At 68.1% G+C, this 56974-nt stretch carries 48 protein-coding genes (1 of these 48 cut by a window edge); 21 read left to right on the forward strand and 27 right to left on the reverse strand.

Annotated features, from left to right (window positions below):
* Positions 1-105: 105 nt before the first annotated feature.
* From rpoN to argS, 6 genes are all read right to left on the reverse strand, one after another.
* Positions 106-1698, reverse strand: coding sequence for an RNA polymerase factor sigma-54 (gene rpoN, locus GFK26_RS04605; protein ID WP_153280971.1), 1593 nt, complete (start codon positions 1696-1698; stop codon positions 106-108).
* Between the two features lie 17 nt (positions 1699-1715).
* Entirely contained in the window at positions 1716-2513 is a 798-nt protein-coding gene (lptB, locus tag GFK26_RS04610) for an LPS export ABC transporter ATP-binding protein (protein ID WP_101488358.1), read from the reverse strand.
* A complete protein-coding gene (gene lptA, locus GFK26_RS04615) occupies positions 2510-3232 on the reverse strand; it encodes a lipopolysaccharide transport periplasmic protein LptA (RefSeq protein WP_153280972.1) in 723 nt (240 codons plus the stop codon). Before lptA ends, lptB begins: the two co-directional genes overlap by 4 nt.
* Before the next feature lie 130 nt (positions 3233-3362).
* Positions 3363-4007 (reverse strand): thiol:disulfide interchange protein DsbA/DsbL, encoded by a 645-nt coding sequence (locus GFK26_RS04620; RefSeq protein ID WP_153280973.1) that lies wholly within the window; start codon positions 4005-4007, stop codon positions 3363-3365.
* Between the two features lie 162 nt (positions 4008-4169).
* Positions 4170-4916, reverse strand: coding sequence for an SPOR domain-containing protein (locus GFK26_RS04625; RefSeq protein ID WP_153280974.1), 747 nt, complete (start codon positions 4914-4916; stop codon positions 4170-4172).
* Between the two features lie 14 nt (positions 4917-4930).
* Positions 4931-6616, reverse strand: a complete 1686-nt coding sequence (gene argS, locus GFK26_RS04630) for an arginine--tRNA ligase (RefSeq protein WP_153280975.1) — start codon at positions 6614-6616, stop codon at positions 4931-4933.
* Positions 6617-6749: 133 nt separating this feature from the next.
* Here argS and GFK26_RS04635 point away from each other — a divergent pair, with 133 nt between their 5' ends.
* Positions 6750-7118: a hypothetical protein gene (locus GFK26_RS04635; protein ID WP_153280976.1), complete on the forward strand. Its 369-nt coding sequence runs from the start codon at positions 6750-6752 to the stop codon at positions 7116-7118.
* Between the two features lie 85 nt (positions 7119-7203).
* On the opposite strand, the gene GFK26_RS04640 is transcribed toward GFK26_RS04635, so the two are convergent.
* The 4 genes from GFK26_RS04640 to GFK26_RS04655 form a co-directional block, all read right to left on the reverse strand.
* Positions 7204-7656, reverse strand: a complete 453-nt coding sequence (locus GFK26_RS04640; protein WP_056584391.1) for a DUF2214 family protein — start codon at positions 7654-7656, stop codon at positions 7204-7206.
* Positions 7657-7720: 64 nt separating this feature from the next.
* Positions 7721-8647 carry a LysR family transcriptional regulator gene (locus GFK26_RS04645; RefSeq protein WP_153280977.1) on the reverse strand — a complete coding sequence of 309 codons (927 nt, stop codon included), beginning with the start codon at positions 8645-8647 and terminating at the stop codon, positions 7721-7723.
* A gap of 32 nt (positions 8648-8679) precedes the next feature.
* Complete coding sequence (locus GFK26_RS04650) at positions 8680-9870, reverse strand: CaiB/BaiF CoA transferase family protein (RefSeq protein WP_153280978.1); 1191 nt, start codon at positions 9868-9870, stop codon at positions 8680-8682.
* Positions 9863-10798 (reverse strand): hydroxymethylglutaryl-CoA lyase, encoded by a 936-nt coding sequence (locus GFK26_RS04655; RefSeq protein WP_153280979.1) that lies wholly within the window; start codon positions 10796-10798, stop codon positions 9863-9865. The genes GFK26_RS04650 and GFK26_RS04655 overlap by 8 nt, the downstream gene beginning before the upstream one ends.
* Positions 10799-10887: 89 nt before the next feature.
* On the opposite strand from GFK26_RS04655, the gene GFK26_RS04660 reads away from it, so the two are divergent.
* Positions 10888-11628, forward strand: a complete 741-nt coding sequence (locus GFK26_RS04660) for an IclR family transcriptional regulator (protein WP_153280980.1) — start codon at positions 10888-10890, stop codon at positions 11626-11628.
* A gap of 77 nt (positions 11629-11705) precedes the next feature.
* On the opposite strand, the gene hisC is transcribed toward GFK26_RS04660, so the two are convergent.
* The gene (hisC, locus tag GFK26_RS04665) at positions 11706-12683 is read right to left on the reverse strand and encodes a histidinol-phosphate transaminase (RefSeq protein ID WP_153280981.1); all 978 of its coding nucleotides are present in this window, start codon (positions 12681-12683) and stop codon (positions 11706-11708) included.
* A 183-nt stretch (positions 12684-12866) separates the two neighbouring features.
* Here hisC and GFK26_RS04670 point away from each other — a divergent pair, with 183 nt between their 5' ends.
* The 3 genes from GFK26_RS04670 to GFK26_RS04680 all read left to right on the forward strand — a co-directional run bounded on the left by GFK26_RS04670 (position 12867) and on the right by GFK26_RS04680 (position 17198).
* On the forward strand, positions 12867-13544 hold the full coding sequence (locus GFK26_RS04670) for a haloacid dehalogenase type II (RefSeq protein WP_153280982.1): 678 nt from the start codon (positions 12867-12869) through the stop codon (positions 13542-13544).
* Between the two features lie 52 nt (positions 13545-13596).
* Positions 13597-15771 carry a malate synthase G gene (locus tag GFK26_RS04675; RefSeq protein WP_153280983.1) on the forward strand — a complete coding sequence of 725 codons (2175 nt, stop codon included), beginning with the start codon at positions 13597-13599 and terminating at the stop codon, positions 15769-15771.
* 152 nt (positions 15772-15923) lie between these two features.
* A complete protein-coding gene (locus tag GFK26_RS04680) occupies positions 15924-17198 on the forward strand; it encodes an MFS transporter (protein ID WP_153280984.1) in 1275 nt (424 codons plus the stop codon).
* Between the two features lie 16 nt (positions 17199-17214).
* On the opposite strand, the gene GFK26_RS04685 is transcribed toward GFK26_RS04680, so the two are convergent.
* A complete protein-coding gene (locus GFK26_RS04685; RefSeq protein ID WP_153280985.1) occupies positions 17215-17997 on the reverse strand; it encodes a hypothetical protein in 783 nt (260 codons plus the stop codon).
* Positions 17990-18217 carry a hypothetical protein gene (locus GFK26_RS04690; RefSeq protein WP_153280986.1) on the reverse strand — a complete coding sequence of 76 codons (228 nt, stop codon included), beginning with the start codon at positions 18215-18217 and terminating at the stop codon, positions 17990-17992. The genes GFK26_RS04685 and GFK26_RS04690 overlap by 8 nt, the downstream gene beginning before the upstream one ends.
* A gap of 398 nt (positions 18218-18615) precedes the next feature.
* Here GFK26_RS04690 and GFK26_RS04695 point away from each other — a divergent pair, with 398 nt between their 5' ends.
* Complete coding sequence (locus GFK26_RS04695) at positions 18616-19194, forward strand: fasciclin domain-containing protein (RefSeq protein ID WP_153280987.1); 579 nt, start codon at positions 18616-18618, stop codon at positions 19192-19194.
* Positions 19195-19219: 25 nt separating this feature from the next.
* On the opposite strand, the gene GFK26_RS04700 is transcribed toward GFK26_RS04695, so the two are convergent.
* Entirely contained in the window at positions 19220-20146 is a 927-nt protein-coding gene (locus GFK26_RS04700) for a LysR substrate-binding domain-containing protein (RefSeq protein WP_153280988.1), read from the reverse strand.
* 82 nt (positions 20147-20228) lie between these two features.
* On the opposite strand from GFK26_RS04700, the gene GFK26_RS04705 reads away from it, so the two are divergent.
* Positions 20229-20591 carry a DUF2917 domain-containing protein gene (locus GFK26_RS04705; protein ID WP_153280989.1) on the forward strand — a complete coding sequence of 121 codons (363 nt, stop codon included), beginning with the start codon at positions 20229-20231 and terminating at the stop codon, positions 20589-20591.
* 143 nt (positions 20592-20734) lie between these two features.
* Here the strand turns inward: GFK26_RS04705 and GFK26_RS04710 are convergent, their stop codons facing one another.
* Positions 20735-21637 carry a DUF4261 domain-containing protein gene (locus GFK26_RS04710; RefSeq protein ID WP_153280990.1) on the reverse strand — a complete coding sequence of 301 codons (903 nt, stop codon included), beginning with the start codon at positions 21635-21637 and terminating at the stop codon, positions 20735-20737.
* 227 nt (positions 21638-21864) lie between these two features.
* Between GFK26_RS04710 and GFK26_RS04715 the strand changes: the two genes are divergently transcribed.
* Positions 21865-23127: a 6-phosphofructokinase gene (locus tag GFK26_RS04715; RefSeq protein ID WP_153280991.1), complete on the forward strand. Its 1263-nt coding sequence runs from the start codon at positions 21865-21867 to the stop codon at positions 23125-23127.
* Positions 23124-23342 (forward strand): cysteine-rich CWC family protein, encoded by a 219-nt coding sequence (locus GFK26_RS04720; RefSeq protein WP_153280992.1) that lies wholly within the window; start codon positions 23124-23126, stop codon positions 23340-23342. The genes GFK26_RS04715 and GFK26_RS04720 overlap by 4 nt, the downstream gene beginning before the upstream one ends.
* On the opposite strand, the gene GFK26_RS04725 is transcribed toward GFK26_RS04720, so the two are convergent.
* Complete coding sequence (locus GFK26_RS04725; RefSeq protein WP_153280993.1) at positions 23333-24688, reverse strand: zinc-binding metallopeptidase family protein; 1356 nt, start codon at positions 24686-24688, stop codon at positions 23333-23335. The genes GFK26_RS04720 and GFK26_RS04725 overlap by 10 nt on opposite strands.
* Before the next feature lie 139 nt (positions 24689-24827).
* Between GFK26_RS04725 and GFK26_RS04730 the strand changes: the two genes are divergently transcribed.
* On the forward strand, positions 24828-26318 hold the full coding sequence (locus GFK26_RS04730) for a DHA2 family efflux MFS transporter permease subunit (protein ID WP_153280994.1): 1491 nt from the start codon (positions 24828-24830) through the stop codon (positions 26316-26318).
* 71 nt (positions 26319-26389) lie between these two features.
* A complete protein-coding gene (locus tag GFK26_RS04735) occupies positions 26390-27541 on the forward strand; it encodes an ABC transporter substrate-binding protein (RefSeq protein ID WP_153280995.1) in 1152 nt (383 codons plus the stop codon).
* 115 nt (positions 27542-27656) lie between these two features.
* Here GFK26_RS04735 and GFK26_RS04740 read toward each other — a convergent pair whose 3' ends face one another.
* Entirely contained in the window at positions 27657-27818 is a 162-nt protein-coding gene (locus GFK26_RS04740; protein ID WP_153280996.1) for a hypothetical protein, read from the reverse strand.
* A gap of 92 nt (positions 27819-27910) precedes the next feature.
* On the reverse strand, positions 27911-29905 hold the full coding sequence (locus GFK26_RS04745; RefSeq protein WP_153280997.1) for a tetratricopeptide repeat protein: 1995 nt from the start codon (positions 29903-29905) through the stop codon (positions 27911-27913).
* A 272-nt stretch (positions 29906-30177) separates the two neighbouring features.
* Between GFK26_RS04745 and GFK26_RS04750 the strand changes: the two genes are divergently transcribed.
* From GFK26_RS04750 to GFK26_RS04780, 7 genes are all read left to right on the forward strand, one after another.
* Positions 30178-31629: an amidase gene (locus tag GFK26_RS04750; RefSeq protein WP_153280998.1), complete on the forward strand. Its 1452-nt coding sequence runs from the start codon at positions 30178-30180 to the stop codon at positions 31627-31629.
* 60 nt (positions 31630-31689) lie between these two features.
* Entirely contained in the window at positions 31690-32673 is a 984-nt protein-coding gene (locus GFK26_RS04755; protein ID WP_153280999.1) for a Bug family tripartite tricarboxylate transporter substrate binding protein, read from the forward strand.
* Positions 32674-32679: 6 nt separating this feature from the next.
* Positions 32680-33801: a class II histone deacetylase gene (locus tag GFK26_RS04760; protein ID WP_153281000.1), complete on the forward strand. Its 1122-nt coding sequence runs from the start codon at positions 32680-32682 to the stop codon at positions 33799-33801.
* Between the two features lie 70 nt (positions 33802-33871).
* Positions 33872-34504 carry a CHAP domain-containing protein gene (locus tag GFK26_RS04765; protein ID WP_153281001.1) on the forward strand — a complete coding sequence of 211 codons (633 nt, stop codon included), beginning with the start codon at positions 33872-33874 and terminating at the stop codon, positions 34502-34504.
* Positions 34505-34524: 20 nt separating this feature from the next.
* Positions 34525-35292, forward strand: a complete 768-nt coding sequence (locus GFK26_RS04770) for a class II glutamine amidotransferase (protein WP_153281002.1) — start codon at positions 34525-34527, stop codon at positions 35290-35292.
* A 115-nt stretch (positions 35293-35407) separates the two neighbouring features.
* On the forward strand, positions 35408-37621 hold the full coding sequence (locus tag GFK26_RS04775; RefSeq protein ID WP_153281003.1) for a TonB-dependent receptor: 2214 nt from the start codon (positions 35408-35410) through the stop codon (positions 37619-37621).
* A 4-nt stretch (positions 37622-37625) separates the two neighbouring features.
* A complete protein-coding gene (locus GFK26_RS04780; RefSeq protein ID WP_153281004.1) occupies positions 37626-38927 on the forward strand; it encodes a PepSY-associated TM helix domain-containing protein in 1302 nt (433 codons plus the stop codon).
* Here GFK26_RS04780 and gshB read toward each other — a convergent pair.
* The 9 genes from gshB to GFK26_RS04825 all read right to left on the reverse strand — a co-directional run bounded on the left by gshB (position 38890) and on the right by GFK26_RS04825 (position 51907).
* A complete protein-coding gene (gene gshB / locus GFK26_RS04785; RefSeq protein ID WP_153281005.1) occupies positions 38890-39843 on the reverse strand; it encodes a glutathione synthase in 954 nt (317 codons plus the stop codon). The two genes, GFK26_RS04780 and gshB, sit on opposite strands and share 38 nt — an antisense overlap.
* Entirely contained in the window at positions 39843-41129 is a 1287-nt protein-coding gene (locus tag GFK26_RS04790) for a benzoate/H(+) symporter BenE family transporter (RefSeq protein WP_153281006.1), read from the reverse strand. The genes gshB and GFK26_RS04790 overlap by 1 nt, the downstream gene beginning before the upstream one ends.
* Positions 41130-41170: 41 nt before the next feature.
* Positions 41171-43039, reverse strand: a complete 1869-nt coding sequence (locus GFK26_RS04795; protein WP_153281007.1) for a potassium transporter Kup — start codon at positions 43037-43039, stop codon at positions 41171-41173.
* A 155-nt stretch (positions 43040-43194) separates the two neighbouring features.
* Positions 43195-44511: a glutamate--cysteine ligase gene (gene gshA, locus GFK26_RS04800; RefSeq protein WP_153281008.1), complete on the reverse strand. Its 1317-nt coding sequence runs from the start codon at positions 44509-44511 to the stop codon at positions 43195-43197.
* A 179-nt stretch (positions 44512-44690) separates the two neighbouring features.
* Positions 44691-45983, reverse strand: coding sequence for a glutamate-5-semialdehyde dehydrogenase (locus tag GFK26_RS04805; RefSeq protein WP_153281009.1), 1293 nt, complete (start codon positions 45981-45983; stop codon positions 44691-44693).
* Positions 45984-46058: 75 nt separating this feature from the next.
* Complete coding sequence (holA, locus tag GFK26_RS04810) at positions 46059-47129, reverse strand: DNA polymerase III subunit delta (protein ID WP_101488324.1); 1071 nt, start codon at positions 47127-47129, stop codon at positions 46059-46061.
* Positions 47130-47149: 20 nt separating this feature from the next.
* The gene (lptE, locus tag GFK26_RS04815; RefSeq protein ID WP_153281010.1) at positions 47150-47671 is read right to left on the reverse strand and encodes an LPS assembly lipoprotein LptE; all 522 of its coding nucleotides are present in this window, start codon (positions 47669-47671) and stop codon (positions 47150-47152) included.
* 35 nt (positions 47672-47706) lie between these two features.
* Positions 47707-50337, reverse strand: coding sequence for a leucine--tRNA ligase (leuS, locus tag GFK26_RS04820; protein ID WP_153281011.1), 2631 nt, complete (start codon positions 50335-50337; stop codon positions 47707-47709).
* Between the two features lie 85 nt (positions 50338-50422).
* Complete coding sequence (locus GFK26_RS04825; protein ID WP_153281012.1) at positions 50423-51907, reverse strand: flavin-containing monooxygenase; 1485 nt, start codon at positions 51905-51907, stop codon at positions 50423-50425.
* Positions 51908-52037: 130 nt separating this feature from the next.
* On the opposite strand from GFK26_RS04825, the gene GFK26_RS04830 reads away from it, so the two are divergent.
* The 3 genes from GFK26_RS04830 to glgX all read left to right on the forward strand — a co-directional run.
* Positions 52038-53705 (forward strand): alpha-amylase family glycosyl hydrolase, encoded by a 1668-nt coding sequence (locus tag GFK26_RS04830; RefSeq protein ID WP_153281013.1) that lies wholly within the window; start codon positions 52038-52040, stop codon positions 53703-53705.
* A 5-nt stretch (positions 53706-53710) separates the two neighbouring features.
* Positions 53711-55897 carry a 1,4-alpha-glucan branching protein GlgB gene (gene glgB / locus GFK26_RS04835; protein ID WP_153281014.1) on the forward strand — a complete coding sequence of 729 codons (2187 nt, stop codon included), beginning with the start codon at positions 53711-53713 and terminating at the stop codon, positions 55895-55897.
* Between the two features lie 829 nt (positions 55898-56726).
* A protein-coding gene (gene glgX, locus GFK26_RS04840; protein WP_153281015.1) for a glycogen debranching protein GlgX crosses the window boundary here: on the forward strand, positions 56727-56974 show its 5' portion. The gene runs 1825 nt beyond the window's last position; only the first 248 of its 2073 coding nucleotides appear in the window; the start codon lies at positions 56727-56729; its stop codon lies beyond the right edge, outside the window.

The following is a 56974-nucleotide window of genomic DNA, read 5'->3' on the forward strand; positions in this document are numbered from 1 at the left end:
TTTGGCGAACACCGCGGAACCGGCTTCGCCGGGCCGCCGGTGTTGCCCCCTGCAAGGGGGTTGGCGAAGCGACACGAAGTGCGCATAGCCTGGGGGTGTGCCTAGTTAAAGGGCCTTGCGCAGGTTGGCGGGCGCGATGCGCAGCGCCTCGCGGTACTTGGCCACGGTGCGGCGCGCGCACTCGATGCCCTGCTCTTTCAGCATCTCGGAAATCTGGCTGTCGGACAGCGGCTTCTTGATGCTCTCGGAACTCACGAACTGCTTGATCAGCGCGCGCACCGCGGTGCTCGACGCGTTGCCGCCGGTCTCGGTGCCCAGCGCCGAACCGAAGAAGTACTTGAGCTCGACCGTGCCGAAAGGCGTCGACATGTACTTGGCCGTGGTCACACGCGAGATGGTCGATTCGTGCAGGCCCAGTTCGTCGGCGATCTCGCGCAGCACCAGCGGGCGCATGGCCAGTTCGCCGTGCACGAAGTAGCTCTTCTGCCGCTCGACGATGGCGTTGCTCACGCGCAGGATGGTGTCGAAGCGCTGCTGGATGTTCTTGATGAACCAGCGCGCCTCCTGCAGCCGCTGCGACAGCGCCTGGCTGCCCTCGCCCTTGTGCGACTTGAGCGCACCGGCGTAGATGTCGTGCACGCGCAGGCGCGGCATGACCTCGGGGTTCAGCATGACGCGGAACTTGATGTTGGTGCCGCGGCCCGTCTTGGTGACGATCACGTCGGGAACGACGATGTTGCGTTCGACGTCGACAAAACGGCGCCCCGGCTTGGGCTCGAGCCGCGCAATGATCTGCAGCGCCGAGCGCACCAGCTCTTCATTCGTCCGCGTGAGCGTGGCCAGGCGCTTGAAGTCGCGCCGCGCGAGCAGCTCCATCGGCTGCTTGCAGATCGCGATGGCGGTCTTGCGCACAAGCGCTTCGGCCTCGGTCTCGTCTTCGTTCGCGAGCGCCTTCAGCTGAATGCTCAGGCATTCGCCGAGGTCGCGCGCGCCGACACCGGCGGGCTCCAGGCTCTGCAGCAGGCCCAGCGCCACCTGGAAGTGGTGCACGAGGTCGTCGAACTGGTCGTTGTCATCGCCCGCCAGGCCCGAGGCCAGCGCGGGCAGCGAGTCTTCGAGGTAACCGTCGTCGTTGAGCGATTCGATCAAAAAGCGCAGCGCGGCGCAGTCGTTTTCGTTGAGCCGCAGGGTCAGCGCCTGGCGGTGCAGGAACGATTGCAGCGACTCCTGGCTGCGCGCGAGTTCGGTGGCGTCGGCACGCTCGTCGTCGCCGAGGTTGTTCTGGCGCGCGGGCGCATCGCTGCCCCACTCGCTGTCGTCGGGCGCCATCTCGACGGTGCCGTCGCCTTCCCAGTCGGGCTCGCGCTCGGTGATCTCGGCCGCGGGGCCGTCGGATTCCGGTGTGGACGTGGTCGCTTCGCTGGAAGCGGTGGAGGCACTGGGGGCGGACGGCGCGAAATCGCCCTCGCCGGTGTCACCGCCGTCGTCGCGCGGCACGGGCGTGTCGACAGCATCGAGCCCGAACTCCTCGCGCGCGGCTTCTTCCGCGGTGCGTTCGAGGAACGGGTTCTCGTCCAGCATCTGCTCCACCTCCTGGCTCAGTTCGAGCGTGGAGAGTTGGAGCAGGCGAATGGACTGCTGCAGCTGAGGCGTCAGCGCCAGATGCTGCGAGACGCGAAGGGACAGCCCTTGCTTCATGGAGACGCGCCCCTCCCTTACATGCGGAAGTGCTCGCCCAGGTACACCCTGCGTACCTCGGCGTTGTCGACGATCTCCGAGGGTGTGCCTTGTGCCAGCACGTGCCCGTCGCTGATGATGAACGCGTGATCGCAGATGCCCAGCGTTTCACGCACGTTGTGGTCGGTGATGAGCACGCCGATGCCGCGCTCTTTCAGGAAACTGATGATCCGCTGGATCTCGATCACGGCGATCGGGTCGATGCCGGCGAAGGGCTCGTCCAGCAGGATGAAGCGCGGCTGCGTGGCCAGCGCACGCGCGATTTCGACGCGGCGGCGCTCGCCGCCCGACAGTGCGAGCGCGGGCGAATCGCGCAAGTGGTCCACGCGCAGGTCGGACAACAGGTCAGCCAGTCGCTCTTCGGTGGCCTGTTTCGACAGCGGCACCATGCGGCCATTGGCATCGGGCTCGCGCTGCAGCTCGAGCACGGCGCGCACGTTTTCTTCGACCGTGAGCTTGCGGAAGATCGACGCTTCCTGCGGCAGGTAGCTCAGGCCCATGCGCGCGCGGCGGTGAATGGGCATGTGGGCGATGGGCTCGCCGTCGATGGTGATCTCGCCGGCGTCGGCGCGCACCAGCCCGACGATCATGTAGAACGAGGTGGTCTTGCCCGCGCCGTTGGGGCCGAGCAGTCCGACGACCTCGCCCTTCTGCACATCTAGCGAGACGTCTTTCACGACCGTGCGGCTGCCGTAGCTCTTCTTGAGGCCGCGCGCCACGAGGCGGCTGCCGGGGACGCCGTCGGCGGTCGTCTGGGTTCCTGCGGTTTCGATCACTTGCGCCCTTCCCCTTCGGTGCTGCCGCCCAGCGTGGTGCTCGGGCGCAGTCCGGCGCCGGGCGCGGGGGTGGGTGCCGGGGCCGCGGGCTTCTTGCCGCCGGCGGCCGGTGCGGCGCCGCCCGCCGCCGGGGCTGCGGCGGCCTTCGGCGTGAGGATGGCCTTCACGCGGCCACCGCTGCCCCCCGAGACGCCGGCGTTCGGCGGCACGAGGGAACCGTTGACGGTGTAGGTGTCGTTGCTCTGGTCGTAGACGATCAGCGCGCCGCTGCTCTCGTCGTTGGCCGTGGCGCCGATCAGCCGGCGCATGACGGCGCGGCGGATGAACTTGACGTTGTCGGCGCGGCTGTCGTACTCGATGACTTCCGACTCGCCCTCGATCCATTCGTCGCCGGCGTTGCGCTTCTGCTTGTAATAGGCCAGCTTGCCCGGCGCCGCCGTGACCACGCCGTACTGGTAGCCCTCGGCGTCCTGGCGCACGTCCAGCCGCGCACCGCGGATGATGATCGTGCCCTTCGTGACCAGCACATTGCCGGTGAACACGCTGGTCTGTTTCAGGTCGTCGTAGCGCATCGAGTCGGACTCGATGTTCATCGGCTTGGTGCGGTCGGCGGTTTCAGCCAGGGCGCCTGAGGCGGCGCCGGCCAGCAACAGCGCGCCGAAGGCCAGGCGGCCGAGGCGACGAAGGGTGGGGAATGTGGGGATGGAGGGCAATGTCATAAAGGCACGAAACTTGCTCTGAAACATTGTATGCGTGGGACGGTGATTGCCCACCGCCGCCAATGAAAAAGCCCGCCGAAGCGGGCCTTGCATTCGACCAGAAACCGGGGTTGCCAGGTCGCCGGGTCGGTCAGCCCTTCTTGGCTTCGCCGGTCAGGAAGGTCGCTACTTGCAGCACCTTGGCCATGCTGCCGGCGGTTTCGCCGTCGACATACCAGCGGCCTGCCACGGCCAGGGCCGGCACGCCAGCCACCTTGTAGGCCTCGGTCTGTTGCGCCGCGCGGCGGGCCTTGCTGGCCACGCCGAAGGACGCAAAGGTTTCCTTGAACTTGGCGCCGTCGAGGCCGGCACGCTCGGCCCATGCCTGGATGTTGGCTTCGCCGTTCAGGTTCTGGCGCTGCGCGTGGATCGCGGCGAACACCTTCGAGTGGTATTCCTCCAGCTTGCCCATCGCTTCGAGCGCGAAGTACAGGCGCTGCTTGGCTTCGACGTCGTTGCCCACGAAGGGCACCGGGATGCGGCGGAACGCCACTTCCTTCGGGGCCGCCTTGACCCAGGCCTCGAGCGAGGGCTCGAAGTCGTTGCAATGCGGGCAGTTGTACGAGAAGAACTCGACCACCTCGATCTTGCCGGCCGGTGCATCGACCGGCACGCGCTTGTCGAGCACGAGGAAATCGGTGCCGGCCTTGGGGGCGCGCTGGGCGTGTGCCGGAACGGCAGCCAGCGAAAGCAGCCCGATCGAAGTGGCGGCCAGCGAAAAGTCACGACGTTTCATGGAAAAGGTTCTCCTGTGGGTACCGCAGACAGAGCCGGCGCGCCGCAGGGAGTTCCCCGTCGGCGGCGCGCCCGAGGCGCTGGAATTGACAAAACAGCGTGCGGCAGATGCCGCGCGGGCGAGAGCTTAAAGGCTGTTCAAGAAAGAGACCGCCGACCAGGGTCAGCGCTGCACGCGCACCAGCGCCGATTCGAGACCGCCGCCGTCGAGCCGTTCCTTGAGCCGGTCGGCGTCGTCCTTCTTGTTGAACGGGCCGGCGCGCACACGGTAGACCGTGCGACCGGCCTGCTCGCGCTCGGTGACCTTGGCCTCGACACCCATGAGCGACAGCTTGGCGCGCTGCGCCTCGGCGTCGTCGGTGGTGCGGAAGGCGCCGGCCTGCACGAAGTACATGAAGGGATCGGCACCCGAGGCCGACGGTGCGGCGGACGCGGTGGTCGTGCTGCTGCCACCCGAACGGGCCCGGGCGAGGTCGCCCAGCGGATCGTTCGACGGCGGCAGGGCGTTGGCTTCGGCCGGTGTCGGTGCAGGGCGCGCCGGCTTGGGCGCCACCACCACGGGGGCCGGCGCGGTAACCGGCGCGGCGGCGGTGGGCGGCGTGCCCGGCGCCACGGTGACGGGGGCGCCGGTGATCGGGTTCACCGGGCCGGTGGCCGTGGCCGCCGGCGGCGTGGCGGCCGGCTTGGGCGCGCCGGCCTTGCCGGCCAGCGGTGCGTTCGGGTCCCAGTCGCGGTTCTTGCGGGCTTCGGCTTCGTCCTGCTCGGCACCGCCGCGTTGCGTCTTGTTGACGAACGGGATCGGCACCTTGGTGACGTAGACCGCGATGCCCAGGGCGACGCCCAGACCGAGCACCAGGCCGATGATGAGCCCGATGACGATGTTGCCGCGTTGTCTGCTTGTCTTCTTCATGTTCAGAGGGTGATTCACATCTTGCTCGGCGCACTGACGCCGAGGATCGCGAGGCCATTGTGCAGCACCTGCGCACAAGCAGCGACGAGTGCCAAGCGCGCCTTCTTCAACGTTTCGTCGTCGACGAGAACACGCTCGGCGTCATAGTAGCTGTGCAGATTGGCGGCCAACTCACGCAGGTAGAAAGTTACGTCGTGGGGCGCGAAATCCTTGGCGGCGGCCGTCAACATGCTCGGGTACTTGGCCAGCTGAAGCATCAGCGTCTGCGCTTGCGGAGCCTGCAGCGAGGACAGGTCCACCGTGCTCAGCGAAGCCACGTCGCCGGCCCAGTCGCGCAGCATCTTGCAGATGCGCGCGTGCGCCATCTGCACGTAGTAGACCGGGTTGTCGTTGTTTTGCGCCAGCGCCAGGTCGATATCGAAAAGGAACTCGGTGTCGGGCTTGCGGCTGAGCAAAAAGAAGCGCACGGCATCGGTGCTGGTCCACTCGATCAGGTCGCGCAGCGTGACGTAGCTGCCGGCGCGCTTGCTGATCTTGACTTCTTCGCCGCCCTTCATGACGCGCACCATGGTGTGCAGCACGTAGTCGGGGTAGCCCTCGGGAATGCCTTCGCCCGCGGCCTGCAGGCCGGCGCGCACGCGCGCGATGGTGCCGTGGTGGTCGGTGCCCTGGATGTTCACGACCTTGTGGAAGCCGCGCTCCCACTTGGCGATGTGGTACGCGACGTCGGGCACGAAGTAGGTGTACGTGCCGTCCTGCTTCTTCATCACGCGGTCTTTGTCGTCGCCGTAGTCGGTCGACTTCAGCCACAGCGCGCCGTCCTGTTCGTAGGTCTTGCCGGCGGCCACGAGCTTGGCCACGGCCGCCTCGACGCGGCCGCTGGTGTAGAGGCTGGACTCGAGGTAGTAGTTGTCGAAGCGCACGCGGAAGGCCTGCAGATCGAGGTCCTGCTCGCGGCGCAGGTAGGCCACGGCGAATTCGCGGAGGCTGTCCAGGTCGTCGATGTCGCCGCTGGCGGTGTACTCGCGGTCATCCGACTTGACGGTCTTCTTCGCCTTGAAGTCTTCGGCGATGTCGGCGATGTAGTCGCCGTTGTAGGCCGGGGCTTTTTCGCCGCTGGGCCACTCGGGGTCGCCGGGCTTGAAGCCCTTGGCGCGCAATTGCGTGCTGTTGGCCAGCGTCTGGATCTGCACGCCGGCGTCGTTGTAATAGAACTCGCGCCACACGCTCTCGCCCTGCGAGGCCTGCAGGTTGCAGATGGCGTCGCCCAGCGCCGCCTGGCGGCCATGGCCGACATGCAGCGGGCCGGTCGGGTTGGCCGACACGAACTCGACCAGCACCTTCTGGCCCGTGGCCGGCTGGCGACCGAAGGCTTCACCCGCGTCCAGCACTTCGCGCACGATCTGCTGCTTGGCAGCGGCCTTCAGGCGGATGTTGAGGAAGCCGGGGCCGGCGATCTCGATCGCCTCGACCCATTGGCCGAAAGCGGGGGTGGCGAGCAGCGCAGCGCTCAGTTCGTCGGCCAGTTCGCGGGGCTTGCGCCCCAGCGGCTTGGCGAGTTGCATGGCGGCGGTGCTGGCGAAATCGCCGTGCGCCGCCACCTTGGGCGACTCGAACGCGGCTTTGGCGCCAGCGCCGGGAGAAAGGGTTTCGAGCGTGTTCGCGAGCGCCGCGAGCAGCTCCTGTTTGACCAATAGCATCTGTGAATTTTACCGGGGGCAAACCCGGACCCAGTTAACGATCGTCATCCGATGGGCAACGTCGCCCGTTAGGATGGTCGGCCCCGAGGCGGGGCGCCTGTCACAACCCAACCTTGCAAGGACATATCCCATCATGAAGAAGCTCCTTTCCCTGGTCGCCTCCACCGTCGCGCTCGGCGCCTGCCTGTCGTTCAGCGCCTACGCGCAGGACAAGGCTCCCGCACCGGTCGTGGCCCCCGCTGCCGCCGCCGCACCTGCGGCAGCCGCTCCTGCCGCAGCCGCCGCGCCCGCCGGTGGTGCCAGCTGCGATGCCAAGGCGATCGACAAGAACGGCAAGCCCCTGGCCGGCGCCGCCAAGAACAGCTTCATGAAGAAGTGCACCAAGGAAGCCGCAGCGCCCGCCTGCGCCGCCAAGGCCATCGACAAGAACGGCAAGGCCCTGGCCGGTGCCGCCAAGAACAGCTTCATGAAGAAGTGCGAAGCCGGCGCCGCCAAGGCCTGATCCGGCGCAGCGCCGTGTGGCGCTGACATTTGTTACTCCCGAAGGGCCCGCTCATGCGGGCCTTTTCTTTTGTCTTTGGTGTTGATTACTTGCCGAAGCCGCGCGCCAGGAACACCGCGACCAGCGGAATCAGCGCGATCAGGTGCGCCTGGATCATCACCAGCTTGCGCGTCTTCAGGATGTCGGCCTCCGCGGGCAGCTTGCCCGTGGCGCGCAGCGTCTTGCGCCAGCGGAAATAAGTCAGCGTCGGAAAGATCGACAGCACGCCCACGATGATGAACAGCGTGAGCTTCACGTGCAGCAGCGGGTTGGTCCAGTACCAGGCCGTGCCCTTCACGCCCCACCAGGTGCGCGCGATGCCGGTGGCCAGCACCGCGATGGCCGCGATGCCGTAGACCATGTCGACCTTGGCCAGCCGCTCGACCACGGCGGCATTGAGCCATTGCACGCGGCACAGCGCGGCTTCGCTGGAGATGAACACGACCATCGTGAGGATGGCCAACAGATGCAGGTAGGCGAGGATGGCTTCGAGGGTCATCGGAAACTTTCTTCATCGGGGTTGCAAGCAAATGCAAAAAGCATTGTGCCGCCCGGTCACGATTTCAGGACCGCCCGCCCCAGAATTCCGGCTGCCCGTACTGCGCTTTGAGGAAATCAAGCCACAGTCGCACGCGCAGCGGCAGGTGCTTGGCGCCCGCGAACACCGCATAGATGCCGTTGGGCGGCGCGGCGAAGTCGTCGAGCAACGGCACGAGCAGGCCGGCGTCGATCTCGGCCTCGACCTCCCAGGTGCTGCGCCAGGCAATGCCGTGGCCCGCGAGGCACCAGTCGTGCAGCACCTGGCCGTCGGAACAATCGAGCGGGCCGCTGGGACGCAGGTGGATCAGTTCCTGCGCGCCCTCTTCATTGGTGATGCGAAAGGCCCAGCCGCGCGTCTGCGAGGCGTCGCTCGACAGCGTGAGGCAGGCAAAGCGCGACAGCTCGCCCGGGTGCTTCGGCGTGCCGTGGCGGCGCAGGAACTCGGGCGTGGCGACGCAGCGGCGGCGGTTGTCGGCCAGGCGCACGCTCACCAGCGACGAGTCGGGCAGGTCGCCCACGCGCACGGCGCAGTCGAAGCTCTCGCCCGTGACGTCGACCACGCGGTCGCTGAGGTTCAGCGAGATCGTCACTTCGGGATGCAGCGCATGAAAGCGCGGCACCAGCGGCGCGACGTGGCGACGGCCGAAGCCGGCCGGCGCCGTCACGCGCAGGTGGCCGCTGGCCTTCACGCCGCCGGCGCTCACGCTGGCCTCGGCGTTCGCGAACTCGGTCAACAGGCGCTGGCAGTCTTCGAGAAAGGCGCTGCCTTCGTGCGTGAGCGTGATGCGGCGCGTGGTGCGCACCAGCAGCTTGACGCCCAGGCGCTCCTCGAGCGCGTCGATGCGCCGGCCCATGATCGCGGGCGCCACGCCTTCCGCCTTGGCCGCCGCGGTGAGGCTGCCGCGGGTCGCGACCGAGACAAAGGATTCGAGCTGCTTGAGGCGGTCCATGGCGCGGGAACTATATCGCCCGCCACCGAAGATCAATCACCGGCTGTGACGCCCTGCGCCCGCAGCGCGGCGATGTCATCGTCGCTGTAGCCCACTTCTTTCAGCAGCGCCTCGCTGTGCTCGCCGATGTGCGGCGGCTGCAGCCGGATGCCGGGGCGCTCGCCGCCGAGCGTGAACGGCGCGAGCGGCACCTTGGCCATGTGGCCGTCGTTCATGCGCACGGGTGCGAGGCCGCCGGTGGCGTTGAGGTGCGGGTCGTCGAACAATTCTTGCGGCTTGGTGATGGGCGCGAAGGGCAGCTCGTTCTGCTCGAACACCGCGCTGAGTTCGGCCGCGCTGTGGTTCGCGAGGTGCGAGCGCAGGATCGGCATCATCCAGTCGCGCGCGCGCACACGGTCGTTGTTGGTCTTCAGGCGCGGGTCGGCCAGCATGTCTTCGAGGCCGAAGGCCTTGCAGAAGATGGCCCATTGCTTGTCGCTCACCGCTGCGAGGAAGATCTGTTCGCCGTCCTTCACCGTGAACACGTCGTACACCGCCCAGGCCGAGATGCGGCTGGGCATCGGGTCGGCGGCCTTGCCCGTGGCGGCGAACTGCATCATGTGCTGCGCGACCAGGAACACGTTGTTCTCGAACAGCGCCGACTGCACCTCGCAGCCCTTGCCCGTGAGCTCGCGCTGGCGCAGCGCGGCCATCGCGCCGATGGCGCCGAACATGCCGCCCATGATGTCGTTCACGCTGGTGCCCGCGCGCAGCGGGTCGCCCGCGCGGCCGGTCATGTAGGCGAGGCCGCCCATCATCTGCACCACCTCGTCGAGGGCAGTGCGGTGGTCGTACGGGCCGGGCAGAAAGCCCTTGTGGCTCACGTAGATGAGACGCGGGTTGAGCTTGGCGAGCGTGTCGTAGTCGAGCCCCAGCTTCTTCATCGTGCCGGGCTTGAAGTTCTCGCTCACGATGTCGGCCGTGGCGATGAGGCGCAGCGCGGCCTCCACGCCTTCGGGCTTTTTCAAATCGAGCGCGATGCTCTTCTTGTTGCGGTTGAAGGTCGGGAAAAAGCCCGCGCCCGAGCCCAGCAGGCGGCGCGTGTTGTCGCCCTCGATGGGCTCGACCTTGATGACCTCGGCACCCAGGTCGGCCAGCAGCAGGCCGCAGGTCGGGCCCATGACCATGTGAGTGAACTCGACGACGCGCACGCCCGCGTAGGGCAAGGGATTGGCTTCAGACATGAGAGAGGGTTTCCTGGACAAAGCCCTTGGGCAATCCGGCTTCGGGCGTCATGCCGTAGACCGGTTCGCCAGGCAGGCCGGCCTTGAGCGGCGCGCGCGCCGCGATGAGCTTTTCGAGATCGATGCCGGTGCGCACGCCCATGGCCTCGAACATGAAGACGAGGTCTTCGGTGACCGCATTGCCCGACGCGCCCGGCGCATACGGGCAGCCGCCGAGGCCGCCGAGCGAGGCGTCGAAGGTGCGCACGCCCTCGTCCCACGCGGCCAGGCAGTTCGCGATGCCCAGGCCGCGCGTGTTGTGCATGTGGGCGGCGCCCGCGTGCACGCCGATCTCGGCGCGCAGCCGCTGGAAGAGGCGGCGCACCTGCGCGGGGTTGGCGTAGCCCACGGTGTCGGACAGGCCCGACTCGTCGGCGCCGGCCTCGATGCACTGCGCCGCCAAACGAATCACGTCGTCTTCCGGCACCAGTCCCTGCAGCGTGCAGCCGAAGGCGGTGGAGATGCCGGCCTCGAGCTTCACCTGCGGCGCGATGGTGCGGCGCAGTTCGGCAATGGCGCGCACCTCCTCGACCATCTCGGTCGGCGTCTTGCGCACGTTGGCCAGCGAATGCGCCACGCTGGCCGACACCGGCATCGTGAGCTTGTGCACGCCCGCCTCGAGCGCGGCCTGCGCGCCCTTGCGGTTGGGCACCAGCGCCATCACCACGAGGCCGGGCAGCGTGACGGCATGGCGCACCACCTCGGCGGCGTCGGCCATCTGCGGCAGCAGCTTCGCGGGCACGAACGAGGCGACCTCGATCTCGCGCACGCCGGCGGCGTAGAGCGCGTCGATCCAGCGCAGCTTGTCGGCCGTGGGCATGGTGGCCTTCACGGATTGCAGGCCGTCGCGCGGGCCGACCTCGCTGATGAGGACGTCGGGGGAGGTCATCGGGTGCTTCCTTGACTGTTCTATCTTACAGAACTATATTCTGTTAAACAGAATTAAATCGGCAAGCCTGCCGACTGTCAAGCCACGCCATGCCCCGCAAAGCCCAGAACGAATCGGTGTCCGACCTCAACGCCGCCCCAGGCGGCGCCGCTGCCGTCGACCGTGCGCTGAGCCTGCTCTCGGCCTTCCAGCCCGGCGACGAGGCGCTGTCGCTCGCGCAGTTTGCCGAGCGCACGCAGCTCTACAAGAGCACGGTGCTGCGGTTGTTGGCCTCGCTGGAGCACGCGCGGCTCATCCGCCGGCAGGACGACGGGCGCTATGCGCTGGGGCTGGAGATCGCGCGACTGCACGGGCTGTATGCGGCGTCGCAGTCGCTCGACCGCCTCGTGCTGCCGGTGCTGCGCACGCTCGCCGCCGCCACCGGCGAGAGCGCGGCGTACCACGTGCGACAGGACCAGGGCGACAGCTGGGTGCGGCTGTGCCAGTTCCGCGTCGATTCGTCGCACGTCGTGCGCGACCACGTGCGCGCAGGCGACCTGCTGCCCAACGACCGCGGCGCGGGCGCGCGCGTGCTGATCGCCTTCGGGCCCGAGGCCGAACGGCCGCGCGGCGCGAAGGAACGCAAGCTGTACGACGCGATCCGTGCGCAAGGCTATTGCGCGTTGGTGGGCGACCGCACGGCCGAGCTGGCGGGCATCTCGGCGCCGGTGTTCCATGCGGATGGGCGACTGGCTGCGGCAGTCACGCTGACGATGCCGACGCATCGGTATGACGAACGCTATGTCGAGCCGGTGCGCGCAGCTGCGAAGGAACTCAGCGGGCAGGTCTGACGGTCTTGCTCCTTCCCCTCCCGGGGGGAAGGCTGGGATGGGGGCACGCGGCCTTTGAAAAAGCCGCAGCGCATCGCTCAGCCCAACGCCGCCAGCAACGCCTCGTTCTGCGCCGGCAGCCCGACGCTCACGCGCAGCCATTGCGCCAAGCCATACGGTCCCAGCAGCGAAACCTCGATGCCGGCAGCCAGCAGGCGCGCGTGCACGGCGGACGCATCGCCGACCTGCACCATCAGGAAGTTGCCCGACGACGGAACGTACGGCAGGCCCAGCGCGGTGAAGCCCGCAGCGAGCTGGTCGCGCCCGGCAGTGTTGAGTTCGTAGGTGCGCGCCAGAAACTCGGCGTCGCCCAGCGCCGCCACGGCCGCGGCCTGGGCTGGCGTCGTCACGTTGAAGCGCGGGCGCTGCGCGTTCATGCGCGCCGTGAGCGCCGGCTGCGACACGCCGTAGCCGATGCGCAGCCCCGCCAGGCCGAAGGCCTTGGAAAAAGTGCGGGCCACGATCAGGTTCGGCAGACGGCGCACCCACTCCATGCTGTCGTAGCGCTGCGCGGGCGACAGGTACTCGGTGTAGGCCTCGTCGAGCAGCACCGTCACGTGCGCGGGCACCGATTGCAGAAAGTCGCGCAGCGGCGCAGCATCGATGAAGGTGCCGGTCGGGTTGTTCGGGTTGGCGACAAAGACGAGCTTGGTGTCGTCGCCGATGGCGGCGCGCATCGCGTCGAGGTCGTGGCCGAAATCGCGCGAGGGCACGACGGTGGCGCGCGCGTGGGCGTGCGCCGTGGCCGCCGCGTAGACGATGAAACCGTACTGCGAATAGACGACGTTCTCGCCCGGCTTCAGGCTGACCTGCGCCGCCAGCTCGAGAATCTCGCTCGATCCGCTGCCCAGCGTGAGCCATTCGGGCGGCACGTCGAGCCGCGCGGCCAGTGCCTGCTTGAGCGCGGTGCCGTTGCTGTCGGGGTAGGTGCCCGCGCCTTCGAGGGCGGCGGCGGCGGCGCGGCGGGCCGACTCGGGCATGCCGAGCGGGTTTTCATTGGAAGCCAGGAGGATCATTGCGGTGGGAACTGGTTATTTAAGAAGTTAAATATATAGAGTTGCCATCGCCCCAGCCTCGGGGCCTACCCGTTGACGCCGGTGGCGGCCTTCCCGGGCCTTGTTCATTACATGCATTTTTGTCACAGATAAATCTCACTTTCGGCTCTTACTGGCCCGCAAAGTATCGAATACAGTTCTCGCATGGCTTCACCTGGGGCAGTTCTCTTTGACGCTTACGGCACCCTGTTCGACGTGTACAGCGTCGCGCAGGCGGCCGAGCGGCTGTTCCCCGGCCAGGGGGCCGCGCTGGCCGTAGCCTGGCGCGACAAGCAGATCGAATACACCCGCCTCGTGACCACCAGCAACGACGGCGCGCACTACCGCCCGTTCAGCGAACTCACGCGTGCCGCCCTGCGCTACAGCACCAAGCGGCTGGGCCTGGCGCTCGATGACGCCGCCGAGCAGCAGCTGATGGACGCCTACCGCACGCTCGCCGCGTTTGAAGAAAGCCGCGAAGTGCTGCAGGCACTGAAGGCGCGCGGCGTGGTCACCGGCATCCTGTCGAACGGCGACCCCGGCATGCTCGACGCCGCCGTGCGCAGCGCCGGCCTGCACGGCCTGCTCGACCACGTGCTGAGCGTGGACGGCATCCGCAAGTACAAGACCCATCCCGAGGCCTACCGGCTCGGCGTCACGGCCACCGGCCTGCCGCCCGCGCAGATCGCATTCGTGAGCTGCAACGGCTGGGACGCGCTGGCCGCCACCTGGTACGGATTTCGCACGCTCTGGGTCAACCGCTACCAGCTGCCTTTCGAAGAACTGGGCACGTCCCCCGAGCGCACCGGCCAGAGCCTGCGCGACGTGCTCGCCTTCTTCTGAACCAGGCCCCCCGATTTCCATTTTTTGCATTGCGTTCCCAAGGAGAAAACACATGACCGACCGCACCACCGCCCACCGACTCCAGGTCGCGACCGAACTGCACCGCTTCGTCGAAGACAAGGTCCTGCCCGCCAGCGGCGTGGCCAGCGACGTGTTCTGGACGGGCTTCGACGCCATCGTCCATGACCTCGCGCCCAAGAACGTCGCCCTGCTCGCCGAGCGCGACCGCCTGCAAAGCGAACTCGACGCCTGGCACCAGAAGAACCCCGGCCCGATCGCCGACATGCCGGCCTACCGCGCCTTCCTGGAAAAGATCGGCTACCTGCTGCCGCAACCCAAGGGCGTGAAGGCCACCACGGCCAACGTCGACTCCGAACTCGCGCTGCAGGCCGGCCCGCAGCTGGTGGTGCCGATCCTGAACGCGCGCTACGCCCTCAACGCCGCCAACGCACGCTGGGGTTCGCTGTACGACGCGCTGTACGGCACCGACGCCATCCCCGAAACCGGTGGCGCCGAAAAGGGCAAGGGCTACAACCCCGTGCGCGGCGCCAAGGTCATCGAGTTCGCACGCAACGTGCTCGACCAGGCCGCACCGTTGGCCAACGGCTCGCACAAGAACGCCACCGGCTACAGCGTGAAGGACGGCCAGTTGGTCGTCGCGCTGCAAGGCAGCACCACCGGCCTGGCCGATGCGTCGCAGTTCGTCGGCTACCAGGGCGACGCCGCCGCGCCGTCGTCGGTGCTGCTCAAGCACAACGGCATCCACCTGGACATCCGCATCGACCGCAGCACCGCCATCGGCAAGAGCGATGCGGCCGGCGTGAGCGACCTCGTGCTCGAAGCCGCGCTCTCGACCATCCTCGACCTGGAAGACTCGGTGGCCGTGGTCGACGCGGCCGACAAGGTCGTCGCGTACGCGAACTGGCTGGGCATCGTGCAGGGCACGCTGACCGAAGAAGTCGCCAAGGGCGGCAAGACCTTCACGCGCGGCCTGAACGCCGACCGCGAATACACCGGCGCCAACGGCCAGCCGCTGAAGCTGCACGGCCGCTCGCTCATGTTCCTGCGCAACGTGGGCCACCTGATGACCAACCCGGCCATCCTCTACGAAGGCGGCAAGGAAATCCCCGAAGGCATCCTGGATGCCGTGGTCACCACCACCATCGCGATGATCGATGTGAAGCGCAAGGGCAACTCGCGCACCGGCAGCATCTACATCGTGAAGCCCAAGATGCACGGCCCGGCCGAAGTCGCCTTTGCGAGCGAGCTGTTCGGCCGCGTCGAGCAGCTGCTCGGCCTGCCCGCCAACACCGTCAAGCTCGGCATCATGGACGAGGAGCGCCGCACCAGCGTGAACCTGCAGGCCTGCATCGCCGAAGCCGCCGCGCGCGTGGCCTTCATCAACACCGGCTTCCTGGACCGCACCGGCGACGAGATGCACACCGCCATGCAGGGCGGCCCGATGATTCGCAAGGGTGACATGAAGTCCAGCGCGTGGATCGGCGCCTACGAAAAGAACAACGTGCTCGTCGGCCTGAACTGCGGCCTGCGCGGCAAGGCGCAGATCGGCAAGGGCATGTGGGCCATGCCCGACCTGATGGCCGCCATGCTCGAGCAGAAGATCGCCCATCCCAAGGCCGGCGCCAACACCGCCTGGGTGCCCTCGCCCACCGCCGCCACGCTGCACGCGCTGCACTACCACCAGGTCAGCGTGACCGCGGTGCAGCAAGAGCTGGAGAAGATCGACGCCGAAGGCGAGCGCGAGAACATCCTGAACGCGCTGCTGCAGGTGCCGATCGCCGCCGAAGCCAAGTGGTCTGACGCCGAGAAGCAGCAGGAGATCGACAACAACGTGCAGGGCATCCTGGGCTACGTGGTGCGCTGGATCGACCAGGGCGTCGGCTGCTCGAAGGTGCCCGACATCCACAACGTCGGCCTCATGGAAGACCGCGCCACGCTGCGCATCTCGAGCCAGCACCTCGCCAACTGGCTGCTGCACGGCGTGGTCACGAAGGCGCAGGTCGACGAGGCCTTCCAGCGCATGGCCAAGGTGGTCGACGAGCAGAACGCCGGCGACGCGCTGTACCAGCCGATGGCCGGCCACTTCGAGACCTCGGCCGCCTACAAGGCTGCGCAAGACCTCGTGTTCAAGGGCATCGAGCAGCCCAGCGGCTACACCGAGCCGCTGCTGCACGCCTGGCGCCTGAAGGTCAAGGCCGCGGCCTGACGCGCGCGGTGCGCGGTGCCGGCAACCGCCGGCACTGACGCCTCGGAGACAGCCAACGAACGGCGCCCTCGGGCGCCGTTCTGCATGGTGCGCGACATGCCGGTAGCATCGACGCCGCCTTCCTTTTCTCTCTGCGGTCTCCGTCTCTTTCGATGAACAAGCACGCGGCATCGCCGCCCCCGACACGCTGGTCGACCTCGGCCGCCGGCATGCTGGTCGCACTGGCCACCGCCTTCGCGCTGAGCCAGGCCTTTCGCACCGTCGGCGCCATGATGGCCACGCCGCTCACGCAGCACTTCGGCCTCACGCCGCAAGCGCTCGGCACCTGGGCCGGCACCTTCCATTTCACCTTCGGCATCATGCAGCTCGCGATGGGCGTGTCGATCGACCACTTCGGCGTGCGCCGCACCGTGCTCACCGCCTTTCCGCTCGCCATCGCGGGCGCCGCGCTGTGCACCGTGGCACCGGGCTTCGGCGCGCTGCTGCTGGGGCAGGCGCTGATCGGCGTCGGCTGCGCGCCCGCCTTCCTGGCCTGCACCGTGTTCATCGCGCGGCACTTCGACGCCTCGCGCTTCACCGCCATGTCGGGGCTGGTGATGAGCCTCGCGGGCCTGGGCATCGTGTTCACCGGCACGCCGCTGGCGCTGCTGATCGAGGCTGCGTCGTGGCGCGCCGGCTATGCCGCACTGACCGCCTTCGCCGTGCTCTCGTGGATCGTCATCTTCTGGGGCGTGCACGAGCCCGCGCGCACGGCAACAACGACGGCGGCATCGGACGCACCCGCGCCCGAACGCCAGTCGCTGCGCCAGGCCGTGCGCGACCTGGTGCCGCTGTTCGCCATGCCTCACACGCTCGGCCTGCTGTGCTTCGCCTGCGTGTCGTATGCGGCCTTCATCACGCTGCGAGGCCTGTGGCTCGGCCCCGTGCTGCACGACCGCCACGGCCTCTCGCTCGTGGCCAGCGGCAACGTGGCGCTGGTGATGACCGTCGCCGGCATGGCCAGCCCCATGCTCTTCGGTCGCCTCGACCCCGGCGGCGCGCGCCGCACGCGCTGGATGATGCGCTGCGCCTTCGCCGGCGCGGCGATGTTCGCCGCCATGGCCCTCACGCAATCGCGCGCCATCGACATCGGCCTGCCGATCGTCTACGGCCTGCTGTCGGGCTACAGCGTGCTGCTGTACGCGTACACCAAGAACGCCTACCCGGCGGCCGTGACCGGCCGCGCGATGGCGCTGCTCAACATGGCGATGTTCCTCGGCGTCTCGCTGATGCAATGGACCACCGGCGTCGCCGCCTCCTGGGCCGTCGCCCACGGCACCGAACCGTTCCGCGCGGTGTTCCTCACGGTGAGCGGGATGCTGGCGGCAGGGACGTTGGCGTTTCTCATGCTGCCGCGGGCGAAGGTGCAGGTGCGGCCCACGCCCTGATCGCCGACACGCCGCCTCACGTCACATCACCCAACCGCGCCCGCACCTCACGCCGACTCAGCTGCCGCTTGGCGGCGGCATAGACATCGTGACGCCCGTACATGTCGACGTGCGTGGGCAGGCCCGGCGCTGAACGTCGCGCCGCGCCGCAGCGCGTGACCATGCAGCGACGCAGCACGTCGTAGCACTTGGGCTCTGGCTGCGCCGCGCCTGCGCGCTCGGGAAACTTCGCCAGCACGACCTCGAACCAGCAGCCCTCGACGCAGTGCCACTGCGTGGTCTCGTCGATCACGTGGTAGACCGCGCACGGCGTGCCACCGCGCCGCCCGGCCCGGTCTGCACGACGCGCCGCACGCGCTTCGCGCAAGCGCCGGTTCGGCAGCAGGATGCCGGTGGCCGGATGCACGAACAGCTCGACACCCGGCGCTTCGTGCAGCGGCACGCCGTGCCGGCTTCCCCAGCGGTACGGTCGTACCCGCACTTCGCCGTCGCACAGCACCGCGTCGCGCGCCACGAAATCGTCGACATGCAAAAAGATGTGCGCCTGCACCGTGCTGCGGCGATCGATGCCCGCGCACAGCTCGGCGTACACCTTGTCCCACGGCCGGTGCACCTGCTTGTGCAGCCAGCGCTTGAGCGGCTGGAGGTTTTCGCTCAGCCACTTCGGATGCTGCAGGCCGCCCTTCATGCCCAGGTGCGAACCGCGCTCGGGGCTGTTGCGCCACGGGCGGCCGTCGCCCTGCACGCGCCAGCCGCCGCGCGGACGCTCGACGATCACCTTGTCCATGTCGTCACGCATCGTCGGCCCTCCGCCTGAAATCATGCGCGGCTTTCTGCAGCGCCACCTTCTGCGCGCGCCGCTCGGCGCGGTGCGTGCGCAGGTGGCGGCCTGCGCCCTGGCTGGATTCGCGGCGGGCCATCGCGGCCACCACGGGATTGCGCGGTGCCGACGCGGGCACCGCAAAGTAGAACCGGCCCAGACGCTTGTCGTCGTCGCGGGCCTTTCGTTGAGCACTCATGTGCGCACACTCCGAAAGAAACAAAAAGGCCCCGGCGAATGCAGTTGCGCGCGGGGCCCTTGTCGATTCGGCCGCGGCGGATGCGAAGGTGCACATCCGGCCGGGGCGGTCGGTGTGCGTCAGGTGTTCAGTGAACGGTTCATTGAATGGTGTTCTCGCCCGGGAGGTTGATCGTCGCCGTGCGTGGTGTCGGAAAAAACTGTCGCTGAAAAAGGAAGGGCGGATTCTGGCGAGGGGCTGCGCCGTGCGCAAGCCTTGCAGGCAGTGCTGTGGCGCAAAGCTGACACGAACGCGCGCGTTGAATCCGCTTCGTGCATCCCGCCGTATGACATCTCAAGCGCATCGCGCCTCCGAGCTGTTGGCGGTTTCCACAGAGCCTTTCTTTCCAGGAGACATCCATGAAAAAACTCGTGATCGCACTCGGCGTGTCGGCTCTGCTCGGTGCCTGTGCCGGCAGTGGTGGCGGCATGGGCATGAGCAACAGCAGTGCATCGGCGACCCCCATGGTCGGCGGCGCGCCGATGTACCCGACGAAGGACATCGTCGACAACGCCGTGAACTCGAAGGACCACACGACGCTGGTCGCCGCGGTGAAGGCGGCCGACCTCGTGGCCACGCTCAAGAGCCCGGGCCCGTTCACGGTGTTCGCGCCCACCAACGCCTCGTTCGCGGCACTGCCGGCCGGCACGGTCGACACGCTGCTCAAGCCCGAGAACAAGGCCACGCTCACCAAGGTGCTGACCTACCACGTGGTGCCCGGGCGCATGGACAGCGCGGCGCTGACGAGCGCGATCAACGCGGGCGGCGGCAAGGCGATGCTGAAGACCGCGAGCGGCGGCACGCTCACGGCCACGATGAGCGGCGGCACGGTGTGGGTGACCGACGCCAAGGGCGGCACGGCGGCGGTGACGATCGCCAATGTCTACCAGTCGAACGGCGTGATCCACGTCGTCAACAAGGTGCTGCTGCCGGGTTGATCGGCAGGCGGGCCGCGGCCCTTCGTCAGCTCCGCTGCGCGGCCTCGGCTTCGTCGCGCAGCCACTGTGCGAAGTCCTGCGCGTCGCGGTTGCCCGCGGCGCGCCGCGACATCTCGATGAAGTAGCCGCGGTGCGATGCCGCGCCCTCGCCGAGCGGCGCCACGAGCCGGCCGTCGCGCATCAGTTCGCGCAGCAGCGGCAGGCGCCCGATGACCACGCCCTGCCCCGCCACCGCGGCGGCCACGGCATCGGCGTACTGCGTGAAGCGCACCGTGCTCTTCATGCGCAGGTCTTCCAGCCCCATCACCTTGAGCCACGGCTCCCAGTCGGCGGTCGGGGCTTCGCTGTGGTCCGGGTATTCGATGGTCAGCAGCGTGAGCTTGGAAAAGTCGGACAGCTCGCGCAGCGACGCGGCGACCTGCGGCGCGCACAGCGGGATCACCGATTCCTCGAACAGCGCCGGGCCCACACCGCGGCCGATGGGCACGAAGCGCACCGCCACGTCGATGCGGCTGCGTTCCATGTCGAGCACATCGAGCGTGGCCGACACGCGCACGTCGACCTGCGGGTGCGTGCTGGTGAAGCGCGCCAGCTTGGGAATGAGCCACAGCGACGCGAAGCCCGGCGTGCTGGTGATCGACACCTGCCGCGGCGCGGCGCTGGCGCGCACGCGCGCGGTGGCGTCGCGCAGGCGCTCCAGGCTGTCGGTGACGGCGCGCTGCAGCACGCCGCCGGCTTCGGTGAGCGCGAGCGCGCGGTGGCGGCGCTCGAACAGCAGCACGCCCAGGCTGGCTTCGAGCTGCTGGATCTGCCGGCTCACGGCCGACTGCGTGAGGTGCAGTTCGCCGGCCGCCAGCGTGAAGCTCAGCCGGCGCGCGGCGGCCTCGAAGCTGCGCAGCAGCTCGAGCGGCGGGAGTTCGCCGGCGGAGGTTTTCGCATTCTCTGTAGGCATGCAACGAGTTCCGAATGACCGCGTGTAAGAGGGGGATCAACTCACTATATTCATTCGTATCACGAATGCAATGGAGCTTCCCATGAGCACCGCCACCGCCCCGTCTCCTTCCGCCTTTTCTTTCTCCTCGTCGACCTCGCGCTTTCACGTGAGCCTGCCGAGCCGCGCCGTCTTCGCCGTGCCCGACGGCGCAGGCGTGGGCATCGAGTGCCGCAGCGGCGCCGTGTGGATCACGCTCGACCGCGACCCGCGCGACATCGTGCTCGGGCCGGGCGAGCGCTTCGAGAGCACCGAGCACCGGCGCGTGCTGGTGTCGGCGCTGGAGTCGTCGTGCATCTCGGTGTCGGACGCGCAGCCCGCCGCGCTGCCGAACCCGGCCTCGCGCGCACAGGCTCGCGCGCGGTCGCCCTGGCGACTGCCGCTGCACGGCTTGTCCCCGGCTTGACCACGGGCGCCATCGCCCCGTGACGCAGGCTTTCGGCGGAGCGCTCGCATGACCGCGCCGCAACGGACACCGCAGCCCTGCGTGCGGTGCGCGCTGAACCCGAGCAAGCCCGTGCGCAACCGCACGGCCGGCGGACCGGTCCGTCAGTGCGGGCGCGCGTTGATCTCGTGGGCGCCGATCAGTTCAGTCACCAGCACGGCCTCGGGGCCGTCGAGAAAGTACTCCGCCTCGAGCGGCGCGCGCAGCCGCAGGAACTTGTCCTCGCCGACCTGCATGGTGTGGCCGGCGCCCATCTCGGCGCCGCTGTCGATCAGGTAGCGCAGGACGTTGCCGAACAGCTCGAAGTACTTCTCTCCTTCGTGGTGGCCTTCGGCCAACGCAGCGAAATCGGGCTGGCCGAAGTGGTGCGCGCCATAGGTGCGCATCCAGACGCCCTGCACGCCTTCGACCTCGTACTTGACGAAGCCGCAGTACAGGGCCGGCAGGTCGAGGTCTCGCAGCAACTCGATGCTGTCGCCTTCGATGTCGGCGTCGAACACGGCCGCGGGGAGCGAGGTGTGGGCCGATTCGTTCAGCACCACCAGCGCGCCGAGCCGGGCCAGCGCGCCAGCCACGGTCGCCAGGGCCACGTACTGTTCGAGCACCGAGTCCTCGTAACCCGCGTAGTAGAGGATGACGTGGCTGCGGTGCGCGCGCACCTGGGCCTTGAGTTCTTGCGGATAGTGCGCCGGCGCCACGCAGACCTCGACCGATTCGGCCGGCATCGGCACATCGAAGCCGACCATCCGGACCACGTGGTTCTTCCAGCCCGCCAGCGCCAGAAAAGGGCCGGGGTCTTCGGTGATCTCGCAGCGCGCGTCGCCGGTGGAGCGGTGGTAGGCGCGCAATGCCTGCGCGAGCGCGGCGACATCGAAGTTCAACGCGTCCGCGAACAGGACCGTCAGCGCGACGCCGTCGCCGGCCTCCCCGGCCTCGAGGTTGGCGACCAATGCGCCGGCATCGCCGGGCTCGTCCTTGCGGCCAAAGAAACGGGAAAAAATGCTCACGCGCGGACTCCTTGGGTGATGGGTGTGCCTGCAAATGGATAGGGCCGGCGCGGACCGGGTCGCACGCCACGTGCGTGGCCTTCCTGGGCGGCGCACAGCAACGAACTGTAATCGCGCGAAATTGCCAAGCAGGCCATTGGCCTGCGGCCGGCGACTGCGCCAGAATGGCCTTCCCGCGAAGCGTTGCCACCCTGCGCCGGTCGCTTACCCGCACGGAGATTTGCCCCATGAGCACTGCCATCCTCAACGCCTTCTACGCCCAGTCGGGCGGCGTCACCTCGGTCATCAACGCCTCGGCCTGCGGCGTGATCGAAACGGCGCGCCGGCACCCGGACCGCATCGGCACGCTCTATGCCGGGCGCAACGGCATCCTCGGGGCGCTCACCGAAGACCTGATCGACACCAGCGCCGAGCCGGCCGAGGCGATTGCGGCGCTGCGCACCACGCCCTCAGGTGCGTTCGGCTCGTGCCGCTACAAGCTCAAGTCGCTCGAAAAGAACCGCCGCGAATACGAGCGCCTGATCGAGGTGTTCAAGGCCCACGGCATCGGCTATTTCTTCTACAACGGCGGCGGCGACTCGGCCGACACCTGCTTCAAGGTGAGCCAGTTGTCGCAGTCGATGGGCTACCCGCTGCAGGCCATCCACGTGCCCAAGACCATCGACAACGACCTGCCGCTGACCGACTGCTGCCCGGGCTTCGGCTCGGTCGCGAAGTACGTGGCGGTGTCCACGCTCGAGGCCTCGTTCGATGTGCGCTCGATGGCCGCCACCTCCACCAAGGTGTTCGTGCTCGAGGTGATGGGCCGCCACGCCGGCTGGATCGCCGCGGCCGGCGGGCTGGTGGCCGACCATGGCATTCCGGTGGTGGTGCTGTTCCCCGAGATCGCGTTCGATGCGGCCCGCTTCCTGGCGCGCGTCGATGCGCTGGTGCAGCAGCACGGCTACTGCTCGGTGGTGGTGTCCGAGGGCTGCCATCACCCCGACGGCACCTTCCTGGCCGAGCAGGGCGCGCGCGATGCCTTCGGCCATGCGCAGCTCGGCGGCGCAGCGCCGGTGGTGGCGCAGATGGTGAAAGAGGCGCTGGGCCACAAGTTCCACTGGGCGGTGGCCGACTACCTGCAGCGCGCCGCGCGGCACATCGCCTCGGCCACCGACGTGAAGCAGGCCTATGAACTGGGCCAGCGCGCGGTCGAGCTCGCGCTCGAAGGCCGCAACGCGGTGATGCCGACCATCGAGCGCACGAGCGACGTGCCCTATGCGTACACGTTGGGCGCGGCGCCGCTCGAAGCGGTCGCCAATGTCGAGAAGCCGATGCCGCGCGATTTCATTTCGGACGACGGCTACGGCATCACCGAGAAGTGCCGCCGCTACCTGCTGCCGCTGATCGCGGGCGAAGACTACCCCGCCTACCGCGACGGCCTGCCGGTGTACGCAACGCTGCGCAACGTGGCGGTGCCGAAGAAGCTGCCGGCCTTCGCGCTCGCATGACCGTGGTCATCGACACCGCGCACTGTCCGCTGTGCGGCGAGGCGAACCGCTGCGCGATGGAGGTCGAGCGCGAGACGGGCCAGGCACAACCGCCCTGCTGGTGCATGGCCACCGATTTTTCGCTGGCGCCGCTCGACACGCTGCCACCGGCGTTGCGCGGGCAGGCCTGCATCTGCGCGCGCTGCGCCGCGGGCCTGCCGCCGGCTCAGGACTGAGCGACGTCGCCCTGCGACTGCGACGGCGCTTGCGCTTGTGACTGGGTTTGCGACGGCATCGGCGCAGGCTCGACAACCTCCGCCGCAGGCGCCGCCACATCCCCCGCCATCACCATCGTCGGCGCCGTGCCGCTGCGCTGCGCGGTGATCACGCCGTGGATGAACTGCAGCTTGCCCACCGCCGCGCGCGGCAGCACGAAGGGGTAGTAGTCGGGCTGGCCCATGCTGCGCGACAGCTCGTTGAGCATGCTGGTCAGCAGCACCCAGCCGTTGATGAAGTCGAGAAACTTCGCGGCGTCGGGATGCTCGGGCTGCCACAGGTCGGCGGCGGTGAAGAGGTCGCTCTGCAGCTCGACGTTGCTCGCATCGATGCCGAAGCTCATCGCCGTGTCGGCCGTGTCGGCCATGTGCAGGTAGTGGGCCCAGGTTTCGGCCCAGTCTTCCCACGGATGCATGCTCGCGTAGCTGCTGACGAAGCGCTGCGCCCAGTCGGGCGGCGGGCCCTGCTCGTAGTGCTGCTGCAACGCGGCGCCGTAGTCGGCGCGCTCGTCGCCGAAGAGCGCGCGGTAGTCGTCGATCCACGGCGTGGGCAGCACCAGCAGGTCCCAGTAGTAGTGGCCGACCTCGTGGCGGAAGTGGCCCAGCAGCGTGCGGTAGGGCTCGTGCATCTCGGCGCGGATGCGCTCGCGCACGGCGTCTTCGGCCTCCTCGGCGTTGAGCGTGATCAGGCCCTGCTCGTGGCCCGTCATCACGTGCGGTCGGCCCGGCACGTTGCTGAGGAAATCGAAGGCCAGCCCGTGCACCGGATCGGCGTGTCGGCTCACCACCGGCAGACCGAGCGCAAGCAGCTGCGAAATGAGCCGGCGCTTGGCCATCTCGAGCTTGCACCACAGCTCGCCGTTGGCCGCCACCGACAGGTCGGGAATGGTGCGCGTGACGCTGCACGACAGGCAGTAGCCCGGCGCATGGCCCTGCGTGTCGGGCGGAATGGTTTCGCCTTCGCGCGGCGTTGCCACCATCCAGTTGCAGGCGGCCGGCGTCATGAGGTTGGCGCAGCGGCGGTAGGTGGGGCCGTGCGGGTCGCCGAAGACGGTGAAGGTGTCGGGCAACGCGCCCTCGCCTTGCGCAGGTGCGAGCGGCACCACACCGAGCCGGTCGATCACGTAGCCCAGCGGCGTGAGGCAGGCCAGGCATTTGCTGTTGCGCAGGAACACCGGGCGCCCGCACTGGCAGCGGTAGGCGCGGCTGACGGTGGGCGCGGCGAGTTCGGCACCGAGCGCGGGGGCGGCATCGGGCGTGGCGGGGTCGGCCGGTTCATGGGCGGGTTCTTGGATCGACGGATTCATGGCTTGTTTGTTCTTTTGATGACGGCTTGACGCACGGGGGACAGCCGCCGCATTGTGCGACCCGCGCATGTGGCGTCGGCCGCGCAAACACCGATATGCTTGTAGGACGACGGACCCGCGACCGTCCCTGCGCCGCCTCATGACCTCCCCCCACACACCCGACACGCCGCCCTCCATGGGCGTTCTTCGCGCCCGCTACGGCGAGCGCTACCGCTGGTACCTGCTGCTGTCGGTCATGGTGGGCACGATGGCATCGATCATGTCGTCGACCATCGTCAACGTGGCGATCCCCGACATGAGCCACCACTTCGCGCTGGGCCAGGAGCGCGCGCAATGGGTGAGCTCGGGCTTCATGGTGGCGATGACGGTGTCGATGCTCACCACGCCGTGGCTGCTGTCGCGCTACGGCTACCGGCGCACCTACGTCGGCACGATGCTGTTGCTGCTGGCCGGCGGCATCGTCGGCGGGCTGGCCAACCACTACCCGCTGGTGCTGATGGCGCGCGTGGCCGAAGGGCTGGCGGCCGGCGTGGTGCAGCCCATTCCGGCCATCATCATCCTGCGCGCCTTCGAGCCGCACGAGCAGGGGCGCGCCAGCGGCATCTTCGGCATGGGCGTGGTGCTGGCGCCGGCCATCGGGCCGAGCATCGGCGGCGTGCTGGTCGACCTGTTCGGCTGGCGCTCGATCTTCTTCATGGTGGTGCCCTTTTGCCTGGCCTCGATCTGGCTGGCCTACAAGTTCGTGCCCAAGACCGCGCCCGGCGGCGTGGCCGCGGCGCGCGGCAGCGGGCTCGATGCGCGGGGGCTGGCGCTGGGCACCGTGGGCACGCTGTGCCTGCTGAACGGGCTGGTCGAACTGCGCGGCGATTCGCCGCTGCAGGCCGCGCTGCTGCTGGCCGGTGCGCTCATCGCCTTTGCCGCCTTCGTCTGGTGGCAGCGCCGGCTCATGGCCTCGGGCGGCGAGCCGCTCATGAACCTCGCGCTGTTTCGCTACCGCCAGTTCGCCATGGGCAGCCTGGTCGCCTTCATCTACGGCACCGCGCTGTTCGGTTCGACCTACCTGCTGCCCGTGTACATGCAGGTGGGGCTGCACCTGTCGGCCTCGCACGTGGGTACCACCCTGCTGCCGGCCGGCATCGTGCTGGCCTTCACCATCGCGGGCGTGGGCCGGCTGGCCGACAAGCAACCGACCTGGCTGCTGGTGAGCATCGGCCTGGCGCTGCTGGCGGTGTCGTTCGCGCTCATGGCCGTGCTGCGGCTGGACAGCCCGCTGTGGCTGCTGGTGGTGTTCGCGATCGTCGGGCGCATCGGGCTGGGCTTCATCCTGCCCTCGCTCAACTTGGGGTCGATGCGTCCGCTGGCCAAGCCGCTCATTCCGCAGGGCGCCAGCGCGATCAGCTTCGTGCGCATGCTCGGCGGCGCGGTCGGCGTGAGCCTGTGCGCCATCATTCTTGAATGGCGCCTGGCCGCGCACGGCGACTCGCTCGCCAACCCGGTGAGCACCCCGGCCCGGCTGGCCGCCTTCGACGAGGTGTTCCTGATGCTGGCCGGCCTGTGCGCGCTGGCCGTCTGCGCGGCCTGGCAGCTGCGCGAGAAACCCGACGAGGACACGGCGCAACACAGGGGGTAAACCCCGGCGGCGCAAGGAGCCGCTTTCGCTTTCAATTGTTATCAGTTGTATCCAAAAGCGGAATCGGTTCCATGCATCGCAGACGTTTTCTCGCCGCCTCGGCCGCGGCGACGGCCGGCCTCGGCCCCCTCTTCTCCCTGTCTTCCAGCGCCTTGGCCGCCGAGAACGGCGTCAGCGACGGCGAGATCGTGCTCGGCCACACCGGCATCCTGAGCGGACCGCTGGGCGCGCCGATCAAGGTCGTGATGGCCGGCGCCGGGCTGGCCTTCGACGCAGTCAATGCGCAGGGCGGGCTCGCGGGCCGCAAGCTCAAGCTGGTCTCGCTCGACGACGAGCTCAAGCCCGAGAAGGCCGTCGCCAACTACGAGAAGCTGCTCGCCGAGCACCGCGCCTTCGCCTTCTTCGGCTGCGTGGGCTCGGGCACCACGGCCGCCGCCGCCAAAGTGCTGGGCCAGAGCGGCGCGCCGATGGTCGGCGGTTATGCGGTGTCGGACTCGGCACGCGAGAAGGTCGCGGGCGCCGGTTATTTCGTGCGCGCCACCTTCGCGCGCGAGGCGCAGGCGCTCGTGCAGCACCTGACGACCATCGGCGTCTCGCGCATCGCGGTGGCCTACCTGGACAACCCCGGCGGCGCCGAAGTGGCGCGGCTGGTCGAGTCGGCGCTCGACACACTCAAGCTCAAGCCCGTGGCCGCGGTGCCGGTGAAGGGCGATGGCACGACCAACGAGGCCGCGGGCAAGGCGCTGGCCGACAGCCAGGCGCAGGCCGTGCTCATGTATTTGGGCGGCGGCATCGGCGGCGAGGTCATGAAGAGCGCCTGGAGCGCCGGCGGTCGCCAGATGTTCTACGGCATGTCGATCGTGCCGGGCGACGTCACCGCCAAGCTCGTCGGCGACAAGACCAGCGGCCTGGCCATCTCGCAGATCGTGCCCTACCCCTGGAGCGAGGTCGACGCCACCGCCCGCGACTACCGCCAGCTGGCCGAGCGCGCCAAGGTCGACATCGGCTACCTGAGCTACGAGGGCTATGTGAACGCGCTCGTGATGATCGAAGCCCTGCGCCGCACCGGCCGCGACCTCACACGCGCGAAGCTGCACGCCACGCTGAAGGCGATGAAGCTGCGCATCGGCAACATGGAGATCGACTTCACAGGCGCAAGCAACACGGGCTCGCGCTTCATCGAGATGGTGCGGGTGACGAAGGAAGGGCGGTTCCTGCGTTAGGCGGCAGCTCGAACAGGTTGGCGTACCGGGAACTGCTTGCGCAAACCGGCGAGCCTTGCGGCTCCCTGCCCGAGCCGCCAAAAAATGGAGGCATGAACGACAAACCCGGGTCTGCTCACAACCCCAGCTGCGTGAGCGCCCAAGCCACCGTGCCCAGCTGCATCACGTTGAGCACCATCCCCGCGATGTGCAGCTTGCGGAACTGCACGATCGACGTGCCCGTTGTCGGGATCGTGCGGCGCAGCAGGTCCATGAGCGCAACGACGATGGGAAGCATCTGGGAACCCTCCGCGGCGCGCAAGCATACGCCCCGGGGGGCCGTCGTGGCATGTACATCGCGCACCGCCGTCGACAGCCAGCAGCTCAGGTTCAGGCCGTGACTCGCCAGGCACTGCCAATGTCGATGTGGTCCGGTGCCAGGTTCGCACGGCACCGCTCCCAGGCTGCGGTGAATCCTTGTTCAAGATGGCGGGTGTACTGCCCCGTGTCGAACAGCCTGCAGGTGTCGCGCGCCGCAGCCAGCTCAGCGCGCAACGCGGCGAGGCGCGATGGGTCCGTGGCAAGGGCCAGGGCCAGCGCCTCATAGGCAGACGGCGAATGCGTGATCAGCTGCGAAAATCCCGCTGCAGTGAGCAGGCTGCCCGCCACCCGGCCCGCGAAGGTGGGGCCTGCACACGTCACCAGCGGCACACCTGCCCAGAGTGCGTCGCTGGCCGTCGTGTGCGCGTTGTAGGGCAGGTTGTCCAGGCAAAGATCGGCCAGTTGCAACCGCCGCAGGTGTGTCTCTTGTTCAACCCAAGGCGCAAAAACCAGCCGCCCTGGATCGACGCCGTGTTCGCGGGCCCTTGAGCGCAGGTTGTCGTTGTAGAGATCGGAGCCACTCCTGAGCCAGAAAACGCTGTTGTCGACCTGATTCAACAGACGGGCCCAGATGCCAAAGAACTGGGCGTTGAGCTTCTGGCTGCCATTGAAGTTGCAGAAGACAAAGGCACCTTCCGGCAGGCCAACGGCGGTGCGCGACATGGGTCCGGAAATCATCGTGCGACGCGAGTCGTTGGGCTGGTAGCTGTGGGGCATGCAGATGATCTTCTCGCTGAAGTCTTCGCGCGCTGCCTCGGAAACCAGGAACGCGTCGGCCACCAGATAGTCGATGAACGGCGCACCGAGCGTGCCTGGAAAGCACAGGTAGCTGATCTGAACTGGCGCGGGCCGCAAGGCCAGCACCGCTGGTCGTGCACCGTAGGTATAGCCACCAAGGTCCACCAGGATGTCGATCTCCAGATCGACGATGGCCTGCGCCGCTTCCATGTCCGACAGCTCATGCGCATCGATGAAGCGGTCGAACGCACGCTCGAGACGCTGGCGCATGGCGCTGCCGTCGCTCTTTCGCAGGGAGATCGCAGTGATCTCGAAGCGCTCGCGGCCATGTCGCTCGAACACTTCGGCAACGAGGTAAGAGGTCGCATGCTTTCCGAAATCGGCAGACATGTAAGCCAAGCGTATACGTCCCTCCCTTTTTCGCTCACGGGCATGCAGCGGCTTGGGCGCCATTGGATAGAGGCTTGCCGCATGGCGCCTCCCTGCCTGCAATTGCTCTTTCGGCGTCGAGGGAAGATTCAGAAGCGCAAAGGGCTCGACGCACGCCCATCCCTGGCGAATTTCATCGCGCACCAGCGCCACCTGTTCATCGAGACCCTGCCAGTCGGCGATGGCCGCCTTGGCGTAGCAAAGCCCACCGCGGGCGAATGCGAAGTTCGCTTCGCCGGGATGGTCTCGCAAGGTGCGTTCGTACAGGTCGATCGCGTCGGAGAAACGGCGTGCCTGGCACAGCGCCGTACCGTAATTCATGATCAACGCAGGGTGCGACTTTCGCAGTGCCATGGCGCGCTCGTAGCACGCCAACTCCTGCTCGTACAGCCGCAGTTTTCCACAGGCCGCACCGCGATTCAGATGGGCTTCGAACGCATCCGGCCGCAAGTGCACCGCGCGTTCGAAATGCGTGAGGGCCTCCGTGGTTCTCCCGGTAGCGAGCAGTGCGAGCCCCAAATCATGTGCGGCCTCGAAGACCTCGGGATTGCGCAAGAGAACCTGGCCAAAGGCCTCTGCCGCGGCCCTGTGCTGATCGGAGCGAAGCAAGGCGACACCAAGGTAGTACCAGGTCTCCAGGCATCCCGGCTCGTACTGCAACGAGTTCCGCAACTGCTCCACGGCCTTTCCGAAATCCTGTTGATTGCCCGCGATGAAGCCAAGCAGCCGATGCGCGGCCCCCATGCTTCGACCGGCCTGCACCAGTCCCTCCAGGACCTTTCGTGCATTGCAATACTGTCCCCTCTGGAAGAGCAACTCTGCTGACCGAACGCTCATGTCATGGCCTCGTCTTCTCCTTCGTTCCTCGCAAGGATCGGGAGACTAGGGCACAACTTCGAATTCGGCAATCGCCCCTCGTGGGCAAGCCGCGCATGGCCGAGCCTGAAGCCGTTCGGCCGCGCAAGCCAGCGGGAACTGCGCCTGCTGGCGCGACGCGTCGCAGCACTGAAACGGCTGCCGGCCAAGGGGAATCCCTTGGTTCCCCGTGCGCCCGTTTTGCCATTTTTTGATAACCGCTTGCGGGCGCGATCGCTATCGTCGATCGTCATATGTCCGCCACCCTGCCGCCCTTGCCGAGCGCCCGTGCGCTCGCCGCCGCCCTGCAACGCCGCGAGCTCTCGTGCCGCGAGCTGATGCAGGCCTGCCTCGCGCGCATCGAGCACCTCAACCCGCGGGTCAATGCGCTGGTCTCGCTGCAAGCGCCCGAGGAGATGCTGCGCCAGGCCGATGCCTGCGATGCGCAACGCGCGCGCGGCGACACCGTAGGGCGGCTGCACGGCTTCCCGATGGCGCCGAAGGATTTCGTCGCCACCGCCGGCCTGCCGACCACCATGGGCAGCCCGGTGTTCGCGAAGCAGGTCACGCCGCACGACGCGATCATGGTCGAGCGCCTACGCCGCGCCGGTGCCGTGTTCGTGGGGCGCAGCAACACGCCCGAGTTCGGCCTGGGCTCGCACACCTACAACACGGTGTTCGGCACCACGCGCAACGCATGGAACCTCGACCACGCGGCCGGCGGCAGCAGCGGCGGCGCGGCGGTGGCGCTCGCGCTGCACATGCTGCCGGTGGCCGACGGCAGCGACATGATGGGTTCGCTGCGCAACCCCGCGGCATGGAACCACGTCTACGGCCTGCGGCCTTCGCTGGGCCGCGTGCCCATCGGGCCGGGGCCGGAGCTGTTCTTCCAGCAGCTGGGCTGCGAAGGACCGATGGGCCGCACGCCCGAGGACGTGGCCTGGCTGCTGTCGGTGCAGGCCGGCTACGACGCGCGCTCGCCGCTGAGCCTGGCGGGCGACGGCGAGGCTTTTGCGCAGCCGCTCGACTCAGAGCTGCGCGGCCAGCGCATCGCGTGGCTCGGCGACCTCGGCGGCCACCTGCCGATGGACCCGGGCGTGATGGCGCTGTGCGAATCGGCGCTGCGGCATTTCGACACGCTGGGCTGCAGCGTGGCGCCTGCCGTGCCCAGCTTCGACTTCGATGCGCTGTGGACCGCGTGGCTGCGCCTGCGCGGCTTCATCGTGGCCGGCGCGCTGCGCGGGCTGCATGCCGACCCGGCCACGCGCGCGCAGCTCAAGCCCGAGGCCTGCTGGGAGATCGAGCAGGGCGAGCGCCTGAGCGCCGCCGCGCTGCACGAAGCCGCTGTCACGCGCACGCAGTGGCATGCCGCGCTGCTGCAGCTCTTCGAACGCTTCGACTTCCTGGTGCTGCCGGCCGCGCAGGTGTTTCCGCTGCCGGCCGACGTGCACTGGCCGCGCGAGGTCGGCGGCCGCGCGATGGACACGTACCACCGCTGGATGGAAGTGACCATCGGCCCGTCGCTCGCCGGCCTGCCCGCGATGGCGATTCCGGCCGGCTTCTCGCAGGCCGAGGGCACGCGCGGCCTGCCGATGGGCCTGCAGCTCATCGGCCGCCCCGGCGCCGACCTCGACGTGCTGCGCATGGCGCACGGCTGGCACCAGGCCGCGCCCTTCGCGAACGCGCAGTCGCCGCTGCTGCAGTAGCCACACAAGTTCCCTGTTTCCGCACTCCCACACATCACACACAACCCGAGGAGAGAACCCATGCGCAGACGTTCGTTGATGGCTGCCGGCCTGGCCGCCGGCCTGTTCCCCATCGCCCTGCCCGCCTTTGCCCAGGGCCTCGCGGGCAAGACCCTGAACCTCATCGTGCCCTACCCCGCGGGCGGCGGCTCCGACATCAATGCGCGCCTGGCCGCGCCCGAGCTGTCGCGGCTGCTGGGCCAGCCGGCCATCGTCGACAACGTGCCCGGCGCCAGCGGCTCGCTCGGCGTGATGAAGGCGGCCAACGCACCGGCCGACGGCTCGGCGCTGCTGCTGGGGTCGCCGATGGAACTGATGCTCACGCCGCTCACGCTCAGCAGCGCGCGCTACAAGGCCGAAGACTTCCGGCCCATCGGCGTGATGGCCGTCACCTCGATGGTGCTGCTGGCGCGCAAGGACCTGGGCGCGGGCAACGTCGACGAACTCATCGCGCTCTTGCGTCGGCCGGGCACCAAGGAGCTGAGCTACGGCAGCATCGGCCCGGGCTCGCTGTACCACCTGCTGGGCGAGCGCTTCATGCAGCAGACGGGCACGAAGATGCTGCACGTGCCCTACAAGGGCTTCGCGCCGCTGGTGAACGACCTGCTGGGCGGGCAGATCGACCTGGTGTTTGCGCCGCTGGCCGGCAACGTGCCCGACCTGCTGGACGCCGGCAAGATCAAGGCGCTGGGCATCGCGACCTCGGCACCGCACGAGCGCTTCACGGCGCTTGCGCCGATCCGCAACAGCAAGGGCCTGGACGACTTCGTCTACAGCCTGTGGGCGGGCATCCAGGTGTCGCACCGCGTGCCCGAGGAAGCGCAGCAGCGGCTGCACGCGGCCTTCAACCAGATGATGCGCAAGCCCGAGCTGCGCCGCGCGCTCGAACTCGGCGGCGCCAAGGTGGCGCCCGAACAGTCGCTGGCCGAGCTGCGCCGCGACTACCAGGCCGACATGGAGCGCTACCGCGCCATCGCCAAGTCCGTCCAACTTCGTCCGGAGTAAAGAGAGATGAAAGACACGAAGACCACCGCCTTCTTCCACGACGAGCGCACCTTCTGGCACGTGCCCGGCGGGCTGCATGCCCTGTTCCTGCCGGTGGGCGGCTGGGTGCAGCCCATGGCCGGCAGCGGCATGGCCGAGTCGCCCGACTCCAAGCGCCGCATCAAGTCGCTGATGGACGTGTCGGGCCTCACCGCGCAACTCGATGTGTCGAGCGCGCCGATGGCCAGCGAAGAAGACCTGCAGCGCGTGCATCCCACCAGCTACCTGCAGCAGTTCAAGGCCGCGAGCGACGCCGGCGGCGGCGACCTCGGCGAGTTCGCGCCCTTCGGCCCGGGCAGCTACGAGATCGCGAAGCTCTCGACCGGCCTGGCCATTGCCGCCATGGACAGCGTGCTGCAGGGCCGCCACCGCAACGCCTTCGCGCTCACGCGCCCGCCGGGCCACCACTGCCTGCGCGAGCACAGCATGGGCTTCTGCCTGTTCAACAACATCGCGGTTGCGATCGAGACCATGAAGGCGCGCCACGGCGTGGGCCGCGTGGCCGTGATCGACTGGGACGTGCACCACGGCAACGGCACGCAGCAGATCTTCTACGACCGCCCCGACGTGCTCACGCTCTCGCTGCACCAGGAGCACTGCTTTCCGCCCGGCTACAGCGGCGCCGAAGACCGCGGTGAGGGCGCGGGGCTGGGTTTCAACGTCAACATCCCGCTGCAGCCCGGTGGCGGGCACGCGGCCTACATGCACGCCTTCGAGCGCATCGTGACGCCGGTGATCGACCGCTACCGGCCCGAACTGATCGTGGTGGCGAGCGGGCTGGACGCCAACGGCGTCGATCCGCTGGCGCGCATGCAGCTGCACTCCGAGTCGTTCCGCCAGATGATGCGGCAGGTCAACGCGCTGGCCGCCAAGCACTGCGACGGGCGCGTGGTGGTGGTGCACGAAGGCGGGTACGCGGAAGCCTGCGTGCCCTTCTGCGGGCTGGCGGTGGTCGAAGAACTGTCGGGTCACCGCACCGAGGTGGAAGACCCGTTCGGCGAACTCCTCGGGCTGCAGCAGCCGTCGGCGCGCTTCGATGCGTTCCAGCGTGAACTGATCGACGAGATGGCGGCGTTGCACGGGCTCTGAGCGGGCCTGCGCATGGACTAAGCTCGCTGGCGACGGCCCGAATGGGGCCGCGCTTTCTGCTTCACCGTTCATGCCCCGTTTCATCACCCGCCGCGCCGTCGTCGTCCTCGCATCGCTTGTCCTCGTCGCCCTGCTCGGCCTGTGGGGTGCGAGCCGCTTCAACGTCAACCCGACGCATGCGCCCGGCGAGGTGATCGACCGGTTCGAAGGCGTGCCGGTGTACTTCAACGGCGCCATCAACCACGTCGACGGACGCAGCCTCGCGCCCGACGGCTACAACATCGGCCTGCGCTGGCAGTGCGTGGAGTTCGTCAAGCGCTACTACTACGAGCGGCACCAGCACCGCATGCCCGAGGCGCGCGGCCACGCCAAGGCCTTCTTCGACGCGGCCGTGGCCGACGGCGCGTTGAACACGGCACGCAACCTGGTGCAGCACCGCAACGGCGGCGCGAGCGGGCCGGCGGTGGGCGACATCGTGGTGTTCGCCCCGTGGCTCTTCAATCCCTATGGCCATGTGGCGATCGTGTCGCGCGTGGACGCCGACGCGGTTGAGATCGTGCAGCAGAACCCCGGGCCCTTCGGCACCTCGCGCGAGCGCGTGCCGCTGGCCACCAGCGACGGGCGCACGCAGCTGGGCACCGGGCGCGTGCTGGGCTGGCTGCGGCTGCCCGCCGCCGCAGCCGCCTCGTTCCCGAAACTCTGAATCGCGGTCTAATCACAGCCATGTGCCAATTGCTAGGGATGAACTGCAACACGCCGACCGACGTGACCTTCAGCTTCACGGGGTTCGCGCAGCGCGGTGGCCGCACCGACCACCATGCCGACGGCTGGGGCATCGCGTTCTTCGAGGACCGCGGGCTGCGTCACTTCGTCGACCACCAGCCGGCCTGCGAGTCGCCGGTGGCTGAGCTGATCCGGCGCTACCCGATTCAAAGCCGCAACGTCATCGCGCACATCCGCAAGGCGACGCAGGGCGAAGTGAATCTGCAGAACTGCCACCCCTTCGTGCGCGAGCTGTGGGGCCGCTACTGGGTCTTCGCCCACAACGGCGACCTGAAGGACTTTCGACCGCGCCTGCACGGCAACTTCCACCCGGTGGGCAACACCGACAGCGAGCACGCCTTCTGCTGGCTCATGCAGGAGCTGGCGAAGTCGCACGCGGGCGTGCCCAGCGTCGAGGAGCTCACGCTCACGCTGCGCGAACTGGCGCCGCAGCTGGCGGCGCACGGCACCTTCAACTTCATGCTGTCGAACGGGCAGGCGCTGTGGGCGCATGCCTCCACCAACCTCTGGTACGTGGAGCGCCGCCACCCCTTCGTGACGGCGCAGCTCTCGGACGAAGACCTGGAGATCGACTTCGCCGAGCACACCACGCCCACCGACCGCGTGGCCGTCGTGGTGACGGCGCCGCTCACCACCAACGAGACCTGGACGCCCTTCACCTCGGGCGAATTGCATGTGTTCGTGGACGGCCAACGGATGCCGCGCTGAGCCGGAAAACTCAGTCTTTTGACTGACACTTTTTTGCAACAGCGCAAGAAAGTATCGACCAGTAAGTGCAAACTATGAACAATAACTGTTCTCATTTGCAAACGGTCGCTCTTTCATGCCCGCCTCCGCCTCTCACTTCTTCCTTCGCCCGACCGTGGCCGCCTCGCTGCTGGCCCTTCACGCGCTCACGGCCCTGGCGCAAACGCCGGCCGCCGAAACTGCAGCCTCTGCCAGCGGCACGCTGAGCACCGTCACCGTCGAAGCCAGCGCCGACGCCTCGGCCGAAGGCCTGACCAAGCCCTTCGCGGGCGGGCAGGTGGCGCGCGGCGGGCGCGTGGGCATCCTGGGCAACCAGGACATGATGAGCACGCCGTTCTCGAGCACCAACTACACCAACGAACTGATCCAGGACCAGCAGGCCAAGAGCGTGGCCGACGTGCTGCTGAACGACCCGTCGGTGCGCCAGGCGCGCGGCTTCGGCAACTTCCAGGAGCTGTACGTGGTGCGCGGCTTCCCCGTGTACTCGGACGACGTGGCCTACAACGGCCTGTACGGCATGCTGCCGCGCCAGTACATCGCCTCTGAATTCTTCGAGCGCGTGGAAGTGTTCCGCGGCGCCAACTCCTTCCTGAACGGCGCCGCGCCCGGCGGCAGCGGCATCGGCGGGGCGATCAACCTGCTGCCCAAGCGCGCGCCCAACGAGCCGCTCACGCGCGTCGGGTTCGGCGTGCAGACCGGCGGCCAGGGCTACGTGAACCTCGACCTGGCGCGCCGCTTCGGCCCCGACGACAGCCTGGGCGTGCGCGTGAATGCCGTGCGCCGCGAAGGCGGCACGGGTGTGCACAAGGAAAGCCAGCAACTGAGCGCCTTCGCCGTCGGCCTCGACTGGCGCAACCGCAACGTGCGCCTGTCGGCCGACTTCGGCTACCAGGACTACGACCTGAAGGACGGGCGGCCGAGCCTCACGCCTTCGTCGGCGCTGCCGATCCCGCGCGCGCCCGACGCCAGCACCAACTTTGCGCAGCCCTGGACCTACTCGAAGGAAAAGGACAAGTTCGCCACCTTCCGCGGCGAAGTCGACATCACCGACAACATCACGGCCTGGGCCGCCGGCGGCGTGCGCCGCAGCGACGAAGACAACGTGCTGGCGAATCCGACCCTGAACGACGCGTTCGGCAACACCAGCGGCACGCGTTTCAGCAACACCCGCAAGGACCGCATCGGCACCGCCGAACTCGGCGTGCGCGGCACCTTCGCCACCGGCCCCGTGAAGCACACGGTGGTGGCCTCGGCCGCCACGTACAGCAACGACCGCGACAACGCCTACACGATCTCGCGTGGCAGCCTGCGCAACAACATCTACGCGCCGTACGCGTCGCCCTACCCGGTGGCCAACAACTTCACCGGCAACACGCTGGAAGACCCGCGCCTGACCGACAAGATCGACACCTCGAGCGTCGCCATTGCCGACACCATGTCGTTCATGGACGACCGCCTGCTGGTCACGCTTGGCGTGCGCCGCCAGACCATCGAGCAGACCAGCTTCGCCTACACCACGATCAAGCAGTCGAGCACCTACGACAAGAGCAAGACCACGCCAGTGGCCGGCGTGGTGTTCAAGATCACGCCGACCGTGTCGGCCTACGCCAACTACATCGAAGCGCTGGTCAAGGGCAACGTGGCGCCCGGCACGGTGAACAACCGCCCGGTCACCAATGCCGGCGAGGTGTTTGCGCCGTACCAGGCCAAGCAGAAGGAAGTCGGCGTCAAGTACGACGGCGGCACGCTGGGCGCGAGCGCTGCGTTCTTCACCACCGACCAGCCCACGTACCAGTACGCGGGCCAGACCTACGGCCTGTACGGCAAGCAGCGCAACCAGGGCCTGGAGTTCTCGGTGTTCGGCCAGCCGGCCAAGGGCCTGCGCCTGCTCGGCGGCCTGACGCTGCTCGACGCCAAGCAGAAGAACACGCAAGGCGGCGCCACCGACGGCCGCACGGCCATCGGCGTGGCCAAGCAGCAGGCCAATCTCGGCGCCGAGTGGGACGTGCCGGGCGTGCGCAACCTGTCGCTGAATGCGCGCCTGCTGTACACGTCCAAGCAGTACGCCAACGCCGCCAACACGCAGCAGATTCCGGGCTGGACGCGCTTCGACATCGGCGCGCGCTACCTGGTCGACCTGGGCAACGGCCGTGCGCTCACGCTGCGCGCGCGCATCGACAACCTGTTCAACAAGTCGTACTGGGCGTCGGTGGGCGGCACGCAAGGCTCCAACTACCTGACGCTCGGCGCACCGCGCACCTTCTCCGTGAGCGGCACCATCGACTTCTGACGTGATGCGCGCTGTTGCGACCGCCATCCACCGCTGGGCGGGCCTGGCGGTTGCGCTGTTTCTTGTCGTCTCGGGCCTGACCGGCGCCGTCATCTCGTGGGATCACGAGATCGACGGATGGCTCAACCGCAAGCTCTACGACACCACGGCGCGCGGCCCGTTCAAGGACCCGTTCGACCTCGCCGCCGCGGTCGAGGCGCACGACCCGCGCGCGAGGGTCGCGTACATGCCGCTGGGTTTCGAGGAAGGCCACGCGGCCGGCTACTTCGTGCAGCCGCGCACCGACCCGGCCACCGGCAAGCCCTTCAAGCTGGGCTACAACCAGGTGTTCGTCGATCCGGTCACGGCCGAGGTGCGCGGCCGCCGCGACTCCACGGCGATCTCGCTCAAGCCCGAGACGCTGATGCCGTTCCTGCGCAAGCTGCACTACATGCTGCACGTGCCGGCGATGTGGGGCACCGACCGCATCGGCTGGTGGATCATGGGCACGGTGGCGCTGGTGTGGCTGCTCGACAGCTTCGTCGCGCTCTACCTCACGATGCCGCGGCGCCTGCGCAAGACGGTGCATCCGACGCATCGTCCTGCGGGTGCCTGGTGGCAACGCTGGAAGCCCTCGTGGACCGTGCGCTGGGCGGCCGGCGGCTACAAGCTCAACTTCGACCTGCACCGCGCGGGCGGGCTGTGGATCTGGGGGCTGATCATCGTCGTGGCCTTCACCTCGTTCTCGCTGAACCTCTACAAGGAGGTGTTCCACCCGATGCTCTCGCTGGTTTCCAAGACCACGCCGGGCCCGTCGGCGCTGGTGCCGCTCGCACCGCTGGGCACGCGCATCGAACCCACCATCGGCTTCCGCGACATCGTGGCGCAGGCCGATGCCGAAGCGCGGCGCCTCGGCTGGACGACGCCGCTGGGCGGCGCGTTCTACAACGCACGCGGCGGCTTCTACAACGTCTCGTTCTTCGACCACGCCACGCACGACGACAGCGACGGCATGGGCCTGTCGAACCTCTACATGGACGGGCGCGACGGCCACGTCATCGGCAGCAACCGCCCGTGGCACGGCACGGCGGCCGATGTGTTCGCGCAGCTGCAATTGCCGCTGCACGGCGGGCGCATCCTGGGTTTGCCGGGACGCATCCTGATGTCGGCGCTGGGGCTGGTGGTGGCGATGCTGTCGATCACCGGCATCGTCATCTGGGCGCGCAAGCTGCGCTCACGGCGCCTGCAGGCGCGGCGCGAGCGCGAAGCCCGCACCGCGGCCTCGGGGCTCAGGCAGGACGCAGCGTTTTCTCCAGCGCGTCGATGAACATCTTCGGCACGTCGAAGCCGGTCTGCTCGGTGATCTCCTGAAAGCAGGTCGGGCTGGTCACGTTGATCTCGGTGACCGAATCGCCGATCACGTCGAGGCCGATCAGCAGCAGCCCGCGCGGCGCGAGCACCTTGCCGATCGCTTCGGCGATCTCGCGGTTGCGCGCCGTGAGCGGCTGGGCCACGCCCTTGCCGCCGGCTGCCAGGTTGCCGCGCACCTCGGTGCCCTGCGGAATGCGCGCCAGCACGAAGGGCGCCGGCTCGCCCGCGATGATCAGGATGCGCTTGTCGCCCTGCGTCACCTCGGGCACGAAGCGCTGCACCATGATGGTTTCGGCGCCGTCCTTGTTGAGCGTCTCGACGATGGAGCCGAGGTTCAGCGCGTCTTGTTTCACGCGGAAGATGCCCATGCCGCCCATGCCGTCCAGCGGCTTCAGGATGATGTCGCCGTGCTCCGCATGGAAGTCGCGCACGGCCTGCGCGCTGCGCGTGACCAGCGTGGGCGTGACGAACTGCGGAAACTCCATGATCGCGAGCTTCTCGGGATGGTCGCGCAGCGCACGCGGCGAGTTGACCACCTGCGCGCCTTCGCGCTCGGCCTGCTGCAGCAGGTGCGTCGAATAGATGTATTCGGCGTCGAAGGGCGGGTCCTTGCGCATGAGCACGGCGTCGAAGTCTTTCAGTGCCTTCGACTCGATGATGTCGACGTGGTACCAGTCTTTCGCATCGCCCGTGAGCGTGATCTGCTGCACCACGGCCGAGACGAGGCCGCCCGAGGTCCACTGGATGTCCTGCGGCAGGCAGGCCGCGATGCGGTGGCCGCGGCGCTGGGCCTCGCGCATCATCGAGAAGGTCGTGTCCTTGTAGATCTTGAACTGATCGAGCGGATCGGCGACGAAGAGGATGTTTTTCATCAGGCGTTCTTTCCGGCGCCGGGAACGGCGGCTGTGGAGGGGGTTTCTGGCGGCATGTTGCCGGAAGCGGCGATGTCCTTGTCGGCCGGGGCCTTTTCAACGGGCACCTGTGCGCGGCGTGCGCGGCCGACCTGCTGCACCGCCAGCGCCACCGCGCCGGCCACCACGCCCCAGAAGGCGGAGCCGATGCCGGCCAGCGTCACGCCCGAGAGCGTGACCAGGAAGGTGATGAGCGCGGCCTCGCGGTGCGCCTCGTCGCGCACCGCCGCCGCCAGCCCGCCGCCGATGGTGCCCAGCAGCGCCAGCCCGGCGATGGCCGCGACCAACTCTTTCGGAAAGGCCGTCAGCAGGCCCGTGACGGCCGCACCGAACAGGCCGATCACCACGTAGAGGGCACCGCAGCTCACGGCCGCCGTGTAGCGCCGCGCCGGGTCTTCGTGCGCCTCGCGGCCCATGCACATGGCGGCCGTGATCGCGCTGAGGTTGAGCGCAAAGGCACCGAAGGGCGCGAGCACCAGCGTCGCGAGGCCGCTGATCGTGATGAGCTTGCTGACCGGCAGATCGCTGAAGCCGCTGGCGCGGATCGCCGCCACGCCGGGCAGGTTCTGCGAGGCCATGGTCACGACGAACAGCGGCAGCGCCAGGCTCACGATGGCCTGCCAGGTGAAGACCGGCGCCGTGAACACCGGCCAGGTGAGCGAGAACTGCACAGCCGACCATGCCAGCTCGCCGCGCGCGGCCGTGAAGGCGATGGCCACCAGGAGCGTGAGCGGCACCGCGTAGCGCGGCAGCAGGCGCTTGCCGACAAGGTAGGTGGCGAGCATCAGCAGCACCAGCGGCAGCGCGGTCTGTGCCGCCGTGAAAGCCGACATGCCGAAGCGCGCGAGCACGCCGGCCAGCAGCGCCGAGGCGATGGCCATCGGGATCTTGTTCATCACGCGTTCGAACCAGCCGGTGGCGCCCGCGAGCACGATCAGCACCGCGCTGACGATGAAGGCGCCCACCGCCTCGCCCATGCCGTAGCCCGCGCCGGCGACGGCCAGCACGGCCGCTCCGGGGGTGCTCCAGGCAATCATGACGGGCTTGCGCCACCACAGCGAAGGCAGCGCCGAAGCGAGCCCCATGCCGATGCCCAGCGCCCACATCCACGAGGCCGTCATCTCCGGCGTGGCCCCGAAGGCCTGGGCGGCCTGGAACACGATGGCCACCGAACTCGTGAAACCCACAAGCACGGCGACGAAGCCCGCGGTGAAGGCCGAAAGGCTCAGGTCCTTGAAGAATCGCATGGCGCGATTTTGCCGGGGCGCGCGGCCTGGCGCCGCGGGCCTCAGATTTCGATCTTGGAGCCGAGTTCGACGACCGCGTTGTTCGGCAGGCCGAGGAAGGCCGCCGCACCGCTCGCGTTGTGGTGCATCTGCGCGAACAGCTTCTCGCGCCACGGCGCCATGCCGCTACCGAGCGTGGGGATCACGACGTCGCGCGAGAGGAAGTAGCTGGTCGTCATCGGCTCGAGCTGGCAGCCGCGCATGCGCGCGTTGTCGAGCGCGCGCGGCAGGTCGATGTCGTTCTTGAAGCCGTAATGCACGATGACCTGCCAGCAGTGGTTGCCCAGTGCATCGATCTCGATACGCTTGTCCATCGGAATCCAGGGCACCTCGTGGTTGCGCACGGTGACGAACATGTTCTGCTCGTGCAGCACCTTGTTGTGCTTGAGGTTGTGCAGCAGTGCGTTGGGCACCACGCCCGGTTCGGCCGTGAGGAACACGGCCGTGCCGTCGACGCGCGCGGGCGGGCTCATGAACACCGAGCCGAGGAACGACTTCAGGTCGATCGCGTCGGCGTGCTGCGCCTCGCCCATGAGGCGTCGGCCTTCCTTCCAGGTGATCATCAGCGTGAACACCGCACCACCGATCAGCAGCGGGAACCAGCCGCCTTCGAACAGCTTGAGCAGGTTCGAGGCAAAGAACAGGAAGTCGACGACGAAGAAGATCGCGGTCGCGCCGATGCACAGCGCCAGCGGCAGCTTCCACGCATAGCGGATCACGAAGAAGGTGAGGATCGTGGTGATCAGCATGTCGGTGGTCACCGCGATGCCGTAGGCCGCGGCCAGGCTGCTCGAGGTGCGGAACATCACGACCGCCAGCACGATGGCCACGAACAGGCCCCAGTTGACCAGCGGAATGTAGATTTGCCCCGCCGTGCGCACGCTGGTGTGCTCGATGTTCAGGCGCGGCAGGTAGCCCAGCTGGATCACCTGGCGCGTGACGCTGAAGGCGCCGGTGATGAGCGCCTGCGAGGCGATCACCGTGGACAGCGTGGCCAGCAGCACCAGCGGAATGAGCGCCCATTCAGGCGCCATCATGAAGAACGGGTTCTTCACGGCCTCGGGGTTCTCCAGCAGCAGCGCACCCTGGCCCAGGTAGTTGAGCGTAAGCGCCGGCATGACGACCGAGAACCACGCGATGCGGATCGGCTTCTTGCCGAAGTGGCCCAGGTCGGCGTACAGCGCTTCGGCGCCGGTCACGCACAGCACCATGGCGCCCAGCAGGATGAAGCTGGTGCCGGGGTTGTCCCAGATGAACTTCAGCGCGAACCAGGGGTTCAGCGCCTTGATGATCTCGGGGTGGTGCGCGATCTGCCACACGCCCAGCACGGCGATGGCCGCGAACCAGGCCAGCGTGATCGGGCCGAAGAACTTGCCGATGCCCGCCGTGCCGCGCTTTTGCACCGCGAACAGGCAGAACAGCACGACCAGCGTGATCGGGATCACGTAGTGCTTGAAGTGCGGCGACACCACCTCCAGGCCCTCGACCGCCGACAGCACCGAGATGGCCGGCGTGATCACGCCGTCGCCGTAGAAGAGCGAAGTGCCAAAGATGCCGACGATCAGCAGCAGCTGGCGCAGCCTCGGCTTGTCGGTCACGGCCTGGGAGGCCAGCGCGAGCATCGCGACCAGGCCGCCCTCGCCTTCGTTGTCGGCGCGCAGCACGAGCACGACGTACTTGATCGACACGATGACCGTGAGGGTCCAGAAGAACATCGACAGGATGCCGTAGACGTTCTCGACGGTGAACGGCACATGGCCGTGACCGAAGACTTCCTTGACCGCATAGAGAACGCTGGTGCCGATGTCGCCGTAGACGACGCCGATGGCGCCGACGATGAGGCCGGCAGAGATGTTTTTGGGGGCTGACACGAGGTCGATGGGAAAAGGGCGGCTCGCAGTGATCGACGCGTCAGTCACGCCGGGATGCCGCGGCCGCGCCGCGCATCCCTCCGCCCTTTGGGTTCCTTTGCTGTGGGGCTGCTATTTTGCCGCTGCCCGCCCGCGCCGCAACCCGCCTTCGCCGCTCATTCGTAGATTTCGGCGTCCGGATCGGTCGCTTCCATCTCGTAGCTGGCCGCGACCATGGCCAGACGGCCCACCACGCCATACATGTAAAAACGATTGGGGGCGCTGGCGCCGGGCTTGGCGCCCGGTTGCGGCAGCTGCGCGCTTTCCGAGAAAGCCAGCGGCACGTAGCTGGCGCCCGGCTGCTTGAGGTTCTCGTCGGCGGCGCGCTCGGCGTGCACGCGGTAGAAGCCGCCCACCACGTAGCGGTCCATCATGTAGACCACCGGCTCGGCCACGCCGTTGTGCACGCGCTCGTTGGTGAGCACGCCTTCCTGCACGATCAGCTCGGTGGGCTCGCGCAGGTCGCGCCCGGCGCTGGTCTTGGCGGGCGACGAGGTGGCGGTGCGCGACTTGCCAATGAGCGCCTCGACCTCTTTCGCGTCGCGCACGGTCACGACGCCGGGGCTCCCGCTGCCGCTGTGGCCGCCCTTGACGACCACGAACGGCTTCTCGTTGATGCCGTATTCCTTGTACTTGCGGCGCACCTTGGTGAGCACCGCGTCGACATGGCTGGTGAGCACGTCGATGCCGCGGCCCTCGGCCACGTCGACGCCTTCGGCGCGCGCGTAGATCGGGTTGATGAGCCACGGATCGATGCCCAGCAGCTTGCCGAAGCGCTTGCACAGCTCTTCATAGCTGTGCAAATGGTTGCTCTTGCGGCGCACCGACCAGCCCGCGTGCAGCGGCGGCAGCAGGTATTGCTCGTGCAGGTCTTCGAGGATGCCCGGCGTTCCTGCAGAAAGCTCGTTGTTCAGAAGAATTGTGCAGGGATCGAAGTTCTTCAGGCCCAGGCGGCGCTTGGAACGCACCACCGGTTCGAGCGTCACGGTCTCGCCGTTGGGCAACTCGATCTTCTTGGGCGACTTGATGGCCGGATCGACGGAGCCGATGCGCACATTGAGGCCCGCCATGTGGAAGATGCGCACCAGTTGCGCGATGTTGGCGAGATAAAAGGTGTTTTTCGAGTGATTTTCAGGAATGACGAGCAGGTTGCGCGCCTCCGGACAGATCTTCTCGATGGCCGCCTGCGCAGCCTGCACCGCCAGCGGCAGCATTTCCTTGGTGAGGTTGTTCCAGCCGCCGGGGAACAGGTTGGTGTCGACCGGGGCGAGCTTGAAGCCCGCGTTTCGGATGTCGACGGCGCTGTAGAACGGCGGCGTGTGCTCCATCCACTCGAGGCGGAACCAGCGCTCGATGGCGGGCGTCGAGTCGAGCACCCGCTGCTCCAGTTCGTTGATCGGGCCGGTCAGGGCAGTGACGAGATGCGGAACCATGCAGCGGCCTTGTTGGTTTTGTGCTTAAAGGTGGAGTGGAATTGTAGGATTTGGGGATGGCCGCCCCGATGACAAGCAGCCAAAGAGAACAAAGCACCCCAATCCACAACACACGTTGCAAGAACACCGCGGCACGGGCCGCGCCGCCGGCCCGATGGCCCCGGCCCTTCGGACCCCGACTAGCTGCGGACTTCGCCCTGCCCCAGCACCACGTACTTGAGCGAGGTCAGGCCTTCGATGCCGACCGGGCCGCGCGCATGGAACTTGTCGGTGCTGATGCCGATTTCGGCGCCCAGCCCGTACTCGAAACCGTCTGCGAAGCGCGTGCTCGCATTCACCATCACGCTGGCCGAATCGACCTCGCGCAGGAAGCGCTGGGCATTGATGTGGTCGCGCGTGACGATGGCGTCGGTGTGGTGGCTCGAGTAGCGGTTGATGTGCGCAATGGCCTCATCGACGCCCGCCACCACCTTGATGCTGATGACGGCGGCCAGGTATTCCTCGGACCAGTCGGACTCGACCGCATCAAGCACCTTGGCCTGCGGATGGTGCGCCTCGCTGGCGCGCAGGATGGCGGCAGCGGCCGGGTCGCAGCGCATTTCGACGCCCTTGGCGGCGAAGACGGCGGCGATCTCGGGCAGGAAGTGGTCGGCCACCGAGGCCGACACCAGCAGGCCTTCGGCGGCGTTGCAGGGGCTGTACTTCTGGGTCTTGGCGTTGTCGACGATGCGCAGCGCCATGTCGAACTCGGCCGTGTCGTCCACGTACACGTGGCAGTTGCCGTCCAGGTGCTTGATGACGGGCACCTTGGCGTCGCGGCTGATGCGCTCGATGAGGCCCTTGCCGCCGCGCGGAATGATCACGTCGACGAATTCGGGCATGGCGATGAGCTGGCCCACGGCTTCGCGGTCGGTGGTCTGCACCAGCTGCACCGCCTCGACCGGCAGGCCGGCTTCGGCCAGCGCCTCGGACACCAGCAGCGCCAGCGCCTTGTTCGACTCGATGGCTTCCGAGCCGCCGCGCAGGATGGCGGCATTGCCGCTCTTGATCGCGAGGCTCGCGGCCTCGATGGTCACGTTGGGGCGGCTCTCGTAGATCATGCCGAAGACGCCGATCGGCACGCGCATCTGGCCCACGCGGATGCCGCTGGGCTGCTGCTTCATGCCGATGATTTCGCCGATCACGTCGGCCATGCCGGCCAGCTGCTCGCAGCCTTCGGCCACGGTTTCGAGGACCTTGGGCGTGAGCTTGAGCCGGTCGACCATCGGGGCCGACAGGCCGGCGGCCGTGGCGCGCTCCAGGTCCTTCTGGTTGGCAGCAGCCAGCTCGGGGCCGACTTCGCGCAGGCGCCGGGCCAGCGCCTTCAGTGCTCTGTTTTTGGTAGCTGCATCCGCACGGGCCATGAGGAATGCAGCGGCTTTGGCTTGCAGACCGAGGGTCTGCATGTGCTCGCTGACGTTGAACGCGTTCATAGCCGGCATTTTCCCACGCGGACCTTCGGTCCGGCTGACGCGGGCCTTTTGCCGTCTACAGACGGCAAGCGGACGTCAGGCGCGGCGTGGCGCCGAGGCCGTGCTGCAGGCGCGGCACAGCATCAGCGCCAGCCGCTGCAGCGCCTGCCAGCCGCTGGCGGGCCAGTCGGGCTGCTTCAGGCCCTTGCAGATGCCGTCGACCAGGTGGGCCGCGCGCAGCAGGCGGGTCAGCATGCGGTCGTCCAGGCGCGGCAGCACGCGTTCGAAGGCGCGCTCGCGCGGGCCCCAGATGCGGTTCTCGCGCAGCGCCATCGGCAGCGGGCGGCCGGCGGCCATGGCGTCCTTCACGCGCTTGAGGGCGCGGATGTCCTCGGCGATCGTGTAGTGCACCAGCACCTCGGCTTCGCCCTCGGCCTGCAGGCCGTCGAGCATGCGCGCCACGCGCTGCGGGTTGCCGGCCAGCACGGCCTCGGAGAGCTTGAACACGTCGTAGCGCGCCACGTTGTTGACGGCGCCCTCGACCTGCTCCCAGCTCAGCTCGCCGGCCGGGTGCAGCAGTGCAAGTTTCTGGATTTCCTGGTGCGCGGCGAGCAGGTTGCCTTCGACGCGGTCGGCAAAGAACTGCAGCGTGCGCTGCCCTTCGTCGCCGGGCATCACGCGCTGGTTCTGCAGCCCGAGGCGCTGGGCGATCCATTGCGGCAGCGCGGCGCGCTCGATCGGGTCGACCTGGAGGCTCACGCCGTTGTTCTCGAGCGCCGAGAACCACGCACCGGTGCGCGTGGCCTTGTCCAGGCGCGGCAGCATCACCAGCGTGAGCGTGCTGTCGTTGCCGGGCGCGGCCTCGGCCAGCTGCTGCAGCGCGACGCTGCCGTCCTTGCCGGGCTTGCCCGACGGAATGCGGATCTCGACGATCTGCTTGTCGGCGAACAGCGAGAGCGAGCCTCCGGCCGCGAGCACCGCGCTCCAATCGAAGTGCGCGCCAGCCACGGTGTACGAGCTGCGCTCGGTGTGGCCCTGGGCGCGCGCGGCGGCGCGGATGGCGTCGGCCGCCTCCTGCGCGAGCAACGGCTCATCGCCGTGGATCGTGTAAAGCGGCTTCAGGCCCTTTTGCAGGTGGGCGCCGAGCTGGGCACTGGCAAGTTGCATTGAAAGAACGGAAGCGAGGCTTACAGGGACTGCACCGCCGCCAGCCGGCGCATCAACTGCTGCGCGATGTCGGCCTGCATGTCGCGGTACAGCAGATCGGCCTCGCTCTCCTTGGCCAGCGCATTGGTTTCGTTGAAGCTCAGGTCGCGCGTCTGCGAGACCTCGGAGGCGGCCAGCAATTCCTTGCCGCCCGGTGTTCGCAGGCTGAAGCGGGCGCGCAGGCGCAATTGCACCTCGCGCACCAGACCAGCGGAATTGGTCGAGATGACGAACCGGTCGCGGTCCTCGCCCAGCACGACGAGCACGGCGTCGGCGGTGCCCGCCTCTTCCTTGGGCACCAGCCGCACGTTGCCGGCCGCGCGCAGCTCGCGCCGCAGCTGGTTGATGAGCGCCGTATTGCCTTCGAGCGACAGCGTCTTGAACGCGAAGGTCGGCGCCTGGCGCAGTGCGAAGCCGCAGCCGGACAGCACCAGCGAAGCGCCTGCGACGCCGAGGCCCAGGAGAAAGCCGCGGCGCGGCTGCGAGGCATTGCGAATGTTCATGCGTCTGTCGTTTCCGTCGTTCTGCAGAGTCTGTGTCAGATGACCACGTTGACCAGGCGCCCGGGCACCACGATCACGCGCTTGGGCGGCGCGCCTTCGGCGAAGTTGACGAAGTCGTCGCAGGCGAGCGCCAGACGCTCGATCTCGTCCTTCGAGGCACCGGCGGGCACGAGCAGCTTGCCGCGCAGCTTGCCGTTGACCTGCAGCATGAGTTCGACCTCGTCCTGCGCCAGTGCGGCCACGTCGACCACGGGCCAGGGCGCGTCGAGCAGGTCGCCCGATGCCTTGTCGTAGCCGAGCTGTTGCCAGAGCTGGTGCGCGATGTGCGGCGTGGCCGGGTACAGGCAGCGCAGCAGGATGCCGAAGCCCTCGCGCGCGGCGGCCGCGTCGCCCGCGCTGCCGTCGGGCTTGAAGCCTTCGAGCGCGTTGAGCAGCTTCATCGTGCCCGACACCACGGTGTTGTATTGCATGCGCTGGTAGTCGTAGTCGATCTGGCGCAGCACGGTGTGCACCTCGCGGCGCAACGCCTGGGCGGGCTTGCCGAAGCTCTGGCCGGCGAGCGCCACCGGCGCCACGTCGGCCTGGGCCACGCCGTAGTTCCACACGCGGCGCAGGAAGCGGTAGCTGCCTTCGACGGCCGCGTCGTTCCACTCGAGCGTGGCTTCGGGCGGCGCGGTGAACATGGTGTACAGGCGCGCGGTGTCGGCGCCGTACTTCTCGATGAGGTCCTGCGGGTCGACGCCGTTGCGTTCGCTCTTGCCCATCTTGCCCACGCCGCCGTACTCGACCTTCGTGCCGTCGGCCAGCGTGCCGCCGGTGATGCGACCCTGCGCGTCGAGCACCGCCGTGACTTCGAGCGGCGGGAAGTAGTCCTTGCCGCCCTTCTCGTTGCGCTTGTAGAAGATGTGGTTGAGCACCATGCCCTGCGTGAGCAGCTTGGCGAAGGGCTCGTCGGCCTTCACGAGGCCCAGGTCGCGCATGACCTTGGTCCAGAAGCGCGCGTACAGCAGGTGAAGAATCGCATGCTCGATGCCGCCGATGTACTGGTCCATCGGCATCCAGTAGTCGGCGCCCTCGGCGACCATGGCCTGGTCGTTCTTGGGGTCGCAGTAGCGCATGAAGTACCACGACGAATCGACGAAGGTGTCCATCGTGTCGGTCTCGCGCCGCGCGGCCTTGCCGCACACCGGGCACACCACGCCGGCGTGGAAGCCTTCGTGCTTGGCCAGCGGGTTGCCCGAGCCGTCGGGCACGCAGTCGGTCGGCAGCACCACGGGCAGGTCCTTCTCGGGGACCGGCACCGCGCCGTGTTCGTCGCAATGGATGATCGGGATCGGCGTGCCCCAGTAGCGCTGGCGGCTCACGCCCCAGTCGCGCAGGCGCCAGGTGGTCTGCAGCTCGCCCAGGCCCTTCTGGCCCAGCGCATGCGCCACGGCGGCCACGGCCTCCTTGTAGGTCATGCCGCTGAAGTTGTCGGAGTTGATGGTCACGCCGCGCTGCTTGTCGCCGTACCAGTCCTGCCACTTGTGATAGTCGAAGTGCGGTTCGTCGTCGACCAGCACGACCTGGATGATCTCGATGCCGTACTTGTTGGCGAAGGCAAAGTCGCGTTCGTCGTGCGCGGGCACGCCCATCACGGCGCCGTCGCCGTAGTTGATGAGCACGTAGTTGCCGACCCACACCGGCACCTGTTCGTCGGTGATCGGGTGCGTCACGGTCAGGCCCGTGGGCACGCCCTTCTTCTCCTGCGTGGCCAGCTCGGCTTCGGTGGTGCCGCCGCCCTTGCATTCCTCGATGAAGGCCGCGACCTTCGGATCGAGCGTGGCGGCGTGCGCCGCCAGCGGATGCTCGGGCGCGACGGCGCAGAAGGTGACGCCCATGATGGTGTCGGCACGCGTGGTGAACACGTACATGCGGCCGTCCTGGATGAGCTTGCCGCTCGCATCCTTGATGTCATGCGTGAAGGCGAAGCGCAGGCCCTCGCTCTTGCCGATCCAGTTTTCCTGCATCAGCTTGACGCGCTCGGGCCAGCCCGGCAGCTTGTGCTGGGTGTGCTCGAGCAGTTCTTCGGCGTAGTCGCTGATCTTCAGGTAGTAGCCGGGGATCTCGCGGCGCTCGACGGTGGCGCCGGTGCGCCAGCCCTTGCCGTCGATCACCTGCTCGTTGGCCAGCACGGTCTGGTCGACCGGGTCCCAGTTGACGACCTGGGTCTTGCGGTAGGCAATGCCCTTTTCGAGCATCTTCAGGAACAGCCACTGGTTCCACTTGTAGTAGCTCGGATCGCAGGTGGCGATCTCGCGGCTCCAGTCGATCGCCAGGCCCATGGCCTGGAGCTGGCCCTTCATGTAGGCGATGTTCTCGTAGGTCCACTTGGCCGGCGGCACGCCGTTCTTGAGCGCCGCGTTCTCGGCCGGCAGGCCGAAGGCGTCCCAGCCCATGGGCATCAGCACGTTGTAGCCGCTCATGCGCAGGTAGCGCGTGAGCATGTCGTTGATCGTGTAGTTGCGCACGTGGCCCATGTGCAGCTTGCCGCTGGGGTACGGCAGCATCGAACAGGCGTAGTACTTCTTGCGACCCGTGTCCTCGGTGACACGGTAGACATCGGCGGCGCGCCATTGCGCCTGGGCAGCGGACTCGACGTCGCTGGGTTTGTAGCTGGGGTTCATGACATCTCGGCAGGGCCCGGCTCGACGGCGGCCGGGAAGGCGGATTATCGCGCCGCGCGTGATCGCCCCCGGCCCCGTGCCGGAATCAGGCCCTTTCCTGCGGCGGCGGGGCGGGCGTCCACTCGTCGCCGAACAGTTCCGGCTCGCTGTAGGCCTGCAGGTTCGCCCAGTGGTGGGCCGCATCTTCCCGGTAGAACAGGCTGGCCAGCCCCGACGCCAGGCGCCGCGCGCCGTCGCTGATGGCCGGAATGTCGCCCGACACCGTGCCGTGCGACAGCGCCGCCGGGTAGCAGAAGCAGTGGATGCGATCCAGCCCCGGGCAGGCGCCGGGCGCGTTTTCCTGGAATTCGAAGGCCGGCCCGAGGTCGGGCGAATCGGTCAGTTCGCGGTCTTCGTCACCGGGCGCGGGCGTGAAACGATCTTTCCAGGTGCGAATGTGGGCGGCAATGCCCGCGAATTCGGGGCGGGCGGCCCAGTCGACCTGGAAACCGGTCGACACGATCAGGAAGTCGAATGCGAAGTCGCCCTTGGGCGTGGTCACGCGCAGCGCCTCGCCCTGCGGCGCCACGGCCAGGACGGGGCAACCGAAGTTGAAAAAGGCGTTGGCATGCCGCGACACCCGCAGCGTGCTGCCGTGCGGCGGCGGCACGTTCAGCACGTTGATGTAGTGGCGGATGCGCCATTTGAGTTCGTCGGGCAGGTCGTAATGCCCCTGCGTGAGCCCCGGCACGCCGGCGCCCTTGCCCTTGTTGACGCGCGGCAGGTCGGGCCGGCGGATCAGCAGCTCGACGCTGTGCGCGCCGGCCTCGAGCGCCGTGGCGGCACTGTCCATGGCCGAGGAGCCCGCGCCGACCACGCCCACGCGCAGGCCCTTGAGGCGGCCGTAGTCCATCTCGTCGGACGAATGCGCCCACCTGGCGCGCGGCAGGCCGTCCACGAACGCGGGCACGGCCGGACCGCCGAGGCCGTCGCGGCCGGTGGCCAGCACGACGCGGCGCGCCAGCACGCGGCGTTCGCCGTCGGGCGTGCGCAGGTCCAGGCGCACGGCGCTGGTGTCGGGCAGCGGCTGCAGGCCGGTGACGGCGGTGTCGTTGCGCACGTCCACGCCCATCACGCGGCGGTACCAGACCAGGTAGTCCATCCACTGCAGGCGCGGGATCTTGTCCATCGCGGCCCAGGCCTCGGTGCCGAACTGGGCCTCGAACCAGGCACGGAAGGTCAGCGAGGGCAGCCCCAGCGCAGGGCCCGTGAGTTCCTTGGGCGAGCGCAGGGTTTCCATGCGCGCCGTGGTGGCCCAGGGGCCTTCGCGGCCGGCCGGCGCGCGGTCGAAGATCACGGCTCGGATGCCCTGCTGCGCCAGCGCGCCTGCCGCGGCCAGCCCGGCCTGGCCGCCGCCGATGATGGCCACGTCGAGCACGGGCTCGCCGGCGATCTGGCGCGGCGGCACCCAGGCGCGGGCGGGCCAGCCGAGGTAGTCAAGGTCCTGGGCGAGCCGGCGTTCGAGCGCGGCGAGGCCGATGGGTCGGGCGGAAGGAGCGGAGGGGGAGAAAGCGGGGTCGTCGGTGGTCATCGGTCGGGGGCGGGACGGCAGCGTCCCGCCCTGCTGAATTTACCCACTTCTTGCGCGGCGGCTGTCCGCATCAGCGTACTGCTGGCCCGGATTTCGCATGCCACAATGAATTTCGACCACAGGGGCAGGCATGAGCGGCAGCAAAGGCGAATGGTGGCGGGGCGCAGTGATCTACCAGATCTACCCGCGCAGCTTCATGGACAGCAACGGCGACGGCGTCGGCGACCTGCCCGGCATCACGTCGAAGCTCGACCACGTCGCCAGCCTCGGCGTCGACGCGGTCTGGGTCTCGCCCTTCTTCCGCTCCCCCATGAAAGACTTCGGCTACGACGTGGCCGACTACCGCGCGGTCGATCCGCTGTTCGGCACGCTGGCCGACTTCGACGCCATGCGCGCACGCATGCACGCGCTGGGGCTGAAGCTCATCATCGACCAGGTGCTCTCGCACACGTCCGACCAGCACGCGTGGTTCGCCGAAAGCCGCAGCTCGCGCGACAACCCGAAGGCCGACTGGTACGTCTGGGCCGACCCCCAACCTGACGGCACGCCGCCCACCAACTGGCTCTCGGTCTTCGGCGGCTCGGCCTGGCAGTGGGACTCGCGCCGGCGGCAGTACTACCTGCACAGCTTTCTCACGGAGCAGCCCGACCTCAACTTCCATTGCGCCGAGGTTCAGGACGCCCTGCTCGGCGAGGTGCGCTTCTGGTGCGAGCGCGGCGTGGACGGCTTTCGCTTCGACGCCTGCAACCACCAGTTCCACGACGCGCTGCTGCGCGACAACCCGCCCGCATCGCTCGCGTCGATCGACGAGGTCAGCACCGTGCGCGCCGACAACCCGTATGCGATGCAGCAGCATCTGTACGACAAGAGCCAGCAAGAAAACCTGGTGTTCCTCGAGCGCCTGCGCCAGCTGCTCGACGGCTACGGCGCGATCGCGCTCGGCGAGGTCGGCGACGAGAACGCGCCGCCCGTCATGGCGCAGTACACCGAACTCGGCAAGCGCCTGCACCTGGCCTACAGCTTCAGCCTGCTGACCGCCGACCACAGCCCGAAGCATTTGCGCCACCAGGTCGAGACGCTCGACGCCGCGCTCGCGCCCACGGGCGGCTGGGGCTGCTGGGCGGTGTCGAACCACGACGTGCCGCGCGTCGCCACGCGCTGGAGCGACGGCGCCGCGCCCGACACGCGCCGCGATCGGCTCTGGATGGCGCTGCTGCTCGCGCTGCGCGGCAGCGCCAGCCTCTACCAGGGCGAAGAACTGGGCCTGCCCGAGGCCGACGTGCCCTTCGAGCTGCTGCAAGACCCCTACGGCCGCGCCTTCTGGCCCGAGTTCAAGGGCCGCGACGGTTGCCGCACGCCGATGCCCTGGACCGCCGATGCGCCGAACGCCGGCTTCAGCAGCGGCACGCCCTGGCTGCCGGTCGACGGCGCGCACCTGCCGCTGGCGGTCGCGCAGCAGGAGCGCGACCCCGACTCGATGCTGGCCTTCAGCCGCGCGCTGCTGCACTGGCGGCGTACGCAGCCGCTGCTGCGCACGGGCGCGCTGGCGTTCGTCGATGCACCCGAGCCGCTGCTGCACCTCGTGCGAAGCGAGGGCGATGCGGTGCTGCATGCGATCTTCAACGCAGGGAGCGAACCGGTGTCGATCCCACTGCCCGACCTGTGGGTGCCGCTGGCCGGGCACCCGCTCGCATCGACCGCGACCGTCACCACCGATCCCCCCTCATCAAAGCCCCTGCTGACACTGGCGCCATATGGCGTGTGCTTCGGCATGCCCGCCGCAGCAGGAGGACGCTGAACCCCATGCCCCCTTCTTCTCCTTCTTTCCTCAAGCCGGCCGACATCCACGCGCTGATGCGCGCCGAACACGGCGACCCATTCGCCGTGCTCGGCCCCCACGAGGCGGCCGAAGGGCTCGAGGTGCGCGCGCTGATGCCCGGCGCGCGGCAGGTGGCCGTGGTGCATTCACGCACCGGCTGGCCGCTGTCGATCCTCGCGCGGCATGAAGGCACCGACCTGTTCAGCGGCCTCGTGCCCGCGGCCGAGGCGCGCATGGGCTATTCGTTCCAGGTCGACTGGGACGCGGGCCATGCCACGCGGCTCGAAGACCCCTATCGCTTTCCTTTCGTGCTCGGCGAGACCGACGTCTGGCTGCTGGCCGAGGGCACGCACCTGCGGCCGTGGGAACGGCTGGGCGCGCACCTGCGCGAGATCGACGGCGTGAAGGGCGTGGCTTTTGCCGTGTGGGCGCCGAACGCGCGGCGCGTCTCGGTGGTGGGTGACTTCAACAACTGGGACGGCCGTCGCCACATGATGCGGCTGCGTCGCGAATGCGGTGTGTGGGAAATCTTCGCGCCGCACGTCGCCGTGGGCGACAGCTACGAATTCGAGATCCTGTCGGCACAGGGCGAGGTGCTGCGCAAGGCCGACCCCTTCGCGTTCTCGTCGCAGCTGCGACCCGGCACCGCCTGCGTCGTGGCACCACTGCCCGCGCCGGTGCCGATGCCCGCCGGTCGCGCCGAAGCCAACGCGCGCCATGCGCCGATCAGCGTCTACGAAGTGCACCTGGGCTCATGGCGCCGCAAGCACCACGGCCAGGAATGGCTGGACTACCGCGAGCTGGCCGACACGCTCGTGCCCTATGTGCGCGACCTGGGCTTCACGCACATCGAACTGCTGCCCATCACCGAGCACCCCTTCGACGGCTCATGGGGCTACCAGCCGATCGGTCTTTATGCGCCGACCTCGCGCTTCGGCACGCCGAGCGACTTCCGCCATTTCGTCGAAGCCGCGCATGCCGCGGGGCTGGGCGTGATCCTCGACTGGGTGCCCGCGCACTTTCCGACCGATGCGCACGGCTTGGGCAACTTCGACGGCACCGCGCTGTACGAGTACGCCGATCCGCGCGAGGGCTTTCACAACGACTGGCAGACGCTGATCTTCAACTACGCCCGCACGGAGGTGCGCAACTACCTCGTCGGCAATGCGCTGTACTGGCTGGAGCGCTATGGCGTGGACGGTCTGCGCGTGGATGCGGTGGCGTCGATGCTGTACCGCGACTACAGCCGCAAGGCCGGCGAGTGGGTGCCGAATGCGCAAGGTGGCCGCGAGAATTTGGAGGCGATCGATTTCCTTCGGCGCATGAACCGCGTGGTGGGCGTGGAGCGGCCGGGCGCGGTGACGATCGCTGAGGAGTCGACGAGCTTTCCTGGTGTGACGCGTCCGCCGGAAGACGGCGGGCTGGGGTTTCACTACAAGTGGAACATGGGGTGGATGAACGACACGCTGGCGTATGCGGGGACCGATCCGGTCTATCGCAAGCACCATCACCAGCAGGTCACTTTCGGGCTGATGTACGCGCACAGCGAGAACTTCGTGCTGCCGCTGTCGCATGACGAAGTGGTGCATGGCAAGGGGTCGATGATCGGGCGCATGCCTGGGGATGAGTGGCAGAAGTTTGCGGGGTTGCGCAACCTGTATGGGTATCTCTGGGGTTATCCGGGGAAGAAGTTGCTGTTCATGGGGGGGGAGTTTGCGCAGTACGCGGAGTGGAATGCGGATCGCGGGTTGGACTGGCATTTGCTGGAGCATGCGGCGCATCAAGGGGTGCGGCGGTTGGTGCGCGATCTGAACAATGTGTATCGGCACTTTCCTGCTTTGCATGAGCTGGACCATGAGGGCTCGGGGTTCGAATGGCTCGTGCATGACGATGTGGCGCAGTCGGTTTTTGCGTTTGTTCGTCGGGCACTGGACGGGGCGTTTGTTGTGGTGGTTTGCAACTTCACGCCGGTGCCTCGGGAGGGATATCGGTTGGGGGTGCCTTGTGCGGGTTCGTATCGGGAAATCATTAATACCGATGGGGCTGTGTATGGGGGGAGCGGTGTTGGGAACGGAGTTGTCGAGAGTTCTTCTGTGGCTTGGCATGGGAAGGGCGATTCGATCGTGATCAGCGTGCCGCCACTCGCTACTTTGATGTGGGTGTTGGCTTGAAACGCTCTGTGCTCGTTTGTGTTCCGAGGCCGGGTCTCGCCCCGGCGGGCGACCTACTTTTCTTTGCTTCGCCAAAGAAACGTAGGCAAAAGAAAGGCGACCCTACTGTCTGCGTCCCTCCGCTTCGCTGCGGGCAACCTGCGGTGCTCGCATTTCGCGGGGTCTCGCCCAAACTCGCTTCGCTCAAACAAGGGCGAGCCCTGATCCGCGAAACGCTGCGCTCCTCGGCGCATACAGAAGGGCTTGGGGATCCAGCAGGCCTTCGCTTTGCTCGGCCAGTCCACGGGCCTTCGCTTCGCTCGGCGGGGATGGGCGCCGGGGGGATTGAAGACATGCCGGGCTTCGCTTCGCCGTTTGACTGGCTCCCTCTCCCTCTGGGAGAGGGTGGGGGTGAGGGCCGACGGCACGGAAACATCGCCTGGCCCGCACAAAGGCCGATGCCCTCCCCCGCTCCCTCTCCCCAAGGGGAGAGGGAGCCAGTCCGGCCGCCGAACAAAGCAGCGGCCCAAAAACCACAACAAAGCCGAGCGAAGCAAAGGCCCGATTGCCAGCCGAGCAAAGCGATGGCCCGTTCGGTGCCCACCCCCTCTGTATGCGCCGAGGAGCGCAGCGTTTCGCGGATCAGGGCTCGCAGCTGTTTGAGCGCAGCGAGTTCTGCGAGACCCCGCGAAACGCGAGCACCGCAGGTTGCCCGCAGCGAAGCGCAGGGTCGCAGACAGTGGGGTCGCCTTTTCTTTGCTTACTTTCTTTTGGCGAAGCAAAAGAAAGTAAGTCGCCCGCCGGGGCGAGTCCCGGCCTCGGGAAACAAACGCTCAGGAGCACAAGCAACATGCTGAGCCCAGGCCATTCCCTCCCCTTGGGCGCAACGCCATCACCACAAGGCGTCAACTTCGCAATCGCAGCCCCAACAGCCAGCAAAGTAGAACTCTGCCTCTTCGACAGCACAGGCCAGAGCGAACAGCAGCGCCTAACGCTCCCAGAATGCACCGACGGCATCTGGCACGGCCTGCTCCCCAACGCAAGACCAGGCCTGATCTACGGCTACCGAGTCCACGGCCCCTGGGCCCCCGCAAAAGG

This window comes from Variovorax paradoxus (assembly GCF_009498455.1).
In the GTDB taxonomy this organism is placed as follows: domain Bacteria; phylum Pseudomonadota; class Gammaproteobacteria; order Burkholderiales; family Burkholderiaceae_C; genus Variovorax; species Variovorax paradoxus_H.

Excerpts from the sequence above, each read along its gene's own strand:
- rpoN (WP_153280971.1), bottom strand. The coding sequence starts at position 1,698 with ATGAAGCAAGGGCTGTCCCTTCGCGTCTCGCAGCATCTGGCGCTGACG.
- lptA (WP_153280972.1), bottom strand. The coding sequence starts at position 3,232 with ATGACATTGCCCTCCATCCCCACATTCCCCACCCTTCGTCGCCTCGGC.
- GFK26_RS04620 (WP_153280973.1), bottom strand. The coding sequence starts at position 4,007 with ATGAAACGTCGTGACTTTTCGCTGGCCGCCACTTCGATCGGGCTGCTT.
- GFK26_RS04625 (WP_153280974.1), bottom strand. The coding sequence starts at position 4,916 with ATGAAGAAGACAAGCAGACAACGCGGCAACATCGTCATCGGGCTCATC.
- argS (WP_153280975.1), bottom strand. The coding sequence starts at position 6,616 with ATGCTATTGGTCAAACAGGAGCTGCTCGCGGCGCTCGCGAACACGCTC.
- GFK26_RS04635 (WP_153280976.1), top strand. The coding sequence starts at position 6,750 with ATGAAGAAGCTCCTTTCCCTGGTCGCCTCCACCGTCGCGCTCGGCGCC.
- GFK26_RS04640 (WP_056584391.1), bottom strand. The coding sequence starts at position 7,656 with ATGACCCTCGAAGCCATCCTCGCCTACCTGCATCTGTTGGCCATCCTC.
- GFK26_RS04645 (WP_153280977.1), bottom strand. The coding sequence starts at position 8,647 with ATGGACCGCCTCAAGCAGCTCGAATCCTTTGTCTCGGTCGCGACCCGC.
- GFK26_RS04650 (WP_153280978.1), bottom strand. The coding sequence starts at position 9,870 with ATGTCTGAAGCCAATCCCTTGCCCTACGCGGGCGTGCGCGTCGTCGAG.
- GFK26_RS04655 (WP_153280979.1), bottom strand. The coding sequence starts at position 10,798 with ATGACCTCCCCCGACGTCCTCATCAGCGAGGTCGGCCCGCGCGACGGC.
- GFK26_RS04660 (WP_153280980.1), top strand. The coding sequence starts at position 10,888 with ATGCCCCGCAAAGCCCAGAACGAATCGGTGTCCGACCTCAACGCCGCC.
- hisC (WP_153280981.1), bottom strand. The coding sequence starts at position 12,683 with ATGATCCTCCTGGCTTCCAATGAAAACCCGCTCGGCATGCCCGAGTCG.
- GFK26_RS04670 (WP_153280982.1), top strand. The coding sequence starts at position 12,867 with ATGGCTTCACCTGGGGCAGTTCTCTTTGACGCTTACGGCACCCTGTTC.
- GFK26_RS04675 (WP_153280983.1), top strand. The coding sequence starts at position 13,597 with ATGACCGACCGCACCACCGCCCACCGACTCCAGGTCGCGACCGAACTG.
- GFK26_RS04680 (WP_153280984.1), top strand. The coding sequence starts at position 15,924 with ATGAACAAGCACGCGGCATCGCCGCCCCCGACACGCTGGTCGACCTCG.
- GFK26_RS04685 (WP_153280985.1), bottom strand. The coding sequence starts at position 17,997 with ATGCGTGACGACATGGACAAGGTGATCGTCGAGCGTCCGCGCGGCGGC.
- GFK26_RS04690 (WP_153280986.1), bottom strand. The coding sequence starts at position 18,217 with ATGAGTGCTCAACGAAAGGCCCGCGACGACGACAAGCGTCTGGGCCGG.
- GFK26_RS04695 (WP_153280987.1), top strand. The coding sequence starts at position 18,616 with ATGAAAAAACTCGTGATCGCACTCGGCGTGTCGGCTCTGCTCGGTGCC.
- GFK26_RS04700 (WP_153280988.1), bottom strand. The coding sequence starts at position 20,146 with ATGCCTACAGAGAATGCGAAAACCTCCGCCGGCGAACTCCCGCCGCTC.
- GFK26_RS04705 (WP_153280989.1), top strand. The coding sequence starts at position 20,229 with ATGAGCACCGCCACCGCCCCGTCTCCTTCCGCCTTTTCTTTCTCCTCG.
- GFK26_RS04715 (WP_153280991.1), top strand. The coding sequence starts at position 21,865 with ATGAGCACTGCCATCCTCAACGCCTTCTACGCCCAGTCGGGCGGCGTC.
- GFK26_RS04720 (WP_153280992.1), top strand. The coding sequence starts at position 23,124 with ATGACCGTGGTCATCGACACCGCGCACTGTCCGCTGTGCGGCGAGGCG.
- GFK26_RS04725 (WP_153280993.1), bottom strand. The coding sequence starts at position 24,688 with ATGAATCCGTCGATCCAAGAACCCGCCCATGAACCGGCCGACCCCGCC.
- GFK26_RS04730 (WP_153280994.1), top strand. The coding sequence starts at position 24,828 with ATGACCTCCCCCCACACACCCGACACGCCGCCCTCCATGGGCGTTCTT.
- GFK26_RS04735 (WP_153280995.1), top strand. The coding sequence starts at position 26,390 with ATGCATCGCAGACGTTTTCTCGCCGCCTCGGCCGCGGCGACGGCCGGC.
- GFK26_RS04740 (WP_153280996.1), bottom strand. The coding sequence starts at position 27,818 with ATGCTTCCCATCGTCGTTGCGCTCATGGACCTGCTGCGCCGCACGATC.
- GFK26_RS04745 (WP_153280997.1), bottom strand. The coding sequence starts at position 29,905 with ATGAGCGTTCGGTCAGCAGAGTTGCTCTTCCAGAGGGGACAGTATTGC.
- GFK26_RS04750 (WP_153280998.1), top strand. The coding sequence starts at position 30,178 with ATGTCCGCCACCCTGCCGCCCTTGCCGAGCGCCCGTGCGCTCGCCGCC.
- GFK26_RS04755 (WP_153280999.1), top strand. The coding sequence starts at position 31,690 with ATGCGCAGACGTTCGTTGATGGCTGCCGGCCTGGCCGCCGGCCTGTTC.
- GFK26_RS04760 (WP_153281000.1), top strand. The coding sequence starts at position 32,680 with ATGAAAGACACGAAGACCACCGCCTTCTTCCACGACGAGCGCACCTTC.
- GFK26_RS04765 (WP_153281001.1), top strand. The coding sequence starts at position 33,872 with ATGCCCCGTTTCATCACCCGCCGCGCCGTCGTCGTCCTCGCATCGCTT.
- GFK26_RS04770 (WP_153281002.1), top strand. The coding sequence starts at position 34,525 with ATGTGCCAATTGCTAGGGATGAACTGCAACACGCCGACCGACGTGACC.
- GFK26_RS04775 (WP_153281003.1), top strand. The coding sequence starts at position 35,408 with ATGCCCGCCTCCGCCTCTCACTTCTTCCTTCGCCCGACCGTGGCCGCC.
- GFK26_RS04780 (WP_153281004.1), top strand. The coding sequence starts at position 37,626 with ATGCGCGCTGTTGCGACCGCCATCCACCGCTGGGCGGGCCTGGCGGTT.
- gshB (WP_153281005.1), bottom strand. The coding sequence starts at position 39,843 with ATGAAAAACATCCTCTTCGTCGCCGATCCGCTCGATCAGTTCAAGATC.
- GFK26_RS04790 (WP_153281006.1), bottom strand. The coding sequence starts at position 41,129 with ATGCGATTCTTCAAGGACCTGAGCCTTTCGGCCTTCACCGCGGGCTTC.
- gshA (WP_153281008.1), bottom strand. The coding sequence starts at position 44,511 with ATGGTTCCGCATCTCGTCACTGCCCTGACCGGCCCGATCAACGAACTG.
- GFK26_RS04805 (WP_153281009.1), bottom strand. The coding sequence starts at position 45,983 with ATGAACGCGTTCAACGTCAGCGAGCACATGCAGACCCTCGGTCTGCAA.
- holA (WP_101488324.1), bottom strand. The coding sequence starts at position 47,129 with ATGCAACTTGCCAGTGCCCAGCTCGGCGCCCACCTGCAAAAGGGCCTG.
- lptE (WP_153281010.1), bottom strand. The coding sequence starts at position 47,671 with ATGAACATTCGCAATGCCTCGCAGCCGCGCCGCGGCTTTCTCCTGGGC.
- leuS (WP_153281011.1), bottom strand. The coding sequence starts at position 50,337 with ATGAACCCCAGCTACAAACCCAGCGACGTCGAGTCCGCTGCCCAGGCG.
- GFK26_RS04825 (WP_153281012.1), bottom strand. The coding sequence starts at position 51,907 with ATGACCACCGACGACCCCGCTTTCTCCCCCTCCGCTCCTTCCGCCCGA.
- GFK26_RS04830 (WP_153281013.1), top strand. The coding sequence starts at position 52,038 with ATGAGCGGCAGCAAAGGCGAATGGTGGCGGGGCGCAGTGATCTACCAG.
- glgB (WP_153281014.1), top strand. The coding sequence starts at position 53,711 with ATGCCCCCTTCTTCTCCTTCTTTCCTCAAGCCGGCCGACATCCACGCG.